This is a genomic window from Kitasatospora sp. NPDC028055, from assembly GCF_040637885.1.
GTDB lineage: Bacteria > Actinomycetota > Actinomycetes > Streptomycetales > Streptomycetaceae > Kitasatospora.
In genome coordinates, this window is record NZ_JBEZXE010000004.1 from 1 (window position 1) to 57,671 (window position 57,671).

Genomic DNA, 57,671 nt, shown 5'->3' on the forward strand with positions numbered 1-57,671 from the left:
GCGGGCGGGGGCGGGGGGCCCCCCCCGGGGGGGGGGGGGGGGGCCCGCGGGGGGCGGGGGGGGGGGGGCCGGCCCCCCCCCGGGGGGGGGGGGGGGCCCGCCCCCCCCCCGACTGGGGGGCGTGACGGGCCGCAGTTGGGTACGGGATTGGTCCGCTTGTTCCAATGACCTGCACCGTTCCGAGGACCGGCGTCAACTACGCGTACCGCCATCTGGCACCAGCCGTCACCCGAGCGGACAATACGGGGCATGTCGCGCCGCACCGGCACCGCCGGCCCAGTCCCGAGCACGGCCCCGACGGACGCCCGGGAGCCGCACGCACCGCACCGCTACCGGGCGCGGCTCGCCGCGCTGGCGGCCGGAGCCGTACCGGTGGTCGCGTTCCCGGCACCCGGGCAGGCCTGGCTCGCCTGGGTCGCGCTCGTCCCCGGGCTGCTGCTCGCCCAGCGGGCACCGTCGGGGCGGGAGGCGGCGGTGCGCGGGTGGTGGTTCGGGGCGGGGTTCATCCTCACCGCGATGTACTGGCTGGTCCCCTCCGTCGGACCGGCGCTGCCCGTACTCGCCGTACTGTTCGGGGCCCTGCAGGCGCCGGTCGGGTACACGGTGCACCGCCTGCTGGGCCCGCCGGTCACCACCCGCCGGGCCCTGCTCGCCCTGCTGGTCCTCCCCGCGGTCTGGGTGGGCACCGAGTACGCGCGGTCCTGGCACGCGCTCGGCGGACCGTGGGCCCTGCTCGGCGCCACCCAGTGGCAGCATCCGGCCTTCCTCGGGCTGGCCGCGGCGGGCGGGATCTGGCTGGTCAGCGCCGCGGTGGCGGCCGTCAACACCGGAGTGCTGATCATCCTGACGGCGGTGCCCGCGCGGCCCCGGGCGGTCGCGGCCCTGGCCACCGTCCTGGTGCTGGCCGCCGGACCACTGCTGTTCGCGCTGCGCCCGGCGCCGGTCGGGGCCGGGGCGGTCACCGTGGCGCTCGTCCAGCCCGGCGTCGTCGAGGACCCACAGGCCCGCTTCGACGCGAGCGTCCGGACCACCGCCGACCTGGTCGGACAGCCGGTCGACCTGGTGGTGTGGGGCGAGAGCAGCACCACCGCCGACCTCGACCGCGACCCGGCCGCCCTGGACGCGCTGCGCCGGCTCGCCGTCACCACCGGCGCCGAGGTGATGGCCGGGGAGGACGCCCGCAAGGCGGACGGGCGGATCTCCAAGGACGCGGTGCTGGTCTCCCCCGCCGGGGTGGTCGACCGCTACCGGAAGATCCGGCTGGTGCCCTTCGGCGAGTACATTCCGCTGCGGCCCGTCCTCGGCTGGATCGCCGGGGTCAGCCGGGCCGCGGGCGAGAACCGGGCCCCCGGCACCGCCTTCCACGTGCTGCCCGCCACCGACCGCTCGGGGCGGCCGCTGCCGGTCGGCGCGCTGATCTGCTTCGAGTCGGCCTTCCCGGACATGGCGCGCACCGCCGCCCGGGACGGCGCCCGGGTGCTGGTGTACCAGTCCTCCACCTCGACCTTCCAGCACACCTGGGCGCCCGAACAGCACGTCTCACTGGCCGCGATCCGGGCCGCCGAGACCGGGCGCCCGGCCGTCCAGGCCTCGCTGACCGGCGTCTCGGCCGCCTTCGACGCCCAGGGCCGGCAGCTCGCCCGGCTCGGCACCGACGGCACCGGCGCGCTGACCGTACGGCTGCCGCTCACCGAACCGGGCACGCTGACCTGGTACGACCGGATCGGCGACGTGGTGCCGCTGGGCGCGCTGCTGGTCACGGCGGGCGCGGGAGCGGCCGACCTGCGCTCGCGCTCGGCCCGCCGGCGCGCGGGCGGACCGGTCGCTCAGGCCTCCCCGCCGTCGGTGTAGACGCCGAACGGGGCGCCCTGGGCGTCGCGCAGGACGGCGATCCGCCGCCCCGGCATGGAGTAGGCGGGCATCAGCACGTCCGCGCCCATGGCGACCGCCCGGCCAACGGTGTTGTCCACGTCGGCGACCGAGAAGTACGGCAGCCAGTGCGGCGCCACCTGCGGCGGGAAGCCGTCGTCCATCACCACCATGCCGCCGAAGTCCTGACCGTCCAGGCCCCACTGGGTGTAGTGCTCGGACTGCGCGACGGACCAGCCGAAGACCGCCGGGTAGAAGGCCCGTGCCCCGGCCGCGTCCCGGGTCGCCAGTTCCACCCAGCCCAGCGAGCCCGGCTCGTTGAACACCCCGGCGCCCGCGAAGGCCCGGGCCTGCCAGAGGATGAGGACGGCGCCGGACGGATCGGCGACCACCGAGAAGCGGCCCAGGTCCGACACGTCGGTGGGCTCCTTGCGGACCTTGCCGCCGGCCGCTTCGGCCCTCGCCGCGGTGGCGTCGGCGTCCGCGACCGCGATGGCGACCGTCCAGGCCGTCGGCTGCTGCGGGGCGTAGCGCGGGGTGACGGCGGCGGCCGCGGCCTCGCCGAGGAACATCTGGGTGTAGCCGCCGTCCTCGGGGCGGACACCGCTCTCGGGGCGCCAGCCGAACAGTTCGGCGTAGAAGTCCCGGGCGGCGGCCGGGTCGTCGGTACCCAGCTCGACCCAGCAGGGGGCATTGGTGGTGACGGAGGTCTGCTTCATGGCTCTCGGCTCTTGACTCTCGGTTGGTGACACTCGGGGGCTCGCGGCTCTCAGGGACTCGGCTCTCGGCTCTCAGTGACTCGCGGGCCGCACTACGGCACTCGGCCCTGATGATTCGTCAAAGATGTTCTTTCTCAAGAGACTTCGAGGACCACCTTGCCGCGCGCATGCCCGGACTCGACCTCGGCGAGCGCCTCGCCGGCACGGCCGAGCGGGTAGCGGCCGGTGACCTGGGGGTCGAGGTCGCCGGCGGCGACCAGGGCGGCGAGGGCGGCCAGGGTCTCGGAGCTGGTCGAGCGGGTGACGTACGCGCCGCCGAGCTCGGCGGCGGTGGCCGGGTCGGCGGTGCTGACCAGCTCGGTCCGGTCGGCCCGGAGACCGGCCACCGCGCGCAGGGCGTCACCGCCAACCAGGTCGAGGATGCCGTCGATGCCGTCGGGGGCGGCCTCGGCGATCCGCTCGGCGACGCCGTCGCCGTAGCGGATCTGCGTCGCACCGAGGGACTCCACGTACGACCGGTTGGCGTCGCTCGCGGTGCCGAGCACGATCAGGCCCTGGCTGCGGGCGAGCTGGGCAGCGGCACTGCCGACACCTCCGGCGATCCCGAGGATCAGCAGCGTACGCCCTGCGCCGAGGGCGAGTTGGCGCAGGGCGTCGTCGGCGGTGGCGACCGAGACGCTGAGCGTGGCGGCCAGGTCGAAGCCGACGCCCTCGGGCTTGAGGGCGCTCAACTCGGCGCGCAGCAGGGTCTGTTCGGCGAAGGCACCGGCGGCGACGAGGCCGAACACCTCGTCGCCCGGGGTGAAGCCGGTGACCCCGGGGCCGATCCGCTGTACCACCCCGGAGGCCTCCTGGCCCATGACGGCGGGGAGTTGGCGCTCGCGGCCGAGGAAGCCCCGGCGGATCTTCCAGTCCACCGGGTTCACCCCGGCGGCCCGGACGGTGATCGCCAGTTGCCCCGGGCCGGGGTCGAGCACCGGGCGGTCGAGGAACTCCTGCGTCTCCGGTCCGCCGTAATCGATGAAGCCGAACGCCTTGGCCATCGGTGATCCCACTCCTCGGATAGCGCCCTGCGGCACCTGCTCCCCCGCCCCAGCATGCGGGGCGCGGCGGGACTGGGCGGGCGCTGGTGGGCCGAACGGGGGCGGGCGAACAAAAGACAGCTGACGGATAACAGATTTCGAAATCTGTTATCCGTCAGCTGTTATCTGTTTTCTGTCATCTGTTAGCTGTTAGCTGTTAGCCGTTAGCCGTTGGCTGTCACCCGTCAGCCGTCAGCTCGCACGGCCCGCGACACCGGGAGCCAGAGCTCCGCCTCCGCGTCGCCCGTCCCCGGGACGAAGCTGGTCCGGAGGATCTCCGGGCCCGGCCGGGTCTCGTACGGGTTGGAGGGGAACCACTGGCTGTAGGTCTCCCCCCACATCTCCTGGAGGGCCTGCGGGTACGGCCCACGGTTGGTGAACACCGCCCAGGTCCCGGCCGGGACGTGCAGGACGTCCAGGTCGTCCGGGACGACGGCGTCCTCGCGCGCCACCACCGCGTGCCAGTAGTCGAGTTCGGACCCCTCCTCCCGGTTGGGCGAGAAGTCGTCCGTCACCGACACGATGCCGAGCGGGTCCTTCGCCGTCAGCGCGGTGATCCGCTCGACGGTCTCCGTGCCCAGTCCCCGGATGAACTCGGCGATGTGCGGGTTGACCCCCAGGTAGATCAGGGGAACCCGGGCCTTCTTCCCGATGATCCGGAACTCCGGCTTCTCCACGATCCGGTACTCCATGCTGCTGCTTCCCTCCACGATGAGTCGGAAGGACATCCGGGGCTGGGAGATGAGCGCCGCACCCTCGCGCCGGGCCTCGCCGGGCCCGACCCCGTGCATCGCCCGGAACGCCCGGGCGAACGCCTCCCCCGAGGTGTAGCCGTAGCTGACCGCGATGTCGAGCAGCGTCCGTCCGCCGTCGAGGACCTCGGCCCCGGCGACGGTCAGCCGCCGGCGCCGTACGTAGTCCGACAGCGGCATCCCGGCGAGCGTCGAGAACAGCCGCCGGAAGTGGTACTCCGACGTCATCGCGATCCGCGCCAGTTCGGCCACGTCGATCTCCTGGTCCAGGCGCCGTTCGATGTGCTCCATCGCCCGGTTCAGATGCTCCAGCACCGCCACCCCGTCCTTCCCTTGCTGATCTCCACCGTAGGAAGGACCCACCTTGCCGTACCCGACGATCGGTGCCCGCTCCGGTCGGGTACCGATCGCCGGACGACCGGCCGGGGCCGGCCGTGACCACGGCTCGGCGCAGGGCTGGGCGCAGGGCTCGGCACAGGGCTGGACGCACGGCTCGGCGCAGGGCTCAGACCAGGCCCTGGGCCAGCATCGCGTCCGCGACCAGTTCGAAGCCCGCGATGTTGGCGCCCACCACGTAGTCGCCCGGGTGCCCGTAGCGCTCGGCGGTGGTGTGGCAGGAGTCGTGGATGTGCTTCATGATCCCGGCGAGCCGCTGCTCGGTGCGCTCGAAGGTCCAGGAGTCGCGGGAGGCGTTCTGCTGCATCTCCAGCGCGCTGGTCGCGACGCCGCCCGCGTTGGCCGCCTTGCCCGGTCCGAAGGCCACCCCGGCCTCCTGGAGGACCCGCACCGCCTCGGGCGTGGTGGGCATGTTGGCGCCCTCGGCGACGGCCAGCACCCCGTTGCGGACCAGGGCGAGCGCGTCGGCCTCGGTCAGCTCGTTCTGGGTGGCGCAGGGCAGCGCCACGTCGCCGGGCACGCTCCACACGCCCGGGCCCTCGACGAACCGCACGTGGCTGCCGCGCAGTTCGGCGTACTCGGAGATCCGCCCGCGCCGGACCTCCTTGACCTCCTTGAGCAGGTCGAGGTCGATGCCCTTCTCGTCCACCACGTAGCCGGAGGAGTCGGAGCAGGTCAGCACCGTCGCGCCGAGCTGCTGGGCCTTCTCGATCGCGTACACGGCCACGTTGCCGGAGCCGGAGACGAGCACCCGGCGCCCGTCCAGGCCGTCGCCTCGGCTGGCCAGCATCTCGGCAGTGAACAGGACGCAGCCGTAGCCGGTGGCCTCGGTGCGGACCTGCGCGCCGCCCCAGCCGAGGCCCTTGCCGGTCAGCACGCCGGCCTCGTAGCGGTTGGTGATCCGCTTGTACTGGCCGAACAGGTAGCCGATCTCCCGGCCGCCGACGCCGATGTCACCGGCCGGCACGTCGGTGTGCTCGCCGAGGTGGCGGTGCAGCTCGGTCATGAAGGACTGGCAGAACCGCATGATCTCGGCGTCCGACCGGCCCTTGGGGTCGAAGTCGGAGCCGCCCTTGCCGCCGCCGATCGCCAGCCCGGTGAGCGCGTTCTTGAAGATCTGCTCGAAGCCGAGGAACTTGACGATCCCGAGGTTCACCGAGGGGTGGAACCGCAGACCGCCCTTGTACGGGCCGAGGGCGCTGCTGAACTCGACCCGGAAGCCGCGGTTGACGTGGATGTCGCCGGAGTCGTCCGTCCACGGCACCCGGAACATCAGCTGGCGCTCGGGTTCGCAGATCCGCTCGATGATCCGGGCGTCGCGGAGCTCGGGGCGGTGGGCGAGCACCGGGGCGAGGGTCTCCAGCACCTCGTGGACGGCCTGGTGGAACTCGGTCTCGCCCTTGTTGCGGCGGACCACGTCCGCGTAGAGCGACTCGATCGCGCGCTGCTCGGCGTCGAGGCGGGGCCGGTCGGCGGCGGGGGCGGAGGCGGGAGTGGTGGCGCGGCTCGTGGGCATCTGATCAGGACCTTCCGTGGTCGTCGGTGGTCGTGCGCGGAGCGTTCCCGTGCCCAGGAAACGGGACGAAGTGTCGCAGTGTCCACGCCTCGGGTCCCGTCCCTTCCACATGCTGGACCGCCGTACGGGAACAGCGGGGGCGGGCGGGGTGTTGTTCGCCTCCGCAGTCACCGTGGTCACCGGCGGTAAGCAGTTGTTCAAATTGGAACAACCGAGTACGGTCGACATCCGACCCGACCGGACCCGTCCGGATCCGGAGCGGTTCACCCCGGTCCACCCCCGATCGTCGGAGGCCCAACCATGCCTCAGCCCGGCTCCGCCACGGTGCGCTCGCACGTGCGCATCCCGCTGACCTTCCCGGACGGCTACCGCGCCGACGCGGAGGTCTCCACCTTCCACGGCCTCGCCGACGGCGCCGAACACCTCGCGCTCGCCCTCGGCACCGTCCCGGACGGCGGAACCCCGCTGGTACGGCTGCACTCCGAGTGCCTGACCGGCGACGTCTTCGGTTCGGACCGCTGCGACTGCGGCCCGCAGCTGCGCGAATCGGTGGAGCGGATCAGCGAGGCCGGCGGCTACCTGCTCTACCTCCGCCAGGAGGGCCGGGGCATCGGCCTCTACAACAAGCTGGACGCCTACGCCCTCCAGGACTCCGGCCTGGACACCTACGACGCCAACACCGCACTGGGCCTGCCCGAGGACGGCCGGGACTACACCGCGGCCGCCCAGATGCTCACCGCGCTCGGCGTCGACGGCATCGACCTGCTGAGCAACAACCCGGACAAGGCCGCCCAGTTGGCCGGACTCGGGATCACCGTCCACCGTCGGGTGCCGACCGGCGTCCACCTGTCCGCGAGCAACGTCCGCTACCTGACCGCGAAGGTGGAGCGGACCGGGCACTCGATCGAGCTCTCCCGACTGGTCGGCTGACCCCCGCGATCGGCGCGAGCCGGTCGGTGCGGGCCAGTCGGTACAGGCCACAGTCGGCGCGCGCCAGGGCCGCCGGACGGCGCGCCGTCAGCCGACGCCGCCCCGCTCCCGCCCACGGACCGCCCGCAGCACCCCGTACGCCGCCAGCGGCAGCGCCACCAGCAGCGCGGCCCAGAAGGCGCCGTGCCCCCACCAGCCCGCGACCGCGCCGAACAGCCCCTCGAACACCGGGATCCGCAGTGCCTCCACCGGCCCCAGCGCGCCGGGCCAGGCGCCCAGGAACAGGGTGCCGAGGATCCAACCGACCAGCAGCACCCGGGCGGTGGCCAGCGTCCCCAGGGTGCTCAGCAACGACACCACGGCCAGCAGGACGACGAACCCCGCCTGGTAGGCCGCACCGGTCTGCCCCGTCCCCCAGGACTCCGGCGTGCGGTGCGGCCCGGTGGCCGCGAGCCGCACCTCGACCGTCGCCCACAGCAGCAGGACCAGCACCCCGGTAGCGGTGAGCGCGAACCGCAGCCGGTCCCGGGTGCCGGCCGGGCCCGTCCGCCACGCCCCGGCAGCCTCCGTCCCCGCACCAGTACCCGAGCCCGAGCCCGAGCCCGAGCCCACACCCGCCCCCGTACCCGAGCCCGCACCCGTACCGGAGCCCGCGACCTGGGCGGCCCGGGCGGCCCGCCGGTCGAGGTCCCGCCAGGCCTCCCGCACCTGCCGCCGGGCCCGCTGGGCGGGCCTCAGCAGCCGGTTGGCCCCCCGCTCGATCAGCACCACGGCCACCACGACCGCCACCACCGCCGCGATTCCGGCCCAACTCCCCATCCCACCCTCGAACATGACCACCCGCTCGGCCACCGGCTGCGGCGCCTCCACGGCCGTCATCGGCGGTCCGAGCCGCAGGTAGCCGATCGTGAGCGCGCCCACCCCGGCCAGCAGCGCCGTACCGAGGCCGACCGCGGCCGGGAAGAAGGCGAGCACGGCGGCCGCCACGAAGGCCGCCCCCAGCTTCCCGACCACCTGCTCGGCCGCCCGCCGCCCGGCGAGGTGCAGCGGCCCGCCGAACAGGTCCGGCGAGAGGTCGAGCCCGTGCCCGGCCTCGACCGGGTAGCGCAGCACCGCTCCCGCCCACAGCAGCAGCCCGAGGCCCACCACCAGCAGGGCCACTGCCGCCACCCGGCGCGGCAGCATGGTGCGGGCGTACGGCCACCAGAGCCGCAGCCGGGCCGCCCGGTCCACCGGCGGCCGGCGGCGCCGCGCCGCCCACAGCCGGGCCACCCGCCCGGGCCGCGCAGCGCCCTCCCGCAGCGCCCCCGGTGCCGCCTCGGGGCGCTCCGCCCGGCCCCGGCCGCGCCGCCGCACGGCCTCCGCGGCGACCAGCGCGGCCCGCCCCGCGACCTGGTCCGGGTCGGCGCCCACCGCCCGCCGCCGCAGCGCCGACCAGCGCCGCCGCACCACGTCCCGCGGGGTGGCCGCCGCCGGGTCGGGGGCCGGCCGCCGGGCCGCCGAGCGCACCGCCGTACGGGCCCCGGCGCCGACCGTCAGCGCCCCGTCCACCACCGCCGACGCGACCAGCGCGGCCAGCTCCGACACCCGTACCGGCAGCGGCAACCGGTGCAGCGCGGCGGGCAGCGGGGAGAGCCGGCCGAGCAGCCGGTGGCGCTCCTCCGGGCGGATGCTCAGCCAGACCGCCAGCCGGTGCTCCTCCTCCCGCTCCTCCGGGCTCAGGCCGCCGTCACCGCGCCGCCCGCCGCCGACCGTCCGGGCCGTACGCTCCACCTCGGCGAGCACCTCCGGGAGCGCGGCGAGGGCGAGCAGCCGGGAGCAGTGCTCACCGGAGCACTCGGGGTGGAAGCAGTGGTAGCGGGCGGCGACGGCCGGGGCACCGCCGCGGACCAGTTCGTCGATGAACGCGGCGCCGTCCGGCTCGGTGGCGACGCGTTCCAGCCCGGCCGGGTCGACCGGCCGGTCACGGTAGTGCGGGACGGCCCCCGGCGCGAAGGCCGCGCCGAGGGCGAGCACCGCGACGCCGGCCACCGCCTCGCGCCGGGAGCCGGGGGCGCGGACCACGTCGGTGAGGTAGTGGAGGTCGAACACGGAGTCCTTGACCTCGTCGCGCAGCCAGTCGCGCAGCCGCTCCGCCCCGACCGCCGCGAGCCAGCGCGCCGCCGCACCGGAGTTGCGCAGCAGCACCTCGGTGAGCCGCACCGGGTCGGTGAACGGGTCGCCCAGGAAGGTGATCGGCCGCAGGGCCTGCCGGCGGCGCCGGATCACCGCCGGGCTGCCGCCGGCCAGCCAGCTGCGGACCTCCGGAGCCGTCCAGCGGTCCTCCGGCTTCTTGGTGAACAGGCCCTGGAGCAGGAGCAGTTGACGCCGGTCGGTGACGGCGGAGAGGTCCACCTCCTCGCCCATGACGAGTTCCAGCTCCAGGTCGTGGTCGGCCGCCCGCTCGCCGTCCGCCGCGACGAACCGGGGCCGGCCGACGAACAGTTCGTACAGCACGTTGCCGAGCCCCCACCAGGGCCCGGCCTCGTGGTTCTTGCCGGCCAGTTGCTCGGGGGCCATGTAGGCGACGGTGACCATCATCGTGGAGGTGAACCGGCGGCTGTCGGTGAGCCGGTCGACACCGCCGAAGTCGGCGATCACGAACTCCCCGGGGCCACGGCCGGGGCGCACCAGGATGTTGGCCGGCTTGAAGTCCAGCGGGTTGCGCTGGATCCGCCGCTGCCAGAACTCCAGCAGCGAGACCAGCTCGTAGACGATCTGCTCGATGGTCCGCGGGTCGGCGTGGGCGCCGCTGCGGCGCAGCGCGGCGACGTGCGCGGAGAGGGTGACGGGCAGGTACTCCATCGCCACCCAGTCGACCGGCACGCCGTGGTGGCGGACGCGCCCGTAGTCGATCAGGTGCGGGACGTGCCGGCGGAAGCCGTCGTTGCGCAGGTGGGCGAGCAGGTCGTGGTCCATCCGCTGGCCGCCGACGGCCACCTTGACCGCGGCGTCGGCGCCGCCGTCGGTGCGCCGGACGTACCAGACGGTGCCCTCCGCGCCGGCGCCCGCCCTGCCCAGCGGGGTGAAGCGGTCGAGCAGGGCGGCGGGGAAGTCGTCCTCGAAGGGGCCGCCGTGGGTGCCGAGACCGCCGCCGGGCGCGGGTCCGCCCGCGGGCGCATGTCCGCCGCCCGGCGTGGGCCCCGGGCCGATGTTGTCCTGCCAGGACGGGCCGTCGGCCGCGGAGCGCGGTCGGCGCACCTCGGTGGCGGCCTCCGGGTCGTGGCGGGGCCCGGGCATCCGCCGGGTGGCGGCCTCGGGGTCGTGGCGGGCCTCCTCCCCGGGCCGCTCCGGGGCTCCGCCCCGCCCGCGCCGCGGGTCCCACGACCCCCGGAACCGGGTGCCCCGCTCCCGGGAGCCCCAGTCGACCCTGGTCCGCGGTGACTCCCCCGGCCGCCCCCGGCGTCCGTCCTCCTCGCCCGGACCACCCGGACCGGCCGGACCACCCGAACCGGCCGGACCCCCGGAACCCCCCGGACCGGAGCCTTCCGTTGCGCCCATCGCGGCGTCCCCCTCCCCCGCTCCCCGGGGCCGGTGCGAAGGCGTTGACCACGGGCGCACCGGTGCCGGGTGGTGATTTTGACGCGCCATCATCCCGCATACCGGGCAGGGCCGCAGGGCGCTTTCCGGAACGGTCCCGGAACCCGTGTCCCGGGCCGGGGTCAGCCCTCCTCGACCGGGCGCCCCTCCGGCTCCTCGACGATCCGGCGGGCGATCTCCTCGGGCCGCACCGGGCGGCCGAAGTGCCACCCCTGTGCCCAGTCGCAGCCCATCCCGCGCAGCCGCTCGGCGTCCTTGCGGGTCTCCACGCCCTCGGCGGTGACGGTCAGGCCCAGCGTGTGCGCCATCGACACCAGGCCGCTGACGATCCGCCACCCGGTGGCGCCGTCCTTCGCCGGGTCGTGCAGGTCGCCGACGAAGGAACCGGCGATCTTGAGCCCGGAGACCGGCAGGTCGCGCAGGTAGGCGAGGTTGGACCAGCCGGTGCCGAAGTCGTCCACCGCCAGCGACACACCGAGGTCGACCAGCCCGTGCAGGGTGCGCAGCGCCTCGTCCTCGGGGCCGACCACGGTCGACTCGGTGATCTCCAGCTGCAGCCGGGCCGGATCGAGTCCGGTGCTGTCCAGGATCCGGCCGAGGTCGGTGACCAGCGCGGCGCTGCGCGCCTGCCGCACCGCCAGGTTGACGTTCAACTGCGGCGCGGCGTCGCCGTAGCGCTTGATCCAGTCCGCGGCCTGGCCGCAGGCCTGCTCCAGCACCCAGCGGCCGAGCGGCATGATCAGCCCGGTCTCCTCGGCGGTGGTGACGAACTCGTCCGGGCCGAGCACCCCGAGCTGCGGGTGGCGCCAGCGCACCAGCGCCTCCACGGCGGCCATCCGGCCGTCGGCGAGGCGGTAGAGCGGCTGGTAGTCGATGAAGAACTCGCCGCGGTCGAGGGCGGCCGGCATCCGTACCGAGACCGCGTAGCGGCTGACCGCGCGGGCGTTCTCCTTGGGGTCGAACAGCGTCCAGCGGCCGCGGCCGGCCTCCTTGGCGCGGTACAGCGTCAGGTCGGCGGCCCGGACGGCGGCGCCGGGGGTGGTGGTGGAGACCCGCCGCTCCAGCACGCCGACGCTGGCGCCGACGGCGAGCTTGTGGTCGCCGATCAGCACCGGCCCGGCCAGGGCCTTGAGCACGGTCTTGGCGGCGGCCACCGCCTCCTGCTCGCCACGGCAGTTCTCCAGCAGCACCACGAACTCGTCGCCGCCGAGCCGGGCGACCAGGTGGCCGAGCGGGGTGAGGGCGGCCTTGAGCCGGGCGGCGACGGCGGACAGCAGCTGGTCGCCCATGTCGTGGCCGAGGCTGTCGTTGACCACCTTGAAGCCGTCGAGGTCGACGTAGCAGAGGCCGAAGCGGGCGCCCGGCTCCGGCTCGTCGAAGACCTTCTCCAGCCGCTCGAAGAAGGCGGCGCGGTTGGGCAGGCCGGTGAGCGGGTCGTGGGTGGCCTGGTGGCGCAGCCGTTCATGGAGCCGGTAGCGGTCGGTGACGTCCTCCAGCATCGCGACCTGGTACTGCGGGGCTCCGTCGTCGTCGCGGATCAGCGAGACGGTCAGGTGGGTCCAGATCACCTCGCCGTCCTGCCGGTAGTACGGCTTGTCGAACTGGAAGTACTCCCGCTTGCCGCTGATCAGCTCCTCGTACGCCTCCCAGACGCCCGGGGTGTCCTCGGGGTGGACGAGGTCGTCGACCCGGCGCCCGACCATGTCCCCCGGCCCGGCGCCGAACAGCTCCTGCACGGCCTTGTTGACCGCCAGGATGGTGCCGTCGGTGTCACCGATCGCGATGCCGATCGCGGCGCTCTCGAACAGGGCGCGGAACCGGGCCTCGGAGGCCCGCAGCGCGCGTTCGGCCTCCTTGCGGGCGGCGTCGGCGGCGGTGCGGATGGCCTCCTGCTCGCGCAGCGTGCGCTCGCGCAGGGCGTTCGCCCAGCCGGCCGCGAAGGCGCCGGTGAGGGCGGGGCCGCGGTCGTCGTGGAGCGGCTGGGACTGGAGCAGTTCGACGGCGCGGGCGAGCAGCACCGGGTCGGTGAAGTGGCCGTCGACCAGCTCGGCGGCGGCCCGGGAGGCCAGCCCGGGCTCGAAGGGGTCGTTCTGCTGGGCACGGTGCAGCAGCGCGGCGGTGCGCGCGACCAGCCGGCCGAGCAGGCCGGGGTGGACGGCGATGCCGTGGTCGGCGGAGAGCAGCCGGGACCAGTCCTCGTGGAACCGCTCCGCGTCGCCGCCCGGCGGGGTCGCGCCGCTCATCGGAGCGTCCCTGCGGTGGGCAGGGCGGCACTGCTGACGGTGGCGCCGGGCAGGGCCGGGCGACCGGCGGCCGCCGCACGGGGCGCGCAGGCGTCGGCTGATCTCCCGGCGCGACCGCTCAAGGGCGGAACCCCACGCCCGCCACCCCGGCGATCCGCTCGGGGTGCTCGCCGACCGTGCCCGGCTGGTCGGGGCGCCACTGCGGCAGGTGCACCACGCCCGGTTCGACCAGCTCGAAGCCGTCGAACATCGCGGTGACCTGGTCACGGGTGCGCATGGTCAACGGGGTCGGGGTCATCCGGTAGAGCTTCTGGTGGTCCTCGGCCTGGTCCGGGCGGGCCTCCAGGGAGGCGTGCGAGAGGACCAGGGCGCTGCCGGCGGGGAGGCGGTCGCGGACCGCGGCGATCAGCTTCCAGGGGTCCTCGTCGTCGCTCACGAAGTGGGCGACGGCCACCAGCAGCACGCCAACCGGCTCGTCGCCCGCCAGCAGGGCGGACACCTCGGGGCGGTCCAGCAGGTCCTCGATGTCGCGCAGGTCGGCCTGGACGACGGCGCTGTGCGGGTCCTCCTCCAGCAGCAGACGGCTGTGGGCGACGGCGACCGGGTCGCGGTCGACGTAGACCACCTCGGCCCCGGGGCGGATCGCCCGGGCGATCTCGTGCACGGCGCCGAAGGTCGGGATGCCGGAGCCGATGTCCAGGAAGCGGCTGACGCCCTGTTCGGCGAGGAAGGTCACGGCGCGGCGCAGGAAGGCCCGGTTGGAGCGCATGATCTGGGGCAGTTCGGGCCACATGGCCAGCGCCCTGCGGGCCATCTCCCGGTCGACCTCGAAGTTGTGGGAGCCCCCGAGGTAGTAGTCGTAGACGCGTGCGGCGTTCGGTTTGTCCAGGTCCGTACCCTCCGGTACCCAGCTCGGTCGCCGCATGCCTGTGACTCCTTCACTCCGGTTCCGGGGGCGCAGCGCCTGGGGGTGCTGCCGTGACTGATGAGACTACAAGCACGCAAGATCCTCCCTTGCACCCCGAACGGGTGCAAGCGGAGTGCACACTTCCTCGCGGATGCCCCTCTCTCTAGGGTGGACCCGTGGATCCCAACCACTACCGCTTCCGGGGCGTGTGGCGGCTCGCGGCACCCGCCCCGGCGGTGTACGCGGCGCTGGAGGACGTCCGGAGCTACCCGCTGTGGTGGCCGGAGGTCCGCGAGGCCCGGGAGACCGGTGCGGGGTCAGGGTCCGGCGAGGTGGTGGTCCGGGGCCTGCTGCCGTACCGACTGGTGATCGGGCTGGAGGCCCGGCGGCGTGACCCGGCGGCCGGGGTGCTGGAGGCGGCGATGCGGGGTGACCTGGTCGGGTGGTCACGGTTCACCGTGACGGCGGACGGGCCGGGCGGCACGCGGTGCCGGGTGCTCTTCGAGGAGGACGCCCGCGCCGCCAAGGCCCTGCTGCGGCGGCTGGCTCTGCCGTTGCACCCGCTGTTCCGGGCCAACCACGCGGTGATGATGCACCGGGGAGGCCGCGGACTGGCGGCGTACCTGACGGGCCTGGCGGGTGGCGGCGGCGGACGAAGGACGGCGAACAGATGACAGATGACAGATTTCAGCGAACAGATTTCAACTTTCGAAATCTGTCAGCTGTCAGTTGTTCGCCGAAACCCGGCCCCGACCCCGGCCCCGACCCCGGCCCCGACCGCGACCCCGGCCCCGCCCCCGAGTTCGGCTTCGACGCCCCCTTCGACCGCACCGGCACCGGCAGCAGCAAGTGGGCCCGGGCCGGCGCCCCCGGCGTGATCCCGATGGGCCTGGCGGACATGGACCTCCCCGGCCCGCCCGCCGTCGCCGAGGCCCTGGCCCGGCGCGCCCGCCACCCCGCGTACGGGTACACCGTCTGCGACCCGGCCGGGCGGACCCTGGTCGCCGACTGGTACCGCACCCGGCACGGCGTCGAGGTCGACCCGGACTGGGTGCTGCTGCTCCCCTGCGGCCCGCGCACCACACTGCGCCTGCTCCTGGAGACCGTACGGACGGAGGCCGCAGACCCGCGGGCCCCCGTCCTCTTCCCCACCCCCGAGTGGGGCGGTTTCGCCCAACTCTGCCGCGCCGCCCGGGCCGAGTACCGCGAACTGCCGCTGCCCGCCGGCCCGGACGGCTACCTGCTCCCCGACGCCCCGCTCCCCCGCCCCGCCACCGCCCTCCTGCTGAGCAGCCCGCACAACCCCTCGGCCCGGGTCTGGCCCGCCGCCCGACTGCGCGCCCTGGCCGAACGGGCCGCCGAGGCCGGCGCGCTGCTGGTCTCGGACGAGGTGCACGGCGACCTCACCCACCCCGGCCGGGCCCACCCCGTCGCCGTCGCCGTCGTCGACCCCGCCCTGCGGCACCGCACCGTCACCCTCAACTCGGTCGGCAAGACCTTCAACTGCTCAGGCATTCCCAGCAGTTGGGCACTCGTCCCGGACCCGGCGCTGCGCGCCCGGCTGACCGACACCCTGGCCGGTTACGGCCTCTGGGAGGGCGGCCTGCTGGAGCAGACCGTACAGCGGGCCGCGCTCGGCGAGGGCGGCCCGTGGCTGGACGCGCTGCTGGCACACCTCGCCGCCGCCCGCACCCGGCTCACCGAGCGGCTCGGTCCCGCCGTCCGCTCCGCCCCGCAGGCCTCGTACCTGCTCTGGCTGGACGCCGCCGCCCTCGGCCTGCCGCCCACGGACGCCCGCGCCGCGCTGCTGGAGCGCTGCGGCCTGGAGGCCTCCGACGGCGCCGAGTTCGGCCCGGGCGGCGCGGGTTCGCTGCGCCTCAACTACGCCCTGCCGGGCCCGGTGCTGGACACCGTCCTGGAGCGCCTGGACCGCCTGTGACCGGGGCACGTGCCCGGCCCGGGAGGCGCTTCCCGGCGCCCTCGAGAGCCCCGTATTCACCCGATCGCCATGCCTCTGACCTGCGCAAACGAACATTCACGCGATATTTGCGAGGCGCCCCCGCATGCTCCGTAGCAGACTGGGCAAAGTAGACCGGGCCGCAATCGTGATCCCGAGGATGGTGAGTCCGGTGATACCGACATCCCGCACCACTCCGCCCGACCGGCAGAGCGCAGCACCGCCCCCGTCAGGGGTGACCCCGTTGACCGAATCGGGGGCGCGCAGCCACGTGTCGGGCGTCTGCTTCAAGATCGGACCGCCCCGCCTGGTGGGGGTCGAGGTCGAGTGGTTCGTCCATGACGACCGATGTCCCGGCCGGCCGGTTCCTCCCGAACTGCTCCACGCCGCGCTCGAATCGCTGCCCCTGGGCGGCCCGGACGGCACCTCGCTCCCCTCCGGTTCGCGCCTCACGCTCGAACCCGGCGGACAGGTCGAGCTCAGCTCCCCGCCCGCCACCGGCCTGCTGGCCTGCGTCGACGACACCCGACGCGATCTGACCGCCCTGCGGGCCGCCTTCGCGGCGCAGGGCCTGCGCCTCACCGGCACCGGGACGGACCCGCTCGCCCGCCCCCGACGGATGGTGCTGGACCACCCCCGCTACCTCGCGATGGAGCGCTTCTTCGACTCGGCCGGACCGTGGGGCCGGGTCATGATGACCGGTACCGCATCCGTGCAGGTGTGCCTGGACGCCGGTGACGCGGCCGGCCCGCACGCGGTCGAGCGGCGCTGGCAGCTGGTCCACCGGCTCGGCCCGGTGCTGGTCGCCGCCTTCGCCAACTCCCCGCTCCTGGACGGGAAGCCGACCGGTCACCGGTCCACCCGGCAGACCGTCTGGTCCCGGATGGACCCGACCCGCACCCTCGCCCCCGAGCCGGACCACGGTGACCCGCGCGAGGCCTGGGCGCAGTACGTGCTGGACGCCGAAGTCCTGTGCGTGCGAAGGCCGGAGGGGCTGCCCTGGACCGCCCCGCCCGGCCTGACCTTCCGCGACTGGACCCGCGGCGCGGGCGAACGCCCGCCCACACTGGCCGACTTGGAGTACCACTGCACCACCCTGTTCCCCCCGGTGCGCCCCCGCGGCCACCTGGAGCTACGGATGATCGACGCCCAGCCCGGTGACGGCTGGGTGGTGCCCGCCGCCCTGGTCACCGCGCTGCTGGACGACCCGGTGGCCGCCGACACCGCACTCGCCGCGCTGGAACCGCTCGACGCCGCCGACCGACGGGACGGCGCCACCGGTCCGCGCCCGCCGCGCAGCGGGGTCTGGCGCCGCGCCGCCACCCTGGGCGTCGCCGATCCCGAGCTGCGCCGCGCCGCCCTCACCTGCTTCGCCGTCGCCGACGCCGCGCTGGGCCGCCTGCCCGGCGCCGGGCGGCTGCGCGCCACCGTCGCCGAGTTCGCCGAGCGCTACCCCGCGCGCGGCCGCTGCCCGGCCGACGACCAGCTGGACGCCCTGCGCTCCGGCACCCGACGCACTCCCCCGGAGGAGGCATCATGACCGACGTCCGACCGCCCGCACCCGCCGGAACAGGCGCCGCCGGCCCCGGAACGGGCAGCGCCGGCCCGGGCGCGCCCACCGCCGGTCCCACCGCCACCCCCCAGGCCGGCACCGCGGCCGGGACCGAGGCCGGCACCGAGGCCCTGCGCGAGAGCATCGCCGCCGAACTGCTGGCCGCCCGCGCCCGGACCGCCGCGCTGACCGACTGCGTCGAGGACGCCGACCTCACCGCCCAGCACTCGCCGCTGATGTCGCCGCTGGTCTGGGACCTCGCGCACATCGGCAACCAGGAGGAGCTGTGGCTGCTGCGCAACGTCGGCGGCCGGGACCCGATGCACCCCGAGATCGACCCGCTGTACGACGCGTTCCAGCACCCCCGGGCCGAGCGCCCCAGCCTGCCGCTGCTGCCGCCGGCCGAGGCCCGCGCGTACGCCCACGAGGTGCGCGGCCGGGTACTGGACCTGCTGGCCGCCAGCCCCCTGGAGGGCGCACCGCTGCTGGACGCCGGGTTCGCCTTCGGGATGATCGCCCAGCACGAGCAGCAGCACGACGAGACGATGCTGATCACCCACCAGCTCCGCCGGGGCGAACCCGCCCTGGCCGCTCCCCCGCCGCCGCCCGCGCCCGCCGACGCGGCCACCCTGCCCGCCGAGGTCCTGATCCCCGCGGGCCCCTTCACCATGGGCACGGACATCGAGCCGTGGGCCCTGGACAACGAGCGCCCGGCCCACCGCGTCGACCTGCCGGCCTACTTCCTGGACACCACCCCGGTCACCAACGCCGCCTACCAGCGCTTCATCGCCGACGGCGGCTACCACGACCCGCGCTGGTGGACCGCGGAGGGCTGGCAGCACCGGCTCCGGGCCGACCTGACCGCCCCGCTGTTCTGGCAGCAGCAGGACGGCCAGTGGCTGCGCCGCCGGTTCGGCACCGTCGAACCGGTGCCGCCGAACGAGCCGGTGCTGCACGTCAGTTGGTACGAGGCGGACGCGTACGCCCGCTGGGCCGGGCGGCGGCTGCCGACCGAGGCCGAGTGGGAGAAGGCGGCCCGGCACGACCCGGCCACCGACCGCTCGCGGCGCTACCCCTGGGGTGACAGCCCGCCCGGCCCCGAGCACGCCAACCTCGGCCAGCGGCACCTGCGCCCGGCCGCCGCCGGCAGCTATCCTGCGGGCGAATCCCCGTACGGGGTACGGCAGTTGATGGGCGATGTGTGGGAGTGGACGGCCAGCGACTTCCACCCCTACCCGGGGTTCCGGGCCTGGCCGTACCAGGAGTACTCGGAGGTCTTCTTCGGGCCCGAGTACAAGGTGCTGCGCGGCGGTTGCTTCGCGGTGGCGCCGGTCGCCTGCCGGGGCACCTTCCGCAACTGGGACTACCCCGTCCGGCGGCAGATCTTCTCCGGCTTCCGCACCGCCCGCAGCGCCGAGCACGACGCCCGCCGCCCGCCGCACCACGCCCGCAACGCGGAGCACGACGCCCGCGGCCCGGAGCACCACCGGGAGGGTTCCTGATGTGTCGCCACCTCGCCTACCTGGGTGAGCCGGTGGCGCCACAGGAGCTGCTGGTGCAGCCGCCGTACGCGCTGCACCGGCAGTCCTGGGCGCCGCGCACCCAGCAGTACGGGACGGTCAACGTGGACGGCTTCGGCCTCGGCTGGTACGCGGACGGCGACGAGGTGCCCGCCCGCTACCGCCGGGCCGGGCCGATCTGGGCGGACGCCGGCTTCGCCGACCTCGCCCGGGTGATCCGCACCCGGGCACTGGTGGCGGCCGTCCGCTCCGCCACCGACGGCTGCGCGGCGGGCGAGGCCGCGGCCGCGCCGTTCGCCGCCGGGCGCTGGCTGTTCAGCCACAACGGGGCGGTGGCCGGCTGGCCCGGCAAGCTGGACGCGCTCGCCGCCCTGCTGCCGCCCGCCGAACTGCTGGAGCTGGAGGCCCGGACCGACTCGGCCCTGCTGTGGGCCCTGGCCCTGCACCGGCTCCGCCGGGGCGAGAGCCTCGGCGCGGCGCTCGCGGGCACGGTGGCCGACGTCACCGCGCACACCACCGGACGGCTCAACCTGTTGCTCACCGACGGCACCGCGCTCGCCGCGACCGCCTGGGGCGACACCCTGCACCACCGGCGCCTGCCCGGCCTCGGCACGGTAGTGGCCTCCGAACCGTACGACGACGCCCCGGACTGGACACCCGTCCCGGAGGGCTCCCTGCTGCTGGCCGACGCCACGGGCGTCACCGTCCGGCAGCTCCCCAGTCACTACTGACCCTCCACTCTCCCCTTCATCTTCTGAACAGAGGAACCACCCTGTCATGGACACCTTCGATCTCACCCGACTGCTGCCCGCCGACCACTTCAGCACCGCGCTGCACCACGACGTGCGGCACGGACTGACCGCCGACCCCAAGTGGCTGCCGCCGAAGTGGTTCTACGACGCCCGGGGCAGCGAGCTGTTCGAGGAGATCACCCGGCTGCCCGAGTACTACCCGACCCGCGCCGAGCGGGCCATCCTCAACGCCCGGGCCGGCGAGATCGCCGCCGCCACCCGCGCCCACACCCTGGTCGAACTGGGCTCCGGCTCCTCCGAGAAGACCCGGCTGCTGCTGGACGCGCTGCGCTCGACCGGCGACCTGGAGACCTACGTCCCGGTGGACGTCAGCGAGAGCGCCCTGGTCGCGGCCGGCACCGCACTCGCCACCGAGTACCCCGGACTGGCCGTGCACGGCGTACTGGCCGACTTCACCGCCCGCCTCGGCCTGCCCCCGGAGGGCGGCCCGCGCCTGGTCGCCTTCCTCGGCGGCACCCTCGGCAACCTGCTGCCCCAGGAGCGGGCCGGCTTCCTGCGCGGCCTGCGCGCCGCCCTCGACCCGGGTGACTTCCTGCTGCTCGGCACCGACCTGGTCAAGGACCCGGCGGTGCTGGTCGCCGCCTACGACGACTCCGCCGGGGTGACCGCCGAGTTCAACCGCAACGTGCTCAACGTGCTCAACCGCGAGCTGGGCGCCGACTTCGACCCGGAGGCCTTCGAGCACGTCGCGCTCTGGGACCCGGAGCAGGAGTGGATCGAGATGCGGCTGCGCTCGCTGCGCTCGCAGACCGTGAAGATCCCGGCCCTGAACCTGCCGGTGCACTTCGACCGGGGCGAGGAACTGCGCACCGAGGTGTCGGCCAAGTTCCGCCGGGAGCGGGTGGCCGGGGAGCTGGCCGCGGCCGGGCTGCGGCTGACCCACTGGTGGACGGACCCCGAGGGCCGGTTCGGACTCTCGCTCTCCGCCCCGGCCTGAGCGAAGCACCCCCGGAGGCCCAATTTGCTTGTTCACCTTACGAATTCTCAGAGCAAAACTTGAGCCTCCCCGTCTACAAGGCTTGAACGAATAGGGGTTACGATCTCGGCTACCGAGCTCAGCGTTGAGTACCAGGAGTCAAGATCGTGAGCGTCACCCAGAAGCCCTCCGGGGCGGCCGAGGCCACTGCGCCCGGCCGCCTCGGCTTCGTCGTCTTCATCACCGCCGCCGCTGCCCTGGGCGGCTTCCTGTTCGGCTACGACAGCTCCGTGATCAACGGCGCCGTCTCCGGCATCCAGGGGAAGTTCGGAGTCGGCAGCGGCGAGACCGGCCTGATCGTCTCCTCGGCGCTGCTGGGCTCCGCGGTCGGTGCCGCGCTGGCCGGCCGGTTCGCCGACCGCTACGGCCGGATCAAGGTCATGAAGGCGGGCGCGCTGCTGTTCGCGGTCAGCGCCGTCGGCTCGATGCTGCCGTTCTCCCCCTGGGACCTCGCCCTGTGGCGCGTCCTCGGCGGCGCGGCCATCGGCATCGCCTCGGTGATCGCCCCGACCTACATCGCCGAGGTCGCGCCGACCAAGTACCGCGGCCGGCTGGCCTCCTTCCAGCAGGCCGCCATCGTGCTCGGCATCGCGATATCCCAGCTGGTCAACTGGGTGCTGGCGGACGCCGCCGGCGGTGACACCCGCGGCCGGCTGCTCGGCCTGGAGGCCTGGCAGTGGATGCTCGGCGTCTGCGTGGTGCCGGCCGCGGTCTACTTCGTGCTCTCCTCGGTGATCCCGGAGTCCCCCCGCTACCTGATCCAGGCCGAGCGCCTGGACGACGCCCGCAAGGTGCTGGCCGAGGTCGAGGGCGAGGGCATCGACACCGACGCCCGGATCGCCGAGATCCAGTCGCTGATCGCCTCCGACCACCGCCCGCGCTTCCGCGACCTGCTCGGCGGCCGCTTCGGCCTGCTCCCGATCGTCTGGGTCGGCATCGGCCTGTCGGTCTTCCAGCAGCTGGTCGGCATCAACGTGATCTTCTACTACTCGTCGATCCTGTGGCAGTCGGTCGGCATCGACCAGAGCAACTCGCTGCTGATCAGCTTCATCGGCTCGGTCATCAACATCCTCGGCACCGTGATCGCGATCCTGCTGGTCGACCGGATCGGCCGCAAGCCGCTCGCCCTGATCGGCTCGGCGGGCATGGCCGTCACCCTGGCCGCCGCGGGCTGGGCGTTCTCCTCCGCGACCGGCTCCGGCGACAACGTCACGCTGCCCGACCTCCAGGGCACCGTCGCGCTGATCTCCGCCAACGCCTTCGTGCTGTTCTTCGCGATGTCCTGGGGCGTGGTCGTCTGGGTGATGCTCGGCGAGATGTTCCCGAACCGGATCCGCGCCGCCGCGCTCTCCGTCGCCGCCTCCGCGCAGTGGATCGCCAACTGGGCCATCACCGTGTCGTTCCCGTCGCTCTCGCGCTGGAACCTCTCGGCGACCTACCTGGTGTACGCGGCCTTCGCGGCCCTGTCGATCGTCTTCGTGGCGAAGTACATGAAGGAGACCAAGGGCATCCGCCTGGAGGACATGGGCTGACCGAAGCCCCCGCCTTCCGGTCGTACGATCCGACCTTCGGCCCCCGCACCCTAGCGCGCAGAGCGCGGGTGCGGGGGCCGAATCGTTCACTCCCTGCGGTGGGCCGGGCACCTCCGGTACTCCTGTTCGCCAGGAGGGATGTGTCCTTGATCTTCAACCGGCTCCGCACCCGCAGAACCGCCACCGCCCCGAGCGGCGGCTGCCCGTACGCCCACGCGCACCCCGCGACGGGCTTCGCGCCACCCGTACCGCCGACCCCCGGGCCGAGGCTGCGGCCGGACCCGCAGTCGGACCCCCACCCGGCCCCGCAGCCGACCCCGCACCCGAGCCCCCACCCGGCCCCGCACCCGACCTCGCAGCTGGCCGCACAGCCGGCCCCCGAGCCGCAACTGCCGCCCGCGCCACCGCCGTTCACCGACCCCGGGCAGGCCGCCGAGTTCGTCCGGCAGTTCCACCGCGAGCAACCCACCGCCGGGGACCCGGGGCCGAGGCTGCGCGCCGTCCGGGAGGAGATCGACCGCACCGGCAGCTACCACCACACCCCCGCCGAACTCGCCTACGGCGCCAAGCTCGCCTGGCGCAACGCCGCCCGCTGCATCGGCCGGCTGTACTGGCGCAGCCTGGTGGTCCGCGACCTGCGCCACCTGTCCGACCCCGACGACATCGCCGCCGAGTGCTTCGAGCACCTCCGGCTGGCGGGCAACGGCGGCCGGATCCGCCCGGTGGTCTCGGTGTTCGCCCCGGACCGCCCAGGCCGCCCGGCCCCGCGGATCCTCAACCAGCAGCTGGTCCGCTACGCCGGGCACCGGGTCGACGGCGCCGTGGTCGGCGACCCGGCGGGCGCCGAACTCGCCGAGCTGGCCCGCGGGCTCGGCTGGAAGTGCGCCGAGGACCGCTTCGAGGTGCTGCCGCTGCTGCTCCAGGAAGGCCCGCAGGAGCGCCCGCGCTGGTACGGCCTGCCGGACGACACCACCCTGGAGGTGCCGCTGAGCCACCCCGAGCACGCCTGGTTCGCCGACCTCGGGCTGCGCTGGTACGCGGTGCCCGCGATCAGCGACATGACGCTGGAGATCGGCGGCGTCCGCTACCCCACCGCGCCGTTCAACGGCTGGTACATGGGCACCGAGATCGGCGCCCGCAACCTGGCCGACGCCGACCGCTACGACATGCTCGGCACGGTCGCCGAAGGGCTGGGCCTGGACACCTCCAGCGAGCGCACGCTCTGGCGCGACCGCGCTCTGGTCGAGCTCAACCTCGCGGTGCTGCACTCCTTCCAGGAGGCCGGGGTGACGATCGCGGACCACCACACCGAGTCGGCGCGCTTCCTCAAGCACGTCGCCCAGGAGCAGCGCCTGGGCCGCCCGACCCCGGCGGACTGGAGCTGGATCGTGCCCCCGGTCTCCGGCGGGCTGACCCCGGTCTACCACCGGTACTACGACCCGGTGGACCCGGAGCAGCGACCGGCCTTCCTGGCCCGCGAGCGCTGGTGACCAGGGCGGGCGCCGCGGCTCCGGCGGCTCCCGTGACCCCGGCGTCCGCGGCGTGCCCGGCGCCCCCGGCGCCCCCGGTGGGACCGGTGGGACCGGTGGGACCGCCGGTCGCCCGCGACTACGAGGGCGACCGCACCGCCAGGCGCTCGAAACGCAGCACGAGCCCGTCCAGCAGTGCCTCCAGGCCGGTCTCGAAGGCGCCCTCGTCGACCGAACCCCGGTGCCCCGCGAGCCGGTGGGCCTCGCCGAGGTGCGGGTAGTCGGCCGCGTCGTACACCTCGGCGTCCGCCGGGAAGCCGGCCGCGAAGGAGGCCAGCGCGGAGCCGGTGACGAAGTAGCGCATCAGCGCGCCGATCCGGGTGGCCTGGCCGCGCGGCCACCCGGAACCGACCAGGTGCCCGAACACGGCGTCGGCCAGCCGCAGCGCGTTGGGCCGCCGCCCCGGCCCCTGGGCGAGCACCGGGACGATGTTGGGGTGGGCGGCCAGCGCGGCGCGGTAGGAGCGCGCCCAGTCGCGCAGCGCCTCCGGCCAGGGGGTGGCCCGGTCGTCGAACATCGCCAGGTCGACCTCGCCGATCACGCTGTCCACCACCGCGTCCAGCAGCTCGTCCTTGGTGGCGAAGTGGTTGTAGAGCGAGGGCCCGCTGACCGAGAGCCCGGCCGCGAGGCGGCGGGTGGAGAGCGCCTCCAGCCCCTCGTCGTCGATCAGCCGCAGGGCGGCCGTGACGATGAGCTCACGGCTGAGCAGCGGGGTGCGCGGGCGAGCCATCGGGTCGCTACCTCCGGTCGGGTGGGGTGGGGACCGATTCTGGCAGGTGCCCCTTCCCAGCACGGGCGGGTCGGGTCTACAGTCCACACGTAAAACTTGCAGCGCTAGTTTAACGAGGTGGGCACCGTCGTGAACCTGGAGTTGTCCGAGGAACAGGCCGCCGTCCGCGAGCTGGCCGCCTCGTTCACCGACCGCGAGATCGTGCCGTACGCCGCCGAGTGGGACCGCGCCGAACAGGTGGACCGCGCGATCATCGGCAAGCTCGGGAAGGTCGGCTTCCTCGGCCTGACCATCCCCGAGGAGTACGGCGGCAGCGGCGGCGACCACCTCGCCTACTGCCTGGTCCTGGAGGAACTCGGGCGCGGCGACTCGGCCGTGCGCGGGATCGTCTCGGTCTCGCTCGGCCTGGTCGGCAAGTCGATCAACGCCTTCGGCACCGAGGAGCAGAAGCGGCACTGGCTGCCCCGGCTCACCTCGGGCGAGGCCCTGGCCTGCTTCGCCCTCACCGAACCCGGCACCGGCTCGGACGCCGCCCACCTCACCACCCGGGCCGTGCGCGACGGCGACGACTGGCTGATCAGCGGCGCCAAGACCTTCATCACCAACGGCACCTGGGCCGACGTCGCCCTGGTCTTCGCCCGCACCGGCGGCGACCACTCCGAGCAGCAGGGCCACCGGGGCATCACCGCCTTCCTCGTCCCCACCGGCCTGCCCGGCTTCGGCCGCACCGAGATCCACGGCAAGCTCGGCCTGCGCGGCCAGACCACCGCCGGACTCGACCTGGACGGCGTCCGGGTGCCCGACAGCGCCCGGCTCGGCGAGGTCGGCAAGGGCTTCACGGTGGCGATGGCGGCCCTGGCCAAGGGCCGGATGTCGGTCGCGGCCGGCTGCGTCGGCATCGCCCGGGCCTGCCTGGAGGCCGCCGTCCGCTACGCCGGCGAGCGCGAGCAGTTCGGCAAGCCGATCGCCTCGCACCAGCTCGTCCAGGAACTGCTGGCCGGCATCGCGGTCGACGTCGAGGCGGCCCGGCTGCTCACCTGGAAGGTCGCCGACCACATCGAACGCGGCCTCCCGTTCGCCACCGAGTCCTCCGTCGCCAAGCTCTACGCGAGCGAGGCCGCCGTCCGGGCCGCCAACAACGCGCTCCAGGTGTTCGGCGGCTACGGCTTCATCGACGAGTACCCGGTCGGCAAGTACCTGCGCGACGCGCGGGTGATGACCCTCTACGAGGGCACCAGCCAGATCCACCAACTGCTCATCGGGCGCGCCCTGACCGGCGTCAACGCCTTCTGACCCACCACCCCGATCATCCGATAAGGAGCACGACGTGCGCCCTGTCTACTTCGCCGCAGCCCGCCGCACACCCATCGGCCGACTGCGCGGAGCGCTCGCCACGGTCCGGCCGGACGACCTCTCGGCCACCGTGCTGCGCGCCCTGCTCGCCGACGTACCCGCCCTCGACCCGGCCCGGATCGACGACGTCTACTGGGGCGCCGCCAACCAGGCCGGCGAGGACAACCGCAACGCCGCCCGGATGGCCGTCCTGCTGGCCGGCCTGCCGGAGACCGTCCCCGGCGCCACCGTCAACCGGCTCTGCGCCTCCGGCCTGGAGGCCGTCACCCTCGCCGCCCGGGCGATCGGCTCCGGCGAGGCCGACGTGGTGCTGGCGGGCGGCTGCGAGTCGATGACCCGCGCGCCGTTCGTCCTGCCCCGCCCCGACGAGGCGCTGCCGCACCGGATCGAGACCTACGACACCCGGCTCGGCTGGCGGCTCACCAACCCGCGGATGGCCGAACTGCACGGCGTGCTCAGCATGGGCGAGACCGCGGAGGAGGTGGCCGCCCGGTACGGCATCGGGCGCGAGCGCCAGGACGCCTTCGCGCTGCGCAGCCACCAGCGGGCCGCCGCCGCCCGCAAGGACGGGCACTTCGACGCCGAACTGGTCCCGGTCGAGCGGCCGGACGGGGTGACGGTGAGCCAGGACGAGGGCATCCGCGAGGACACCAGCCTCGACAAGCTCGCCCGCCTCAAGCCGGCCTTCCGCCCGGGCGGCACCGTCACGGCCGGGAACGCCTCACCGATGAACGACGGCGCGGCCGGGCTCGTCCTGGTCAGCGAGGAGGCGCTGCACGACCTCGGACTGCAGCCGCTCGGCCGGTACGTGGCCGGGGCCTCGGCCGGGGTGCACCCGGACGTGATGGGCATCGGGCCGGTACCCGCCACCGCCAAGGTGCTCGGCCGGGCCGGGTGGGACCTCGCCGACCTGGACACCGCCGAACTGAACGAGGCCTTCGCCGCCCAGGCGCTGGCCTCCGCCGACGGCATCGGGTTCAGCCCGGAACGGGCCGACGAGGTGGTCAACCCCAGCGGCGGGGCGATCGCCCTCGGCCACCCGCTGGGCGGCTCGGGCGCCCGCATCCTCACCACGCTGCTGCACCGCATGCGCCGCACCGGCGCCCGGCGCGGCCTGGCCACGATGTGCGTGGGCGTGGGGCAGGGTACGGCCGTGCTGGTCGAGAACGTCTGAGACGGGTCGGGACAGGTTTCGGGACGGGTTCCGGGACAGTTTCGGCACAGGTTCCGGGACAGGGTTTCGGGACAGGTTTCGAGTGAGCGGGAGCATCCAGTGAGCGGAGGAACGGACATGGCACGGTTCGCAGGGAAGGTCGCCGTGGTGACCGGCGCGGCACAGGGCATCGGCGCGGCCACCGCCCGTCGGCTGGCGGAGGAGGGCGCGAGCGTCGCGGTGGTCGACCTGACCGCCGAGCGGGCGGCCGGGACGGTCGCCGAGATCACCGCCAAGGGCGGCACCGCCCGGGCCTACGGCTGCGACGTGGCCGACTACGACGCCGTCGACGAGGTCTTCGCCCGGGTCGCGGAGGAACTCGGCGGACTGCACATCCTGGTCAACAACGCCGGGATCACCCGGGACAACCTGTTCTTCAAGATGCCCAAGGCCGACTGGGACACCGTCCTGACGGTCAACCTGACCAGCGCGTACAACTGCAGCCACGTGGCGCAGAAGTACATGGTGGCGCAGAAGTACGGGAAGATCGTCTCGCTCAGCTCGCGCTCCGCGCTCGGCAACCGGGGCCAGGCCAACTACGCGGCCGCCAAGGCCGGCATCCAGGGGCTCACCGCGACCCTGGCGATCGAGCTGGGGCCGTTCAACATCAACGTCAACGCCGTCGCCCCGGGCTACATCGCCACCGCGATGACGGCCGCCACCGCCGAGCGGGTCGGCGCCACCGCCGAGGACCACCAGACCGAGGTGGCCTCCCGCACGCCGCTGCGCCGGGTCGGGCAGCCGGAGGAGGTCGCCTCGGTGGTGGCCTTCCTGGCGAGCGAGGACGCCTCGTACGTGAGCGGGCAGACACTGTACGTCAACGGTGGGGCCCGGTAGCTCCGGCCGGCGCGGACATCCGGCACCCGTACGCGAATTGGGTGGGTGCTGGGAAGATACGGTTAATATTCATTGAATATTACTGACGCGTCATCACATGGCCGTCCCAGGTGCGTGGTTACTTTTCCCTGGGACGGCCTTTACCCTTTCGCGTGGCCGATCATGACCATGGACCTGGTCGAGCGACCCCACCAAATGACTATGGCATGATCATGCGGCACTCGATGGGATGGCCGAACCGACCCGACCGGACCTGGTCGGGCCCTCTGCGTCCCAAGGAGTTCCATGGGCAGCCCCGCCTCCCTCCGCCGTGCCCTGGCTCTGCTCGCCGTGGGGGCCACCGCCCTCACCGCGGGCACCGTCGCCGTTCCGGCCGTCGGCGCCGCGACCGCCGCCCCCGCGCACGACCTCTCGGGCGTCCACGTCCGCCCGGCCTCCTTCGGCCACCACCTCGCCACGACCCGCCCGGCGCCGCTGAGCACCACCCAGTGCGTCAGCCAGATCGGCATCCACTGCTACTCGCCGGTCCAGTACCAGGCCGCCTACAACCTGGCCCCGCTGTACAAGGAGGGCATCACCGGCAAGGGCCGGACCATCGTCATCGTCGACTCCTTCGGCTCGCCGACCATCCAGCACGACCTGGAGGTCTTCGACAAGCAGTGGGGCATCAAGGACACCCAGGTCGAGGTGCGGAAGTGGGGCAACGTCCCCGTCTTCGACCCGAAGAACCCCGACCACACCGGCTGGGCCGGCGAGACCACCCTGGACGTCGAGTACGCCCACGCGATGGCCCCCGACGCCCACATCATCCTGGTCGAGACCGGCGTCGCCGAGACCGAGGGCACCACCGGCCTGCCCGAGATGATGGACGCCGAGAAGGACCTGATCAAGAAGGGCATCGGCGACGTCATCTCGCAGAGCTTCGGCGCCACCGAGAACACCTTCCCGGGTTACGACAAGGGCGACTTCAAGTCGCTGACCGACCTGCGCTACGCCTTCAAGGCCGCCGCCGACCGCAACGTCACCGTGCTCGCCGCCTCCGGCGACAACGGCGCCACCGACTCGCAGACCAACGGCACGGACCTGTACCCGTTCAAGGTCAACTCCTGGCCGTCCTCGGACCCGCTGGTCACCTCCATCGGCGGCACCCAGCTGACCCTGGACGACAGCGGCAAGCGCACCGCGGCCGACAAGGTGTGGCACGACAAGTCCGGCGCCGGCGGCGGTGGCGTGTCCGGCATCTTCTCGCGCCCGTGGTACCAGGCCGGCGTCTCCGACGTCACCGGCAACCACCGCGGCACCCCGGACATCAGCATGAGCGCCGCCGTCGACGGCGCCGCCTGGACCTACGAGTCCTACGACCCGACCGCGGTCGGCTGGCACCTCACCGGCGGCACCAGCGAGGCCACCCCGCTGTTCTCGGGCATCGTCGCGCTCGCCGACCAGCTCGCCGGGCACCGCCTCGGCCAGCTCAACCCGAGCCTGTACGGCCTGAGCCTGCTGCCGAGCAAGTGGAGCGGCATCGTCGACGTCAAGGACGGCGACAACGGCTGGGGCGGCGTCACCGGCTACAACGCCGCCGAGGGCTACGACCTCGCGTCCGGCCTCGGCACCATCGACGGCACCAAGTTCGTCCACGCGATCGCGGGCGACGTGCGGTTCGACGACAACAGCCAGGGCAACGAGCAGTAAGCGGTAAGCGGTAAGCGATAAACGGAGAACAGCGAGCAGTCGGTCGGGACGCGGTTCCTGACGGCTGACAAGTAACAGCGAACGGATAACAGATTTCAACATCTGTTATCCGTTCGCTGTTTTCTGTTATCTGTTACCTGTCATCTGTTCGCTGTCCTCTGGCCGCTGTTCGCAGCCGTCAGGCCTGGTCGGCCACTGCCGGTGCGGCGGCGGCGAGTTGGGCCAGATAGCGCTCGGCGGCGCGGAGCTTGCGGTTGTCCGGGCCCGGGAGGAAGGCGCGCAGCTCGATGATCTCCGGGGCGATCCGGATCGCCTCCGCCCGGTCGGTGATCGAGCGCCAGCAGGCCTCGGCGTTGGTGGCCGCCCGCTGGGTCTCCTGGTGGTCGGCGCCCTGCGAGCGGAGCAGCGTCAGGGCGACCTCACGGTAGATGGCGGCCGCCTCCGCGGTCCGGCCCGCGAGCCGGCACACGTGGGCGCGCACCTGGCGCACCTGGAGGACCGGCTCGGAGACGGCCCCGTGCTCGGCGATCGCCTCCAGTTCGAGGGCGAAGGCGAGATCGGTGGCGGCGGCGTGGTCCCCCGCGTCGGCGCTGCGGACGATCCGTCCGATCACCTCGCGGTAGTCCTCGCGCGGCACGTTGGTGGCCGGCTCCTCGGCCGGGGCGGGCGGCTGGTCGGTCGGTCCCTCGGCAGCCGGTTCAACGTCCGTCGGGACGACGTCGGTCAGGACGGCTTCGGCCGGGACGGCGTCAGCCGGGACAGCGTCCGTCGGACCGGTCTCGTCCGGGACAGCGTCCCGGGGCTCCTCGACCGGCTCAGCCGGCTCGGTGGGCTCGGCAACCCCCGTGCCACCAGCGGCGGTTCCGGCTGCCTCGACGACCTCTGCCGCCTCTACCGCCCCTACCGCCTCGACGGCCTCCACGGCCTCCACGGCCTCCGGCAGAGCCTTGCGCAGCGTGACGCCCACCGCGGGGGCCTCCTCCGCCGGAGCGGCGGGCTTGTGCAGGCTCACCCCCGAAGCCGTCTCGGCCGACTGCTCGCCCTTCTTGCGCAGGCTGACCGGGCGGACCGGACGGGGCGGGGTCGGCGGCACTCCGGGCTTGACCAGGCTCACCGGCCCGCCGACGGGCGTGACCGGCAGCGGGGCGGGCGCCACCGGTGCCCGCTCGGCCACGGCGTCCTGCGGCTCCGCCTGCCGAGGCGGCGGCACCGCAGCGGGCAACGGCAGCTCGGTCGGCACCGCGTCCGCGACGGGCAGCACGTCCGGCACCGGCAGCACGACGTCCGCCACCGGGGCCTCGCCCCGGCGGGCGGTGTTGCGGAAGACCGGGCGGTCCGGGGTGTGGGTGGCGAGGATGACCACGTCCGGCCGCAGCACCGAGTACACCTGCTGGCGCAGCTGCTCGGGGGCGAGCACCTCGCCCGCGCCCGGGCGGCCGCCGTGCAGCGCCTCTATCAGGGCGCGGGTGAAGGTGCCGATCTGCTCCGGGTCCGGGCTGACGACCGCCCACAGCGGGATGCCCTCGCTGAGCGGCGAGACGGTGCCCTGGAGGTAGGGCCAGGCGTTCTGGTCGGCGCTCAGGTCGGCGATCACCAGGGTCTGCCATTCGGCCGGACGGTGGCTCAGTTCGGCGGCGATCGCCTGCCAGGGCAGGCCGTCCTGCCTGGCGTCGCGCAGGGTGAGCTGGAGCTGCCCGCCGCGCTTGTCGGCCACCACGTGCCCGCCCAGGTGGACCAGCAGCGGGCCCGGGTGACGGGAGGCGGCGCGCAGGTGCGCGAGCACGGTGTGCGGGTCGCTGGCGCCGGGGAGGTGGACGGCGTCCACCGCGTCCGCGGCGAGCAGTACCTGCGGCGACACGGCCGCGAGCATCGCGGACAGCACCGGTGCCTGGGCGGGGCCGCCCCGGCCCCAGGTGCGGCGGCCGGAGTTGCCGTAACCGCCCTCGATCACCAGGATCCGGCCGCGCGGGGCCGCACCGAGCCCGCCGGGGCCCGCCGGAGCCGTGGAGACCGCCGGAACACCGGCGGCGGACGGCGGCGCCGCCTGGGCATGGGCGTGGGCCTGGGCGCCCGCGGCGGGCAGGCCGGTGAGGGTCCATCCGGTGGGCGCGACCGGCGGCAGCGGCGGGCCGACCGTCGGCGGAGCGGGCGGCACCGTGGCGGCGAAGGCCGCGGGCGGCGCCGGGGGCGCGGGCGGCGGCTCGTACAGTGCGGCGGGCCCGGGCGGGTGCTCCTCGGGCCGCCCTGCGGGCTGCGGCGGTACGGCGTCCCAGGGGCCCGAGTCCGCGGTCGGCTCGGGACCTCCGGAAACAGCAGTCGTCTCCGCCATCTTCTGGTCACCGCCCCGCCCCGCCGCGTCCGCGGCGTCTGATGCCCTTGCCTTCGTGGTGCCTGCCACCACGTCCCGTGCGCGCCACCCTACGAGATCCCGGCACGCCCGAGCCAGGCCGGGTGGCCGATCGGCGCGCCACACCGCCGGGACCGGCCGCTATCGTGCCGTCATGACCGATCCGGGGCTCCCCCTGCTGTTCCTCGACGTCGACGGGCCCCTGATCCCCTTCGGCGCCCCGCCGCCCGGTGGCTACCCCGCCTACCCGGGCCCGGGCGCGGGCCCGTCCGGCAACCCGCTGGTGGCCAGGGTCGACCCGGGGCTCGGGCCCCGACTGCTCGCCCTGCCCTGCCAACTGGTCTGGGCCACCACCTGGTTGGCGGACGCCGACGCCTGCCTCGCACCCCGACTGGGCCTGCCCCGGCTGCCGTACGTGGACTGGCCGGAAACCGACCGACCGGGCGACGAGAGCGACCCGGGCGCCCAACTGCACTGGAAGACACGCACCTTGGTCGCCTGGGCGGCCGGACGCCGGTTCGTCTGGGTGGACGACGAGATCACCCCGGCCGATCGGCGCTGGGTCGAGGCCAACTCCCCCGCCGCCGCCCTGCTGCACCGCGTGAACCCCCAAGTCGGGCTCACCGAGGCCGACTTCGCCACCGTCGACGCCTGGCTGCGCGCCATCTGACCGCACTCCGCCGCCACGCTCGGCGCGCCGACCGGCCGTAGCGGACCCGTCTACACCTTGCCGCAGGGCACCGGCTTGTCGTACGGGCCCGTCGCCGTCGTACGGTTGCCGCACACGGTGACCGTAGACGAGTAGTTCTGCACGACGGCATCCGCGCCGATGAACGTGTTGTGGACGACCTCGCCGCTCGGCACGTCGACCAGTTCGACCCCGGCGGCGACACCGCACCCGCCGGCTTGGATGGTGGTGGTGTTGCCGGAGACATCGGCCCGGGAGACGTTGCCGAGCGCGATCGTGGTGCCGAACGACCTCAGGGAGTTCCCGGTGACCCGCGCCGGACCGTATTCGTTGGTCGGCGGCGCGATGTAGACCGGGGGGTAACAGGTGACGGGGTCACTGGTCTGGACGTTGTCCCGGAGGATGAACGGACCGGGCTTCACGCCGTAGTCGCTCGCCGCAGCCAGCAGCCCGAGGTAGACATCGCGGTAGGTGTTCCGGACGAGCGTCACGTCCCCGGTCCACACCGCGCCCTCGATCTCCACGTCGGTCATCCAGTAGCCGACGTTGCTCACGTCGTTGTGCTCGATCACGTAGTTGTGGCAGTTGTCGCACGAGAACGCGTGCCGACCGGTCGTGTGCACGGTGGAGTCGCGCACGGTGACATCGCGCGGCGCCACGGCTCCGTTGCCCTGCCCGTCCCACGTTCCGCCGGAGAAGAGCTCCACGGCGTCGCCCCAGGTGTTCTCGATGTGCAGCCGTTCGAGCAGAACGCCGTCGGCACCCCCGATCTTGACCCCGGCGTCGTGCTCCCGGGCCGAGTCGTAACAGGAGGGTTGGGCGACCACCGCGCAGTGCTCGGAGAAGTTCGTGCCCTGAAGGGTCAGATCACGGACCACGAAGCCGCCCCCGCGGTCGAACCAGAGCCGCGCGCGGTTGGTACTCACGGGCGCGTCGACAGTGGCCTTGACGGTCGCGCCGTTGCCCTCGATGGCGATGTTCCTCCGCTGGGTGAAGGTGATCGAGCCGTTGGACAGGTAACAGCCGTTGCGTGCCAGGCGGATGGTCGCCCCGTCGGGCACCGTGGCCAGCCAGGTGTTGAACGCGTCGGTGACGTCCTGCGAGCAGTCCGAGGCCACGGGTGGCGTGACGGGGACTGCCCGGGCCGTGCCCGTCGCCGAGATGCTCGCCAGCAGGGCGAGCAGGAAGGCCGTAGCGGTGAAACGCCTCTTCACGTCCATCTCCCAGGAGAATCGACAATTCGTAAGCGGATCATCACACTGAGCAACGGGGCGTGCGCGTGGAGGACGGCCATTCGCACCACCCGAGAACTGCGGGGCCTACGGCGGGCCCGCGCAGCCGGGCTCGGTGTGGTGGTCGCAGTCGTGGGCGTCCAGGCGCGGAAGACCGCAGGAGCCCGACGACTGACAACCACCGAACGTCACGAATCGCGAACCCTGCGACGTCCCCGGTGGTTCAGGACCCGGCGAGCAGGTCCCGCAGCAGGGCGACCGTGTCGGCGTCCAGGTCCCGGCCGGTGCGGCGGCTGAGCGCATCGAGGCGGTTGACGGCGCGCAGGAGCTGGTCCCGCGCACCGGCCGACGCGTAGGCGTAGAAGAGGTCACGGTGCAGGAGTTCGACGTCCGGGGCGACGGCGAGGCCGCGGAAGACGGCGGCCTCGGCGCTGCGGTGGTCGCCGTACTGGAGGCGGCGGGCGGCGAGTTCGTGGGCGGTGTCCACGATCGCGGCGATCATGTCCTGGCGCTCGGCCTCGGCCCAGCCGTAGGAAGCCGGCGGCGCCTCGGCGAACGGGGCACCGCGGACCAGCGCCAGGGCGTGGGCGAGGGCGGCGTCGGCGGTGGCACTGGTGCTGCGCATGCCGCGCCGGTAGAGGCTGCGGAACTCGTCCCAGTCGCAGGTGACGGCGGGGGCGAAGGCGTAGCCCTCGGTGGTGTCGGTGGGCAGGTAGGCGCGGCCGTCCGGCGTGCTGCCGAACCAGGCCGCCAGGTCGGCGAGTTTGGCCGGCAGCGGACTCCTGGCGTCGGCGGCGGTGGGGTGCGGGTCGAGGTGGGCGGCGCCCGGGTGCAGGTCGTGGTCGAGCGCGTGGTGGTCGGCGCCCGGCCGCAGCGCGAGGTAGACGGCGAGTTCGGTGAGCCGGGGCAGCGCACCGGGTTCGACGGCACCGGGGGTGCCCGCCACGTCGACCGGGCCGAGCAGCCGGATCCGGGGGGCGTTGCGCGGGGTGTGCGCCTCCGGGGAGCGCAGGATGGCGAGCAGGTCGTCGCTGTCGCTGCGGCCGGACGTGGTCCGGGCGACGGGCGCGACGGCGGCCGGGCCGGGCTCGACCGTCGCCGGCGCCGTAGCAGCTGAGCCGCCCTCGGGGCCGCTGTCAGGACCGTTCTCGGAACCCGGGACGGGCCCAGGGACGGGGACGGGGACGGGGCCGACGCCGGGGTCCGGCCGGGCGGGGACGCGCGGGTCGACGCCGGAGGGCGCGGGCGCGCTCTGGTGCGTCGGCGCCGGCTCGGCGGGGGGCGCGGGCGCAGCGGGCACGGCCGGCGCCTGCGGGGCCACGGGCCGGACCGGCTGGACGGGGAGCACCGTCACCGAGGCCTCGGCCGGACCGTCCGCACCGGTCGGCTCGGCAGCCCCGGCGGGGTCGCCCGCCTCAACCGCTTCAACCGGTTCCGCGGACTCCCCCGGCGCGCCCGGCACACCCGGCGCGCCCGGCAGCCGCAGGCCGCGGGTGGCCTCGTCGGCGGGCTGCTCCGTCCCGGTGGCCGCCTGCCGCCCCTGCCCGTTGACGGCGAAGCGCGCCGGGCCGGGCGGCGTGGGAGCGGGAACAGCGGCGGGCCCGGGTGCAGGAGCGGGCGCGACCGGGTCCGTCCCGGCGAACGGGCTGGCCCCGGTCCCGATGCCCCGGGCCAGCAGCCGGGGCCCGGCCGCCGCCCCCGTGTCCCCCTCGGCCGCCGCCCCCGCAGCGCCGACGGCGGCCAGCACCGGTACGGCGAGCGGGAGTTCGGTGGTGTCGGTGTCCTCGTCCGGGTCGAGGCCGGGACCGTCCAGGGTCCAGGCGGGCGCCGGGTACTGGGTGCTGTCGTCGGCTACCCGGAGCAACTCGGCTACCTGGTCGTACTGGTGGTCGTCCAGCCGCTGGAGTTCGACGGTCAGGTGCAGGCCGGGAATGGCGGCCTGACCGGCGGTCGGCAGGGTCCAGCGGGCGACCGGTCCGGTGCCGCGCTCGGGGGCGCGGGTGATGACGGCGACGCAGGTGCGCGGGCGGGCGTCCAGCAGGCGACCGAGCTCGGCCGGGGTGTCCCCGCCGGGCTGCTGGGCGCAGAGCACGATCTCGGGCACCCAGGACTCGTCCGCCTGGCCCCGGCTGCGGGCCTCGCGCGGGCTGGCGGCCTCGGCCGCGACCAGGGTGGCGCGGGCCTTGGCGGTGCGCGGGCCGAGCGCGGCGAGCGCCGCCTCCAGGGTGGGGTGGCGGTGGACCCGCTCGGCGGCCGGTCCGGTGATCGGCACCTCCTCGGCGAGGTCCACCAGATGCAGGTGGAGCCGGTCGGCCAGCGGGCTGTGGGCGAGCTCGATGGCGAGGGTGCGCAGCACGGCCCGGGCGTCGTCGGGGTGTCCGGACAGGTGGAGCAGCCGGACGGCCTCCAGGTCGGCGAGGACCACCGAGCCGTCGGGCGAGGTGCCGAGGGTGACCAGCGCGGGGTAGGGCGCGTGGGTCTTACGGGCCTGGGCGGGGCTCAGCAGGTCGGAGGACTCCTCGCTGCACCACCAGACGTTGGCGGCGTGCGCGGCGCGGAACGGCGCGATCGGGGTGGCCGGGCCGGACAGGTGCAGTTCGATGGTGTGGTCGGGGGTGATCCGGGCCGCCACGATCGCGGGCAGCCGCTTGCCGCCACGGGTGGTGTTGCGGGCCAGGGTCCGCAGGGCGCGGTCGAGCAGCTCCAGGCCGGCCTGGTCCTGACGGACCATCAGTTCGTTCTCGAAGGCGGCGGCCTCGGCCTCGGGCATCGCGATGCGGTGGCCGGGGCGGCGGCCGCGCTGCTGGGTGCCGCGCTTGTAGGCGACGGTGCCGACCATGACGGCGGCGAGCAGCACGCCCACGGTGGAGGCGGCGAGGGCGACGCCGTAGTCGTCGCTGGGTGCCGGGGAGGCGTGCGCGGCGGGGGCGGGTGCGGGCGTGCGGTCGGGGGCGTGGGTCGGCGCCGGGGCCTGGGTGGCCGGCGCGCCCTGGGCGGGAACCGGGGTCTGGGTGGGCGGGGCGGGCTGGGGCGTGGCGGCGGGAGCGGGCGTCTGCCCGGCCCCGGCCTCGGCTCCAGCTCCGGCCCCGGATCCCTCGGGCGCGGGCGTCTGCCCGGCCGCCGGCGCGGCCGCTCCGGGCACGGTGAGCACCATCCCCGGCTCCAGCACATCCGGGTCGATCAGCCGCTCGCCGTCCGGTGCCTGGACGCCCTTGTTGGCCTCGAACAGCTTCGGCCAGGCCTCGGCATCCCCCAGTTCCCGCTGGGCGATGGCCGACAGGCTGTCCCCGGACCGGACGGTCACCGTCTTCGGCCCACTCGCTCCCGACTCGGTCCCGGCCTGCGGCACCTGCGCCGTGGCGGGCGTCGCCGAGGCCGAGGTGTCGCCGGACGAAGGCGCCTGGGCCTGCCCCGATGCCTGCCCGGCGGCCTGCCCGGACGCCGCCCCGGACGCCGGGGCCTTCGCCTCGTCCGGCTTGGCGTCCGTCGGCATCAGCAGCTCCCAGCCGGGCTGGATCGGGCGCTCCGCGTCGAAGCGGATGCCCGAATCCCCCATCATCCGGCCGTCGTTCAGCTTGGCGATCTCCACCCAGCGTTCCCCGGAGCCCAGTTGGCGCTCCGCGATGGACCACAGGCTGTCGGCCGGACGGCTGTCCCGCACGGTGTAGGTGGGCTGCTGGTCCGCCGCCTGGACGGGGGCCGGGGCGGGTTGGGCGGCGGGCAGCGCGGCCCGCTGCACGCCCGGGGTCAACTGCGCCTGGGCGGACGGGCCCTGGGCGAGTTCGGGCACCGCGGCGAAGGCCGAACCGGCCACCGGCAGCAGCGCCAGCACCGAGCCGACCAGCCCGGCCGCCATCCGCTGGCTCCAGCCGAAGGCCGGGATCCGGCGGGCGATCCGGCCGCGCAGCTGGGCGGGGACCTCCAGCAGGACGGAGAGCGCGAAGCACGCCCAGGCCAGCCAGCCGACCACCACCAGCAGCCAGAGGAACAACCGACCGTCGTCCGGACTGGTGAGCGCCTCGCCCACCCCGCCGGAGGCGACCTCGCCCATCGAGGCGACAGCCTGGGTGCCGTACAGCAGCAGGGCGGGCACGCCGAACAGCAGGGCGAGCAGGGTCACCAGGGCGGCGAGCGCGGCGAGCACCGCGCCGCCACGGCCGGGTCGGCGGCGCCCGGGGCGGGCGTGCCCCCTCACCGTCGGCCTGCCGCCCTTCCCTGTTCCGTCCTGCCCGGTTCCGCTCTTCCCGGTTCCGCCCGGGCCGGCGCCGGCCCCAACCGTACGGGCCTGGGCGGTACGGGCCTGGTCCTTGGCACGTGGCGCGACCATCAGTCGGTCTCCGCTTTCTCGACTCCGTGGACGAGGGTCGCACTGCCCTTGCCCGTTACCTTCCGTTCCCCGAGGGCGCCCAGCAGGACCGGCCGGTAGTCGGCCCGCACGGTGACGGTGACGACCTTGCCGTCGTCGGAGAAGACGACGTCGTCCACCTTCAGGCCGTACCGGTCGAGGTAGATCCCGGCCGCCTGCCGGACGTAGTCCTGGCGGACCTTGAAGCCCTTCCCCTGCAGCACGTCCGCCTGGTCGAGCTGCTGGCCGCCGACCCGCGCGGCCTCCTGGGCGTAGGCGTCGGTGCGTTCGGCGACCCGCAGGCGGCCGCCCGCGTCGATCACCAGCGCGATGACGAGCACCAGGTACGCGGCGCAGATCGCCACGAAGAGGGCGACCGCGCCCCGGTCGGACCGTCGCCCGACCGTGCGCCGCCGGCGGCCCCGCAGCCCGCTCAGCACCCGCACCCCCTCCCCCCGATCCACACGATGTCTCCCCACCGGCTCCCCACCGGGCGCCCCTCGGTGCCGTTGCGTCATCCCCCGAGCGCTCTCCGCTTGCGTCTCCCCCGCGCGGGCCGTCCCCAATCCCCCGGCCGCGCCCCTTGCGGCCGGTGCGCCGCCCCCTGCTGTCGTCATGTGCCGCGGTAGCGGTCCATCACCGAGGTGAACTCCCCGACGAGGTGCTTCGTCACGGGCAGCCCGGACGGTCCGCCGAGCAGGTCCGCGAGTTCGACGTCACAGGTCACGGTCACCGTCACGGCCACCACCCGGCCGCCCGGCAGGTCCATCGGCGCCTCGGAGACCTGGACGTCCGAGTTGCGGCAGGACACGCCCTGCTGGCGCAGCGTCGCGAGCGCGGATTCCTTGGCGGGCCCGTCCACGGCGACGGCACTGCGCTGGAGCGAGCCGGTCCGGGCTCCGGCTCGGGCCGCGGCCTCGACCGTGCCGGCCGCGGTCTGCACCCGCCCGGCGGCGATCGCGAGCAGCACCAGTCCGACCACTCCGGGCACGACGATCGCCGCCTCGATCGCGACCCCGCCCCGGTCCGGCCGCCGGAACCGCCCGCGCCACCCCGGCCGCCCCGGCCGTCCCGAACGCGCCAGCCATCCCGACCGCCCCAGCCGTCCCGAACGCCCCAGCCGCCCCGTTCGCCCCGACCGGTCGGCACCGGCCGGTGCCCGCCTCACGGCTTCACCACCGGCGGGACGAAGCGCTCGCGCGGCGCCTCGGCGAACTGCCGGACGCTGGGCCCGGTGAGCCCGGGGATCAGCAGCGGCGGCGTCAGCTCCACGGTGACCTTGATCGTGTCGGCCGTGCTGTCGCCCGTCCCCACCTGGTACGTGTGCACGCCCTGCCGGTCCAGGAAGTCCCGGGCCTGGCGCGCGGCGGCCTCGTTCGCCGCCTGCTCCGTCGCGTTGCCCTGCACCCGGCCGGCGTCCACGCCCTCCCGGGCGGCGGTGAGCGCGACCTGCCGGTCGTACCAGATCAACGCGGCCTGGACGACCAGCAGCAGGAGCAGCAGGACGACCGGGAAGACGATGGCCAGACTGATGCTCATCGATCCCCGGTCGCCCCGGCGGCGGAGCGGACGACGGCGGGCCCGGATCACTTGGTGGCGCCCCCCGCGGCGCCGCCGGGCAGGTTCGGGTCCTGCTCGACCTTGGTGACCACCTTGTCCTTCAACAGGTACAGCGCGGTCGCGACGGCCCCGGCGACGAACACCAACGCGATGATGGCGAGCGCGAGTTCGATGCTGATGGCGCCGCGGTCGCCGCGCGCCCGGGCGGCCCGCAGCCGGCCCAGCCGCAGCGTGAACAGCAGCAGGGCGAACTGCACGGGCAGCAGGACGGGGCGCAGGACGGGCCGCAGCACCCGACCTGCCAGCTGGACGAGTCGTACGGTCATCGGGGTCTCCCGGGGATCTGGGGTGTGGTGTGTGGTGTGTGGTGTCAGCTGCTCGGCCGGGAAGGTCAGTTGAGCATCTGGTGGAGTGCGGGGAAGACGATCAGGACGGTCATCAGCAGGGTCAGGGCGGCGCCCGGCGCGACCATCCGCTCACTGTCGGCGTTGGCCCGGGCCAGGTCCTCGGCGAGCAGTTCGCCGCGCAGGCCCTTGGCCCGGGCCCGCAGGGTGTCGTAGACGGCGGCGCCGTCAGTGCCGGACAGCCGCATGATGTCGGCCACGTCCTGGAGCGGGCTGAGGCCCAACTCCTCGGCCAGCGCGTCCAGTCCGGCCCAGGGCGGGAGCCGGTCGGTGGCCGCGCGCTCCAGCGCGTCGCGGATCCGCCGGAACACCACGCCCTGCCCGACCGCGGCGGCCCGGCGCAGCGCCTCCGCGGGGCCGCAGTCGGCGGCCCGCTCCATCGCGACGAGCTCCAGGTAGGCGGCGATGCCGTGCAGGTACTCGGTACGGGCCTCCTTGGCCTCGCCGCGCACCACGGCGTCCGGGACGAACCACAGCAGCCCGGCCAGCAGCGGCCCGGCGACCAGCGGCAGCGCGAACGGCAGGCCGACGTCCATCAGCACGGCCATCGCGCCCAGGTAGGCGGGCAGCAGCAGGCCGAGCGCGGCGAACAGCAGCTTGTGCACCATGAAGCGGGCCGGGGTGCGGCCGATCAGGGCGAGTTCGCGGCGCGGGATCGTCACCCCGCGCAGGGTGACCGAGCGCTCGCCGATCCGGTCGTACCAGCGCGGCCGCTCGTCCGGGTCCGGTTCGCGGTCGGCCGGGGTGCGGTGCAGCCGGTCCAGCGCCTGGCGCAGGTCCGGTGGCGCGGGCCGCAGTTCGGCGACCAGCAGGGCGAGGCCGCCGGCCGCGACGGCGCCGGCCAGCACGGACCAGGGGGAGATCACCGGACCTCCCCGAGCCGCTCGACCGGCTCCGGCCCGGAACCGCGCAGCCGGCGCCCGCTCTTGCCGCGCCGGTCCGGGGCGAGCAGCCGGGGCACCGGCGGGTGCGCGGCCAGGGCCCGCATCCAGGCGATGATCGCGACGAACAGGGCGGCCACCACGGCCAGCACGATCTGGCCGAGGAAGGTCCCGTACGGGCGGGTGTACTCGCTGTTGAAGGAGCCGACCGTGACGACCAGCACGATGATGCCGACCAGCCAGCGGATGGTGGTGCGGTGCTTGGCCCGGTCCGCCTCGATGGCGCGGCGCTGGCGGACCTCCTCGCGCACCGACTCGGCCATGTCGGAGAGCGTCCGGGCCAGGCCCGGGCCGCTGTCCCCGGCCCGCAGCACCAGCGCGGCGAGCACCTTGTCGGCGGTGGCGTCGGCCAGGCTGTCGGCGAAGGCGTGCAGCGCCTCCTCGGGCCGCCAGCGGGCCTGCAGCCGGGCGGCCAGTTCGCCGATCTCCTCCTCCAGGGCGGCGGGGGCGGTGCGGCGGCTGGTGACGATGGCCTGGTTGAGGCCGACCCCGAGCAGCAGCACGTCGGCGATCCGCTGGGTCCACTCGGAGAGCGCCTCCAGCCGCTCGATCCGGCGGGTGTCCGGGCGGGTGGTGTCGAACAGCCAGGGCAGGCCGAAGACCGCCAGCGGCACCAGCAGCGCGGTCAGCGGGATGCGGGTGAACAGCCAGGCCAGCGGGGCGCCGACGAGTGCCAGCGGCAGCTGGATCCGGCGCAGCCGCACCATCCGCAGCGAGGCGCTGCCGGGGGCGCCGTACCAGAACACGTGGGCGCGGCCGGCCAGCGGGTTGTCCCGGCCGGCCGGCTCGTCCTCGTCGACGGGCTCGCTGCCGCGTACCCAGACCACCAGGGCGACGAGACCGCCCGCGAGCGCCAGCCCGCACAGGGCGAAGAGCAGCATCACCGCGGGCCACCGCCGATCCGCAGCTGGAGCGGGGCGGCCCAACTCCCGTACCGGGAGCCGAGCAGCGAGGCGTCGAAGCCGGCCCGGCGCAGGTCGTCCAGGCACTGTGGCGGGGTGTGCGGGACGGCGCGCGGCTCGCCGAGGTCCGGCCGGGGGCCGAAGACGGTGTTCAGCGCGGGCCGGCCGCTCTCGCCGAGGCCGGTGACCTCCAGGACGTGGGAGACGAAGCGGTGCCGACGGCCGCCGACGGCGGTCTCGTCGACCATGGAGACGTGCACGATGAGGTCCAGGGCGTTGGCGGTGAGCCGGTAGGCGAGCGCGTCGGTCATGTGCGAGCCGTACTCGAGGCAGAGTTCGGCGATCCGGTCGACCACCATGTGCGGGCCGCGGGCGTGCAGGGTGCACATCGAGCCGCCCTCGCCGTTGGTCATCACCCGCAGCATCGGGACGACCTCGCCGGAGCGTACCTCGCCGACGATGATCCGGGAGAGGGTCATCCGCAGCGCGGCCGGAATGAGGTCGCCGATCGACAACTCCCCGGCCAGGCGGCCCTCGACGCGCTCCCCGTTGCCCTCCCGGGCCTCCATCGGAACGACCTGTCGCAGGTGGCCGAGGGTGTGCAGCCAGAGCTCGAACTCCGACTCCAGGGTGCCGATCCGCTCGTCCGGTGGGATCTCGGCGGCCATCGCGCGCAGCAGGCTGGTCTTGCCGACGCCCTGGGTGCCGGTGATCATCACGTTCTTCCGGGCCCGGATCGCGGCGGCCAGGAAGGCGGCCAAGGTCCCGTCCAGGGTGCCGAGTTCGACCATCTCGGGGAGCGTCGCGGAGGCCACCCGGTGGCGGCGGATCGCCACGTACGGGCGGGGCGTCACCTCGGTCAGCGCCTGGAGGCGCATGCCGCCCTCCAGCCGCAGGGCGAGGGTGGGGCTGGCGGTGGACAGGCTGCGCTCGCCGCCGCCGTGCTGCCGGGCCAGATCCTGGAGCAGTTCGACGAGTTCGGCGTCGCTGTCGGCCACCGGCGGTACCTGGCGCAGGGGTTGGTGCACCTTGGAGACCCAGACGTCGTCGCACCCGTTGACCAGGATGTTCTCGATCTCCGGATCGTCCAGGTAGGGCTGCAGCCGACCGGCCCGGAACAGCAGGTCGAAGACGGCCTCGGCGAGGGCGCGGTCCTGCTCCCGGGTGGGCGGGATGCCGTGGGTCTGGGCGTACGCGTCGGACCAGCGGGCGACCGCCTCCTCGATCAGCGCACGGCCGCGCTGACGGCGGGTGGCCCGGTCCGGCTCGGCACCGGAGGTGGCGGTCAACCGGGCGATCTGCTGGTGCAGTTCGGCCGCGACCTGGCGCTTGAGCTCGCGCGCGACCTGCGGGTCGACGGTCGGCCGGGTGGCGCTGCCGCGCACGTCCAGCGAGGGCAGCTGGGCGGGCACGGCGGTCGGCCCGGCGGCCACCGGCTGGGGCGCCGGCGGCTGCGACTGCGACTGCGGATGCGGCTGCGGCTGCGGCGCGACCGGGCCCGGCTGGTACGGCTGTTGCTGCTGCTGCGGTGCGGCGGCCGGGACGGGCGCGGCCCAGGGCAGGGCGGCCGGGTCGGCCGTCGGGTGCTGGTGCAGGGGGCTACCGCGCACGGAGCACCTCCCCGGGGTCGTAGGGGTGGCGGTCGCCGGTCCGACGCTCGGTCACCGTCGGTTGCTGGAGCTGGTAGGGGCCGTCGTCCTCGTCGGCCGGCCCGGCGGCCGCCCCCTGGACGTGCGCCGGGAACGGCGCCGGGGCGGCCGGCTGCGGCGCCAGACCGGCGAGCGGCGCGACCGGGCCGGTGGTGATCACCGGCGGGGCGTAGGAGGGCGGTTCCGCCTCGCCGGGGGCGGTCCCGGGGGCCGCCTGGCCGTACCCGGGCCGACCGTACCCGGGCTGCAGGTGGGCGGGCTCCGGACGGGCGGGCTGGGGGTGAGCGGGCCGGGCGTGGGCGGGCTGCGGAAACGGCGGGTAGCCGGGCTGGGCCTGACCCTGGTACGTCCGGTCCGGGTACACCTGCTGCCCGTACCCGGCCGGCCCGTACGGACTCGACGCGGGCCCCGCGGGCGCGGGCGGCACCGGGGCGGATGCCGCAGGCGTGGGCGGCACAGCCGTGGGCGGCACCGGCGTGGCCGGCAGCGGGCCCTGCGGCAGCGGCGCGGCCGCCGGGCCCGCGGTGGGCGCGAGCCGCTGCCGCCGTCGGCGGACCAGCAGCTGCACCTCGTCCGCCGCCGACCGCGCCGTCCGCATCAGCTCCGAGCGGATGAACCGCCGGTCGGTGGTGTCCCCGCCGTCCGAGAGCACCCGGGCGGTGCGGGGGGCGTGCGGCAGTTCGCCGAGCACCGGCAGGCCGAACTCGCGGGAGACCTCGGAGCCCGAGTACGGCCCCTCGCAGACCAGCAGCAGCCCGAGGGCGTCCGCCCCGGTCCCGGCGGTGGCGAGGTCCTCGCCGAGCGCGGCGAGCCGCGGCCGGGCCGCGCTCAGCCCGCGCAGCGTGCTGCGGACCGTCACCGCCACCACGTCGGCGCGGCGGGCCAGCACCGCGCCGGCCCCGGTGGCGCCGGAGCGGCCGAGGTCGACGATGACGTCGTAGCCCTGGTGCTCGATGCCGTGCAGCAGTTCGGCGAGCGGCTCCCAGGTGTAGGCGAGGCCGGAGGCCTGGGCCGGGTCGGTGAGGCCGGGCAGCAGCAGCCGCTCGGCGTCGCCCTCGGGCGAGAGGTCGATGAGCTGTTCCCAGATGGTCTGGGCGAGCAGTCCGCGCCGGTCGGCGACGGCCAGGTTGCGCAGCCCGTACACCGCCTCGACCCGGCCCTCCAGGGCGCCGGCCAGCACCGCGCCGCCGTCCGGGTCGGCCTCGACCAGCAGGATCCGGCGGCCGGGCTGGAGCGGCCAGGCGAGCAGCAGTGCCAGGGCGGTGGTGGTCGCCCCGGGCGCGCCCGGGCCGCCGACCACCGCGATCACCGCCATCAGGCGCCACCCGCCCCGGCCGGGGTCGAGGGCCCGCCGGTGCCCGCGGGGGCGGCCCCGCCGGAGGGCGTCGCGCCCGAGGGAGCAGCGCCCGTGGGGGCCGCGCCTGTGGGGGCAGCGCCCGCAGGGGCGGCCGAGGGCGAGGCCGGGGTGCTGCCGCCCGTCGCGGCGCGCGGGGCCAGCAGCACCTGGATCCGTCCGCCGGCCACCCACTGCGCCAGCCGCGGCCCGTCCGCCGTGCCGACCGCCACGTCGATCACCTGGCTGCCGTCGGTGTCCACCCGGCCGACGGTGATGACCGTCGCGGCCAGCGAGTCGGGCCGGCCGTTGTCGGGGGTGTTGACCACGACGATCTGCACCCCGGGCTGGAGCCGGCTGGCGGGCAGCTGGGTGCGCTTGGCCGACACCCCGACCACGATCTGCCCCGGCTGCACGGTCAGGCCCTGCGCGAGGTCCGAACCGGTCAGCATGGCACCGCGCTTGAGGTCGGTGGCGGCCCGCAGGCCGACCGCCCTGGCCCGGTCCTGGGCGGACACCGGCCGCAGCGCCGGGTCGCCCGCGATCCGGGCCACCACCAGGTCGTCGTCGGTGATGACCTGCCCCCAGGGCACGTCCCGGGCGAGCGCCAGCACCGCGACCCGCTGGCCGGTGCTGTTGTAGAGGACGGCCCCGCCGAGCCCGCCGGCCGCGATCAGCGCGACCGCCATGGCGAGCACCGCGGGGCGCCGGCGCCGGGCCCGCAGGGTGCGCCCGGGCGCGTGCGGCGTGGCCCGGCCCCGGCCCTGGTCCTGCTGCTCCGGTACCGCCACGGACACCGCGGCGCCCGCCGGCGTGCCGGACCCCGGCGTCGCGAATGTACGGTTCTCCACCGGGTTCCGCCCTTCCCTCGTTCGCTTTCCGGATCGTCAGTGGCCGAATGGCCCTTGCGGCACGGTCAGTTGAGGACCTGCACCTCGGCGACCTTGAGCGCGAGGTCCGCTCCGCGCGGCATGTCGATGTCGAAGGTCTTCGCGTTCGGCCCGGTGATCACCACATGGGCCCGCCAGTGCGCGGTGACCGTGCCGGTGAACACTCCGCCCTTGCGGGTGCCCGAGCCGACCGCGAACTCGTAGCCGCAGTCGGGGGACTTCGCGTCCCCGTACTTCGGGTCGTACGGCGTCCCGGCCGTGGCGCAGTCCACCGTCATCCCCTGGCCGAAGTCCCAGGTCATGCCGTCCAGTTGCGCGGTGACGGTGACCGAGGCACCGGGCACGGTGAGCGAACTCGGCCTGGGCGCCACCATGCCCTCGGCCCAGAGCCAGACCGGCAGCTTGACCACCGCGGTGTCCTTGGGCGCCAGGCTCGCCTTCGGGCTCGGGAAGACCATCCGGTCGGCGAGCAGCTTCGCCTGGACGGTCAGGTCGATCACCGGGGTCGCGCCCGCCGCGTTGCTCACGAACTGGGTCTGCAGGCCGTCCTGCCCGCCGTCCGTCTGCGGGCACACCTTGGAGTAGACGGCGCCCTCGGACGGCTTGTGCCCCTCCCACGCCTTGTCGCCCTCCGGCGGCTGCTGGTCCAGCGGCCGGAAGTAGCACCCGACGTCGCTGTTGAAGTAGCCGCGCTCCGGGTCGTAGCAGGCCCACTGGGTGCCGTGGTAGCTGCACAGTTGCGGCCCGCCGCTCCCGGTGTCGCCCCCGCCCGGCGCGGGGCCCGTCGTCGAGCCGGTGCTCCCGCCGGTCCCGGCGTGCGAGCAGATCACGCTCGGGGAACAGGTCTCCGCCCCGGCGCCCGGTGGTTCGTCCGCAGTCGCCGTTACCGCCGAGGACAACAACAGCCCGGCGGACAACGATGCGACGACCGCGAACCGTCGACCCGGTTTCCGCGAGTTCAGCATGTCCGGTCCACCTCTCGCTTGAAGTCGTAGATCAGCCAGTGCGCTTGGAACCATCGCAGGGAAGCGGTCGCGACATAGCGGTTGAGCCGGTCGGCCGGATCCTTCGCGGTTCGGGTGACGGCATCGACGCGGTGCCAGTCCGAGAGGTCGAGGCAGTCCTCGATCACGGCGGTCTGCGGATCGGCATTCAGGTCGACGGCCTTCACCACCGCCGAATTCCGCGGCATTCCGGTCATCACCAGTTTGGCGTCGTGGAGTTGACGGAGTCCGACCAGGGCGTCGGACAGCGCCCGCCCGGACGAGTACGCCTCCAGCGCGGAACCGTCCGAATCCGTACGCCCGAAGGCCGTGGCCTGCGCCTGCCACCAGTCCTGATACGTCCTCAGGGCCAGCCGCCCCCGGGCCCCCTCCGGTCCGTCGGTCGGCGCGATCGAGCCGTTTGCCGTACCACCCGAAGGAGTTAACGGGTTCACTCCGGCAACCGTGGGCACGGGCGACCCGAGACGATCGACGGAACCACCGCCGCCACCACTCGCACAAGCGCCGAGCAGCAACACCAGAACCGCCCCGCCAGTCCCAATCGCCCCAGGGCGCAACACATTTCCGCGCTGCCGCATCGCCCCACCTCGTCGCGACCGAGCCGATCCGTGATCAACGGTCGCCAGGAGAATTCCGAAGACCCGCCGATGTTTCCGCTGGGGATCGATTCTTCGCCAACCCACCCCATCACGGCAACACCTCAGGCCCCCTGACCTTACGCGGAAGGCGGTTCCGTCGGGGCACTTTCCCGCCACAGAACGGCCAACAGTTCTTCGGAAAGCGACAATCCGGCCAATGCGCCCCGAACGGCGGCCCGATTGCGCATCAACAGGCGCCCGCCGTGCGGCGGAACGAGCAGGCGCGCGCCCGGCGTACCCGAACCGCCGGGCGAACCGCCGGACGGACCGCCGGACGGACCGCCCCCGTCCAGCAGCCCGGCCACGGCGGGCTGGAGGTCCAGCGGGGCGACCGCCGCCGGGGCACCCGGGACGCCCTGCCGCAGGACGGTGGTGAGCGCCCGACTGAACGAGCCCTCCCCACCCGGCAGTACGGCGTCCCGGCCGCGTCTGCCCGGGGCGTAGCGGCCGATCCGGCCCCAGAGCGGGACCCGGGAGTAGCTGAGCAGTTCGCCCGCGCCGTCCTCGCCGGCCCGTTCCAGCGCCGTCCAGGTGTCCCGGTCGGCCACCGCGTCGACCAGCAGCAGCGCCTCCTCCTGGTCCCCGTGCACCATCGCGCTGACCACCCAGTCCCAGGCCAGGCCGCGCCGGTAGGCGTTGTCGGGGGTGCTGCCGCCGGTGACCAGGGCGAGCCGGCGCCCGCGCGGGTCGGCCACCAACTGGCCGACCAGGCAGACCACCAGCCAGCGGCCGGGGCGCCGGGCCGCGTCCCGGACGGCCGTGAGCATCGCGTTGGCGTCCGCGTCCGGCGCCACGGCCGTCACCCGGCAGCCCGCGGCGCCGGTGTCGAAGCACATCCCGGGCAGCACCTCGGCCAACAGCCGGGCGCCCGCCGGGGCGTGCGCCGACCCGCCGTAGGCCCGCTCGGGCCCGCCGTCCGCCCCGATCACCACCAGATCGACTCCGCCGGCCATCCGTCCGCCCCCTCCTGCGCCCGCCCCTCCACCGATCCCGACGCCGGGCAGGCTACCGCTCCGGGCGGGCGCCGACGGGGCTCCCGGCCCGTCGGCTCAGGGACCATGGGCCCTATCGACGCCCGCGCCGACCGAGGACGATCGGACGCATGGAGCGTGAGGACCGAGTGGAGACCCTGAGCGAGGCCGAGTGCCTGCGGCTGCTCAGCACCGTGCCCGTCGGGCGCGTGGTGTACACCGAGCACGCACTGCCGGCCGTCCTGCCGGTCTCCTTCGAGGTCCTGGACGGGCGGCTGGTGCTCGCCGTGCGCCGGGGCAGTGCCACCGCGCGCGGGCTGGACGGCACGGTGGTGGCCTTCCAGGCGGACCTGCTGGACCCGGTGACCCGCACCGGGTGGAGCGTGCTGGTGCACGGCCGGGCCGACGTGGTCAGCGAGCCCGAGCAGGTGCGCCGGGTGCTGCGCTCGGGGCTGCGGCCGTGGGTGGGGGACCCTGAGCCGCTGTTCATCGCCCTGGTGCCGGAACTGGTGAGCGGTCGGCGGCTGTTCCCGACCGGGCAGGGCTCGCTCGGCCGACCGCTGCTGCGGCCCTGAGCTCGGCTTTCGCGCCCCGCTCCTGACAGGTACCGGCCGGTAGGCATACGCTTCCGGCGTCCTGCCCCCGTGACCCCTCCCCGGGACCGTCCCCTCCAGGAGCGCACCGTGACGACCTTCGCCTCCCTCGCCGAGCTGACCGCCGCCGTCGGCACCGAGCTGGGCACCAGCGAGTGGCACACCATCGACCAGCGGAGGATCGACCTGTTCGCCGAGGCGACCGGCGACCACCAGTGGATCCACGTCGACCCGGAGCGGGCGAAGGAGAGCCAGTTCGGCTCGACCATCGCGCACGGCTACCTGACCCAGTCGATGATCCCGGTGCTGGCCAAGGAGTGCTACAGCGTCGAGGGCGTGCGGATGGCGCTGAACTACGGCTCGGACAAGGTGCGCTTCCCGGCCCCGGTGCCGGTCGGCACCGCGATCCGGGCCACCGCCGAGCTGCTCTCGGCCACCGAGGTGCCGGGCGGGGTGCAGGCGGTGGTGCGCTTCACCATCACCAGCGAGCAGAGCAGCAAGCCGCACTGCGTCGCGGAGGCGATCACCCGCTTCTACGCGTAGCGGCGGGCGCGAGCGCCGGGCTCGGGGCGCGGGCCCGGCGGCGGGCGCCGGGTACGCCGATTGGACCGTGCCGGGCTCCTCACCGGGTCCGAACGGCCCACGGCGAGTAACGTCCGACGAGATGGTTGTCGTACCCCAGTGGCCCCACGGCCCCCGGGGTACGCGCCCGGCCTGCCCGGTAGCCGTGACCGTCCCAGGAGGAGCCGTGCCCCGCCCCGCCCCGTGGTTCTCCCGTCTCGCCGGTCTGACGTCACAGTTCGCGCCGCCGCCCAGCGCACCGGACGCCGACCGCGCCGCGCTCGGCCGAGGCGCCCCGGACCGCGCACTCCCCGGCCTGGCCGGACTGCCCCGCGCCGCCTGGCACCGGATCCGCACCGACACCTTCGGGGCCGACCCCCGGGGCGAACGGCTGGCCCGGATCCGCCGCTCGCCGCAGTTCTCCGACGGCGCCTTCCGCAACCCGGTGCCCACCCGCCGCCTGGTCTACGAACGCAGCCCGCTGGAGATCACCCTCGCCCAGCTGAGCGGGGACAAGACCCGCCGAGCACCGTCCGCCGCCGTACCGGTGCACCGGCTGCTCCCGGTCGACCTCGCCGACCCGCCCGCCTCCGGGCTGCGGCTCACCTGGCTGGGGCACGCCACCGTGCTCGCCGAGATCGGCGGGCGGCGCGTCCTGATCGACCCGGTCTGGGGCGAGCGCTGCTCCCCGTTCGGCTGGACCGGCCCCAAGCGGCTGCACCCGGTGCCGCTGCCGCTGTCCGAACTCGGCCCGGTGGACGTGGTGGTGATCTCGCACGACCACTACGACCACCTCGACATGCGCACCGTGAAGGCCCTGATCGGCAGCGGCGCGGTGTTCGCCGTGCCGCTCGGGGTCGGGGCGCACCTGGAGCACTGGGGCGTACCGGCCGGACGGATCGTCGAGCTGGACTGGTGGGAGTCGGCCGAGGTCGCCGGGCTGACCCTGACCGCCACGCCCGCCCGGCACTACTGCAGCCGGGGTCCGCGCACCAGCTCACTGTTCCTCTGGGCGTCCTGGGTGGTCGCGGGCGGCGGGCACCGGATCTTCCACAGCGGGGACACCGGCTACTTCCCCGGCTTCGCGGAGATCGGCCGCCGGCTCGGCCCCTTCGACGCGACGATGATGCAGGTCGGGGCGTACAGCGAGTTCTGGCCCGAGGTGCACATGACCCCGGAGGAGGGCGTCCGGGCGCACCTGGACCTCGGCGGCGAGCTGATGCTGCCGATCCACTGGTGCACCTTCAACCTGGCGATCCACCCCTGGGAGGAGCCCGCCGAGCGCGTGGTCACCGCCGCCCAGGCACTCGGCGCCCACCTGGCGGTCCCCCGCCCCGGCAAGCCCTTCGAGCCCGCCGACCCCCCGGCGCTGCGGCTGTGGTGGCGCGCCGTCGCGGCCACCCCGCGCGGCATCGAGCCGCTGGTCGCGGAGCGGACGGAGGCACGGGAACAGGTGACGGGTTTCAGCGAACAGATTTCAAACTCTGTTATCTGAAATCTGTTCGCTGAAATCTGAAATCTGAAAGCTGAAATCTGTCATCTGTTCGCCGTCAGCCGTTCGCCGAAGCCCGTTCGCCGACGGCCCTCCGGCGGCGTCGGATCACCGCCCAGCCCGCCTCCTGCACCACCAGGGTGAGCACCCCGGCCAGCACGATCCCCAGCAGGTTCAGCAGCAACTGCACGCTGGAACCCCAGAATTGATCGACCTTGCCGTAGCCGAGCGCGACCGCCGCGTTCGCCGCCGCGGGCACGGTGGTGACCGAGATCGCGACGCCCACCAGGGTGCCGGCCTTCGCCGAGGTCAGCGAGAGCAGCCCGGCGACGCCCGCCAGGAAGGCGACCACGAAGGAGGTCGCGTCGGGCTGCCAGATGAACGAGGTGTTCGGACGCACGGCGTCGAACTTCTCCTCCGAGAAGAGCCCCAGAGCGTCCATCAGCAGCCCGAAGCAGACGGTCAGCGCCATCGCCACCAGGAAGCCCGTGACCAGGGCGTTCAGCGAGCGCAGGGCCGGGCGCGTCCGGCGCTGGACGATCGCCACGCAGAGCCCGGCCAGCGGCCCGAACTCCGGGCCGACCGCCATCGCGCCGACGACCAGGATGGCGCTGTCCAGCACCGAGCCGCAGGCCGCCAGCATGGTGGCCACGGCGAGGAAGGCCAGGAACACCCAGGTGAGGGCGGACTCCTCGTGGGTGATCTCGGAGACCGACTCCCACACCAGCGCGTCGGCCCCCTCCCCCGGGGCCAGCCGCTCGGCCTCGTCGGCCGCCGCCGAGAGGGCCAGGTCGAGCGCCGAGACGTCGATCGCCCCGCGCTCGACCAGGCCCGTCCCGCGCAGTGCGCCCAGCACCTCGTCCAGTGCCTCCCGGGCCACGTCGCAGAGCACCACGTCCCCGGCGGGCCGGACGGCCGCGTCCGGCAGGACCACCACGTGGGTGACCCCGACCGAGTCGTCCAGGCAGTCGAGCACCGGCGCGCGCAGGTCGGGCGGGACGATCAGGCGAAGGTGCAGCACGGGCTCTCCGGTACGTAGCGGACGGAACGGAAAATCCCGCCCACCATAGGGCCCGTCTTCAAACTCCCGCCTGCGGCCCGACCCGCCCCTCCCCGCCACCACACCACCCGACCCGGCATCACAATGAAACACGTTCTATCCGAGGTCCGCGTTACCCAGGTCACACCACCGCACGGTTGGCTTCTGCCACTATGGGCCGGTGACCGACCTGACAGAACAGCAGAGACCGACCGAGTGGGCGCCCGCCCCGGCCACCCCGTTCGCCGCCCTGCTGGAAATCGAGCAGCTGAACGAGAACACGTTCCGGGGCCACTGCCACGCCGGCGCCCCGATGCGCGCCTTCGGCGGCCACGTCGCCGCGCAGGCCCTCGCCGCCGCCGGACGCACCTGCGCCCCGGAGCGCGCGGTCCACTCCCTGCACGGCTACTTCCTGCTGCCCGGCGACCCGACCCGGCCGATCGAGTACCAGGTCGACCGGCTGCGCGAAGGCTTCACCTACACCACCCGCCGGGTCCGGGCGGTGCAGGACCGCAAGGAGATCTTCAACCTCACCGCCTCCTTCAAGCTCCCCGAGGCGGCGGCCGGCGACCGCCAGCGCGAGGTGCCCCCGCTGCCCGCCCCGGAGACCCTGCCGGACGCCTTCTCGCACTGGGACGAGGAGCTGCGCACCGCGATCAAGGCCTCCGACGGCTTCCGCGACCTCGAGCTGCGCTTCGTGCCGCCGGACGCCCCGGGCCTGCCGCCGGCCGTCCCCGGCATGCCCCAGCAGTTCGTCTGGCTGCGGATCGCCACCCGGCTGCCGGACACCGACCCGCTGCTGCACACCTGCGCGCTCACCTACCTGTCCGACCTCACCCTGGCCTCCACCGCCGGGCTGCACGAGCAGGCGAACTTCTTCCAGCGCACCGAGCCGCCCCGGCTGCTGATGACCTCGCTGGACCACGCGATGTGGTTCCACCGCCCCTTCCGGGCCGACGAGTGGCTGCTCTTCGCCCAGCGCAGCCCCTCCGCCTCGGACGGCCGCGGCCTGTCGCTCGGCGAGTTCTACGACCGGGACGGCCGACTGGTGGCCTCCGCCACCCAGGAGGCGCTGATCCGCCGGATGCCGTGAACCGGGCGGGCACCGGAGGCCGCCGGGACCCGCGCGGGAGCCGCCCGTAGGCCACCCGTGGGCCACCCGGAGACCGCCGGGCGCCCCCACGCGCCGCCCGGGCGGACCGTCGTGGACGGCGGGCGGACCACGGTGGACGGCGGGCGAACGGAAGGGGGCCGGTCGGCGTCATACTCCTGAGCGGCCCCGCCCCGTATCATGGTGCGGGTGACCAAGGTTGACCTGTCACCACGGCCGGTGGAGGCGATGTCTCCGCGTCAGCTCGAACGCCGCCAAAGCCTGATCGCGGCCGCGCTCGCCCTGGTGAACGAGATCGGCGTCGAGCGGCTGCAGATGAAGCAGGTCTGCGAGCGGTCCGGAGTCGCCCTGGGGACGGCGTACCGCTACTTCTCCTCCAAGGACCACCTGCTGGCAGCGGCGATCGCCGAGTGGCACCGGCTGCTGCTGGCGGACCTGGTGGCCGAGCTGCGCGGACCGCGCGCCGGGCTGGGGGCCACCGACCGGGCGGTCCGGTTCGTCCGGGGCGGGATGCGGGCCTACCAGCGCCAGCCCGAGCTGGCCCGGCTGCGGGTCGCCGTCGCCGCCTCCACCGACCCCTTCGCCAGCGAGACCCTGCAAGGGATGGCCCGGGCCGACAGCACCGCGCTCCAGGCGGTGACGGCCGAGGTGCCGGCGGCGGCCAGTGAACTGGTGCGGCACATCGTGGCGCACGCCTGGCAGGGGGAACTGACGGCCTGGGTGACCGGCCGTACCACCCTCGGGGACGCCAGACGGCGGCTGGAGGACGTGGTGCGGCTGGTGCTGACCCCGTACGAGACCCACTACCCGGCCCCGTACGAGGTCCAGTCCACCGGCTGATCCGGGACGCCCCGTGGCCGGGCGCCCCAAGTCGGAGCGTCCCCAGCCCGGGCGGCCCGGCGGCCGCTCAGACCACCGTCACCGGGTGCGCCACCACCGCCCCGAACAGGTAGCCCTCGCGGTTGAGGGCCGCCCGCTCGGGCTGGGTGGCGCCGCCGCGGTCCGTCGCGCGGGCGCGCAGCTCGTACCGGCCGGGCCGCTCGGGGTGCCAGCCGATGCTCCAGCGCGCCCAGTCCCCGGCGGGCGGCTCCCCGTCCAGCTCGGCGGGCCGCCAGCTGCGGCCGCCGTCGGTGCTCACCTCGACCAGCCGCACCGGGGCCGTACCGGACCAGGACCGCCCGTACAGGCGGTGCTCGCGCCCGGCCGCCAGCCGCGCGCCCTCGGCCAGTTCGAAGGCGGACTTGACCACCTGGGTGGTGAGCGCGACGCCGCCGGGCGGGTGGCCCGGGCCGAACATCCGGTAGAAGACGGTGTTCCAGGGCGACCGGAGCGGGTGGTCGGCCACCTCGATGCTGCCGACCCACTTGATCGAGGCGATGCCGACCCAGCCGGGCACCACCAGTCGCACCGGCGCGCCGTGGTCGGGGGTCAGCGGGGCCCCGTTCATCTCGTAGGCGAGCAGGGCGTCGTCCAGCGCCTTGGCGATCGGCAGCGGCCGGCGCACCGGGCCGTGGTTGGTGCCGTCGACGACGTAGTCCGGGTCCAGGCCGACGGGCAGCACGTCCACCGCCCGGTCGGTCAGCCCGGCGGCCCGCAGCACCTCGGCGAGCCGGACTCCCCGCCAGGCCGCCGAGCCGATGCTGCCCAGCGTCCACGGGGTGCCGGGGACGCGCTGGCCCTGCTGGCGGTGGAAGTAGCTACGGCCGTTGCCGGCGCACTCGATCAGCGCGTCGGTCCGGGTGGCGGGCATCGCCCGCAGGTCGGCCAGGGCGAACTCGACCGCCCGCTCCGGCCCCGGCGCGCCGTGCAGGCCGCTGCCGAACAGCCGCAGCCGCCAGGCGGCCGGGTCGATCAGCGGGGTGCTGGTGTGGTTGCGGACGAAGAACCGCTCCACCGGGACGTGACGGCCGACGGCGGCCCCGCCGTCGGCGTCGCGCAGCGCGTCCCACCGCATCTCGGCGTTGGTGTCGCGCCGGACGAACCACCGGGCAGGCAGCGGCTTGACGATTCCGGGCAGCTCGATGCTCCCCTCGGTGCTCTCCTCGGTGCTCCCCGGCGGGTCGACGCTTCCGGGCACGGGCCTGGCACCTCCTCGGCGGCGGAGCACGACGGCATCCGGACGGCACTGTCCGGATGGCGCTCCATCTCTCCCAGCGTAGGCGCTCGGGCGCTTTCCGTGACCAGGGCGGTGGGCTGGGATGTGCCCCCGGGGCCACCCCAGGGCGGCCCGCCGGCCGAGGGCATCCCCGGCGCCCGCTACCTCGAACTCCCTTCCGGGCACCTGCCGATGGTCGAGGCGCTGCCCCAACTGCGGGAGGCCGTCCTGGAGTTCGTCAAGGGCTGAAACCGCGCCCGCCGAGGTGGGCCGGGGCCGGGAACACCCCGGCACCGGTCCACGTTCGGACGGTCATGCGCATCGGAGAACTCGCCCGCCTCACCGGGGTGTCCGCCCGCCTGCTCCGCTACTACGAGGAGCAGGGGCTGCTCCGGCCCGCCCGCACCGCGGCCGGGTACCGCGAGTACGCGGAGGAGGACACCGTCCGGGTCTGGCAGATCCGCAGCCTGCTCGCGGCCGGCCTGCCCACCCGGATCATCGCCGAGATCCTCCCTTGCGCCACCGGCCCGGCCCCCGCGCTGACGGCCTGTCCGAACCTGCTCGCCACCCTGCGCGGCGAACTCGCCGACCTGGACGCCCGGATCGACGACCTCACCCGCAGTCGCCGGGTGCTCTCCCACTACCTCGCGACCGCGCACGCGCCGAGCGAGGAGCAGGCGGCCTGACGGGACGAAGGTCCCCGCCCGCCGCCTGCCCGGCGCGCCCTCCCGCAACTCGCGCCACCAACTGGACATAGTGCGACATACATCGCGAATCCCCGTGTTCCGAGTATTCCGAGTATGTCGAGAGGTCCGCCCGCATGAGCAGCCAGCCGCCGCAGCCCTCCCCGCGCGTGCAGGAGCCCGACGGCCCCGGCGAACCCGCCGCCACCCTCCCCACCGACCGGGCGGTCTTCGGCATCAGCGCCGTCCTGGTGCTCGCCGTGGTCGCCTGGGGCGTGTTCGCCGAGGACTCGCTCGGCCGCACCTCCAGCACCGCGCTCCGCTGGGTGCTGCACAACTTCGGCTGGCTGTTCGTGGTGGCCGCCGACGTCTTCCTGGTCCTCACCGTGCTGCTCGCCTTCGGCCGCTTCGGCCGGATCCGGCTCGGCCGCGACGACGACGAACCCGAGTTCTCCACCCTCGCCTGGGTCGCCATGATGTTCAGCGCCGGTATGGGCATCGGCCTGATGTTCTACGGCGTCGGCGAGCCCCTGCAACTGTTCGCCGCCCCGCAGCCCGGCTCCGGCCTCGAACCGCAGAGCGCGGCCGCCGCCCAGCAGGCGCTGGAGTTCTCGCTCTTCCACTGGACCCTCCACCCCTGGGCGATCTACGCGGTCGGCGGCCTCGCCCTCGCCTACACCACCTTCCGCAAGGGCCGGGGCAACCGGATCTCCGCCGCCTTCGTCCCGCTGATCGGGCAGCGCGGCGCGGACGGCTGGCAGGGCAGGGCGATCGACCTGCTCGCCGTCTTCGCCACCGTCTTCGGCTCCGCGACCAGCCTCGGCCTCGGCGCGCTCCAGGTCGCCGACGGCCTCGGCTACATCACCTCCGTCCGCAACACCCAGAACGCCCAGCTCGTCATCATCGGCTCGCTGACCGCCGCCTTCGTGCTCTCCGCGTTCTCCGGCGTCCACAAGGGCGTCAAGTGGCTCTCCACCGCGAACGTCGTACTGGCCTCGCTGATCATGCTCTTCGTCTTCGTGTTCGGGCCCTCGGTGTTCGTCCTCGACTCGATCCCGTCCACCGTCGGCGGGTACCTCTCCGACCTGCTCGGGATGTCCACCCAGACCGGCGCCTTCACCGACGAGAGCTGGCTCGGCTCCTGGACGATCTTCTACTGGGCCTGGTGGCTCTCCTGGGCGCCCTTCGTCGGCACCTTCATCGCCCGGATCTCGCGCGGCCGCACCATCCGGCAGTTCCTGCTCGGCGTGCTGCTGGTGCCCAGCGGAGCCACGGTGATCTGGTTCTGCGTCATGGGCGGCACCGCGATCCGGCTGGTCGGCACCGGCACCGCCGACCTCGTCGCGACCATCCCGCGCGGCGCGGAGGCCTCGCTGTTCGAGATGCTGCGCTCGCTGCCGCTCGGCTCGGTCACCAGCGTGGTCGCGGTCCTGCTGGTGATGACCTTCTTCATCACCAGCGCCGACTCCGCCTCCCTGGTGCTCGGGTCGCTCTCCA

48 protein-coding genes (1 of these 48 running past the window's edge) are annotated in these 57,671 nt (G+C 74.5%); 23 read left to right on the plus strand and 25 right to left on the minus strand.

Annotation, left to right across the window (positions count from 1 at the left end; genetic code table 11):
- Positions 1–249: 249 nt before the first annotated feature.
- A complete protein-coding gene (lnt, locus tag AB0F71_RS07365; RefSeq protein WP_360229523.1) occupies positions 250–1,851 on the plus strand; it encodes an apolipoprotein N-acyltransferase in 1,602 nt (533 codons plus the stop codon).
- On the opposite strand, the gene AB0F71_RS07370 is transcribed toward lnt, so the two are convergent.
- The 4 genes from AB0F71_RS07370 to gdhA form a co-directional block, all read right to left on the minus strand.
- Positions 1,827–2,588, minus strand: coding sequence for a VOC family protein (locus AB0F71_RS07370; RefSeq protein ID WP_360229525.1), 762 nt, complete (start codon positions 2,586–2,588; stop codon positions 1,827–1,829). The two genes, lnt and AB0F71_RS07370, sit on opposite strands and share 25 nt — an antisense overlap.
- Positions 2,589–2,722: 134 nt before the next feature.
- On the minus strand, positions 2,723–3,631 hold the full coding sequence (locus AB0F71_RS07375; protein ID WP_360229527.1) for an NADP-dependent oxidoreductase: 909 nt from the start codon (positions 3,629–3,631) through the stop codon (positions 2,723–2,725).
- Between the two features lie 224 nt (positions 3,632–3,855).
- Positions 3,856–4,737, minus strand: a complete 882-nt coding sequence (locus AB0F71_RS07380; protein ID WP_360229529.1) for an AraC family transcriptional regulator — start codon at positions 4,735–4,737, stop codon at positions 3,856–3,858.
- A 190-nt stretch (positions 4,738–4,927) separates the two neighbouring features.
- Positions 4,928–6,334 carry an NADP-specific glutamate dehydrogenase gene (gdhA, locus tag AB0F71_RS07385; protein ID WP_360229531.1) on the minus strand — a complete coding sequence of 469 codons (1,407 nt, stop codon included), beginning with the start codon at positions 6,332–6,334 and terminating at the stop codon, positions 4,928–4,930.
- Positions 6,335–6,634: 300 nt separating this feature from the next.
- Here gdhA and ribA point away from each other — a divergent pair, with 300 nt between their 5' ends.
- Positions 6,635–7,264, plus strand: a complete 630-nt coding sequence (ribA, locus tag AB0F71_RS07390; RefSeq protein WP_360229533.1) for a GTP cyclohydrolase II — start codon at positions 6,635–6,637, stop codon at positions 7,262–7,264.
- A gap of 87 nt (positions 7,265–7,351) precedes the next feature.
- On the opposite strand, the gene AB0F71_RS07395 is transcribed toward ribA, so the two are convergent.
- The 3 genes from AB0F71_RS07395 to AB0F71_RS07405 all read right to left on the minus strand — a co-directional run bounded on the left by AB0F71_RS07395 (position 7,352) and on the right by AB0F71_RS07405 (position 14,011).
- Positions 7,352–10,543, minus strand: coding sequence for a hypothetical protein (locus AB0F71_RS07395; RefSeq protein ID WP_360229535.1), 3,192 nt, complete (start codon positions 10,541–10,543; stop codon positions 7,352–7,354).
- A 422-nt stretch (positions 10,544–10,965) separates the two neighbouring features.
- Positions 10,966–13,086 carry an EAL domain-containing protein gene (locus AB0F71_RS07400; RefSeq protein ID WP_360229537.1) on the minus strand — a complete coding sequence of 707 codons (2,121 nt, stop codon included), beginning with the start codon at positions 13,084–13,086 and terminating at the stop codon, positions 10,966–10,968.
- 118 nt (positions 13,087–13,204) lie between these two features.
- Positions 13,205–14,011 carry an SAM-dependent methyltransferase gene (locus AB0F71_RS07405; protein WP_360229539.1) on the minus strand — a complete coding sequence of 269 codons (807 nt, stop codon included), beginning with the start codon at positions 14,009–14,011 and terminating at the stop codon, positions 13,205–13,207.
- A gap of 158 nt (positions 14,012–14,169) precedes the next feature.
- On the opposite strand from AB0F71_RS07405, the gene AB0F71_RS07410 reads away from it, so the two are divergent.
- From AB0F71_RS07410 to AB0F71_RS07445, 8 genes are all read left to right on the plus strand, one after another.
- Positions 14,170–14,667, plus strand: a complete 498-nt coding sequence (locus AB0F71_RS07410; RefSeq protein WP_360229541.1) for an SRPBCC family protein — start codon at positions 14,170–14,172, stop codon at positions 14,665–14,667.
- On the plus strand, positions 14,664–15,932 hold the full coding sequence (locus tag AB0F71_RS07415; RefSeq protein WP_360229543.1) for an aminotransferase class I/II-fold pyridoxal phosphate-dependent enzyme: 1,269 nt from the start codon (positions 14,664–14,666) through the stop codon (positions 15,930–15,932). The genes AB0F71_RS07410 and AB0F71_RS07415 overlap by 4 nt, the downstream gene beginning before the upstream one ends.
- Before the next feature lie 253 nt (positions 15,933–16,185).
- Positions 16,186–17,490 carry an ergothioneine biosynthesis glutamate--cysteine ligase EgtA gene (egtA, locus tag AB0F71_RS07420; protein WP_360229545.1) on the plus strand — a complete coding sequence of 435 codons (1,305 nt, stop codon included), beginning with the start codon at positions 16,186–16,188 and terminating at the stop codon, positions 17,488–17,490.
- Positions 17,487–19,004, plus strand: a complete 1,518-nt coding sequence (egtB, locus tag AB0F71_RS07425; RefSeq protein WP_360229547.1) for an ergothioneine biosynthesis protein EgtB — start codon at positions 17,487–17,489, stop codon at positions 19,002–19,004. Before egtA ends, egtB begins: the two co-directional genes overlap by 4 nt.
- Positions 19,004–19,753 (plus strand): ergothioneine biosynthesis protein EgtC, encoded by a 750-nt coding sequence (gene egtC / locus AB0F71_RS07430; RefSeq protein WP_360229549.1) that lies wholly within the window; start codon positions 19,004–19,006, stop codon positions 19,751–19,753. Before egtB ends, egtC begins: the two co-directional genes overlap by 1 nt.
- A gap of 46 nt (positions 19,754–19,799) precedes the next feature.
- A complete protein-coding gene (gene egtD / locus AB0F71_RS07435; protein WP_360229551.1) occupies positions 19,800–20,771 on the plus strand; it encodes an L-histidine N(alpha)-methyltransferase in 972 nt (323 codons plus the stop codon).
- Between the two features lie 146 nt (positions 20,772–20,917).
- The gene (locus tag AB0F71_RS07440) at positions 20,918–22,342 is read left to right on the plus strand and encodes a sugar porter family MFS transporter (protein ID WP_360229553.1); all 1,425 of its coding nucleotides are present in this window, start codon (positions 20,918–20,920) and stop codon (positions 22,340–22,342) included.
- A 389-nt stretch (positions 22,343–22,731) separates the two neighbouring features.
- Positions 22,732–23,832: a nitric oxide synthase oxygenase gene (locus AB0F71_RS07445; RefSeq protein ID WP_360229925.1), complete on the plus strand. Its 1,101-nt coding sequence runs from the start codon at positions 22,732–22,734 to the stop codon at positions 23,830–23,832.
- A gap of 118 nt (positions 23,833–23,950) precedes the next feature.
- On the opposite strand, the gene AB0F71_RS07450 is transcribed toward AB0F71_RS07445, so the two are convergent.
- Positions 23,951–24,601 (minus strand): TetR/AcrR family transcriptional regulator, encoded by a 651-nt coding sequence (locus tag AB0F71_RS07450; protein ID WP_360229555.1) that lies wholly within the window; start codon positions 24,599–24,601, stop codon positions 23,951–23,953.
- Positions 24,602–24,730: 129 nt separating this feature from the next.
- On the opposite strand from AB0F71_RS07450, the gene AB0F71_RS07455 reads away from it, so the two are divergent.
- From AB0F71_RS07455 to AB0F71_RS07470, 4 genes are all read left to right on the plus strand, one after another.
- Positions 24,731–25,894 (plus strand): acyl-CoA dehydrogenase family protein, encoded by a 1,164-nt coding sequence (locus AB0F71_RS07455; protein ID WP_360229927.1) that lies wholly within the window; start codon positions 24,731–24,733, stop codon positions 25,892–25,894.
- A gap of 34 nt (positions 25,895–25,928) precedes the next feature.
- Positions 25,929–27,128 (plus strand): acetyl-CoA C-acyltransferase, encoded by a 1,200-nt coding sequence (locus tag AB0F71_RS07460; RefSeq protein WP_360229557.1) that lies wholly within the window; start codon positions 25,929–25,931, stop codon positions 27,126–27,128.
- Between the two features lie 117 nt (positions 27,129–27,245).
- Positions 27,246–28,004 (plus strand): 3-oxoacyl-ACP reductase FabG, encoded by a 759-nt coding sequence (gene fabG, locus AB0F71_RS07465; protein ID WP_360229559.1) that lies wholly within the window; start codon positions 27,246–27,248, stop codon positions 28,002–28,004.
- 285 nt (positions 28,005–28,289) lie between these two features.
- Positions 28,290–29,696 (plus strand): S53 family peptidase, encoded by a 1,407-nt coding sequence (locus AB0F71_RS07470; protein WP_360229561.1) that lies wholly within the window; start codon positions 28,290–28,292, stop codon positions 29,694–29,696.
- A 178-nt stretch (positions 29,697–29,874) separates the two neighbouring features.
- Here the strand turns inward: AB0F71_RS07470 and AB0F71_RS07475 are convergent, their stop codons facing one another.
- Entirely contained in the window at positions 29,875–32,025 is a 2,151-nt protein-coding gene (locus AB0F71_RS07475) for a hypothetical protein (RefSeq protein ID WP_360229562.1), read from the minus strand.
- Between the two features lie 172 nt (positions 32,026–32,197).
- Between AB0F71_RS07475 and AB0F71_RS07480 the strand changes: the two genes are divergently transcribed.
- The gene (locus tag AB0F71_RS07480; protein ID WP_360229564.1) at positions 32,198–32,713 is read left to right on the plus strand and encodes an HAD domain-containing protein; all 516 of its coding nucleotides are present in this window, start codon (positions 32,198–32,200) and stop codon (positions 32,711–32,713) included.
- 50 nt (positions 32,714–32,763) lie between these two features.
- On the opposite strand, the gene AB0F71_RS07485 is transcribed toward AB0F71_RS07480, so the two are convergent.
- The 14 genes from AB0F71_RS07485 to AB0F71_RS07550 all read right to left on the minus strand — a co-directional run bounded on the left by AB0F71_RS07485 (position 32,764) and on the right by AB0F71_RS07550 (position 48,582).
- Positions 32,764–33,945 (minus strand): hypothetical protein, encoded by a 1,182-nt coding sequence (locus AB0F71_RS07485; RefSeq protein WP_360229566.1) that lies wholly within the window; start codon positions 33,943–33,945, stop codon positions 32,764–32,766.
- Positions 33,946–34,186: 241 nt separating this feature from the next.
- On the minus strand, positions 34,187–38,290 hold the full coding sequence (locus tag AB0F71_RS07490) for a LysM peptidoglycan-binding domain-containing protein (RefSeq protein ID WP_360229568.1): 4,104 nt from the start codon (positions 38,288–38,290) through the stop codon (positions 34,187–34,189).
- Positions 38,290–38,772, minus strand: a complete 483-nt coding sequence (locus AB0F71_RS07495; protein WP_360229570.1) for a hypothetical protein — start codon at positions 38,770–38,772, stop codon at positions 38,290–38,292. The genes AB0F71_RS07490 and AB0F71_RS07495 overlap by 1 nt, the downstream gene beginning before the upstream one ends.
- Before the next feature lie 149 nt (positions 38,773–38,921).
- A complete protein-coding gene (locus tag AB0F71_RS07500) occupies positions 38,922–39,299 on the minus strand; it encodes a pilus assembly protein (protein WP_360229572.1) in 378 nt (125 codons plus the stop codon).
- Positions 39,300–39,472: 173 nt separating this feature from the next.
- Complete coding sequence (locus AB0F71_RS07505) at positions 39,473–39,847, minus strand: TadE/TadG family type IV pilus assembly protein (protein WP_360229574.1); 375 nt, start codon at positions 39,845–39,847, stop codon at positions 39,473–39,475.
- Between the two features lie 47 nt (positions 39,848–39,894).
- Positions 39,895–40,194, minus strand: a complete 300-nt coding sequence (locus AB0F71_RS07510) for a hypothetical protein (protein ID WP_360229576.1) — start codon at positions 40,192–40,194, stop codon at positions 39,895–39,897.
- Positions 40,195–40,259: 65 nt separating this feature from the next.
- Positions 40,260–41,138 (minus strand): hypothetical protein, encoded by an 879-nt coding sequence (locus AB0F71_RS07515; protein ID WP_360229578.1) that lies wholly within the window; start codon positions 41,136–41,138, stop codon positions 40,260–40,262.
- Complete coding sequence (locus AB0F71_RS07520) at positions 41,135–42,094, minus strand: type II secretion system F family protein (protein WP_360229580.1); 960 nt, start codon at positions 42,092–42,094, stop codon at positions 41,135–41,137. Before AB0F71_RS07520 ends, AB0F71_RS07515 begins: the two co-directional genes overlap by 4 nt.
- On the minus strand, positions 42,094–43,725 hold the full coding sequence (locus AB0F71_RS07525; RefSeq protein ID WP_360229581.1) for a CpaF/VirB11 family protein: 1,632 nt from the start codon (positions 43,723–43,725) through the stop codon (positions 42,094–42,096). Before AB0F71_RS07525 ends, AB0F71_RS07520 begins: the two co-directional genes overlap by 1 nt.
- Entirely contained in the window at positions 43,715–45,079 is a 1,365-nt protein-coding gene (locus AB0F71_RS07530; protein WP_360229583.1) for a hypothetical protein, read from the minus strand. Before AB0F71_RS07530 ends, AB0F71_RS07525 begins: the two co-directional genes overlap by 11 nt.
- Complete coding sequence (locus AB0F71_RS07535) at positions 45,079–45,948, minus strand: SAF domain-containing protein (protein ID WP_360229585.1); 870 nt, start codon at positions 45,946–45,948, stop codon at positions 45,079–45,081. Before AB0F71_RS07535 ends, AB0F71_RS07530 begins: the two co-directional genes overlap by 1 nt.
- Before the next feature lie 65 nt (positions 45,949–46,013).
- Entirely contained in the window at positions 46,014–46,817 is an 804-nt protein-coding gene (locus AB0F71_RS07540) for a hypothetical protein (RefSeq protein ID WP_360229587.1), read from the minus strand.
- Between the two features lie 128 nt (positions 46,818–46,945).
- A complete protein-coding gene (locus AB0F71_RS07545; RefSeq protein ID WP_360229589.1) occupies positions 46,946–47,569 on the minus strand; it encodes a hypothetical protein in 624 nt (207 codons plus the stop codon).
- A 137-nt stretch (positions 47,570–47,706) separates the two neighbouring features.
- Positions 47,707–48,582, minus strand: a complete 876-nt coding sequence (locus AB0F71_RS07550) for a hypothetical protein (protein WP_360229590.1) — start codon at positions 48,580–48,582, stop codon at positions 47,707–47,709.
- A 149-nt stretch (positions 48,583–48,731) separates the two neighbouring features.
- On the opposite strand from AB0F71_RS07550, the gene AB0F71_RS07555 reads away from it, so the two are divergent.
- The 3 genes from AB0F71_RS07555 (at position 48,732) to AB0F71_RS07565 (ending at position 51,249) form a co-directional block, all read left to right on the plus strand.
- Entirely contained in the window at positions 48,732–49,175 is a 444-nt protein-coding gene (locus AB0F71_RS07555) for a pyridoxamine 5'-phosphate oxidase family protein (RefSeq protein ID WP_360229592.1), read from the plus strand.
- Between the two features lie 108 nt (positions 49,176–49,283).
- On the plus strand, positions 49,284–49,736 hold the full coding sequence (locus tag AB0F71_RS07560; protein WP_360229594.1) for a MaoC family dehydratase: 453 nt from the start codon (positions 49,284–49,286) through the stop codon (positions 49,734–49,736).
- Positions 49,737–50,070: 334 nt separating this feature from the next.
- Entirely contained in the window at positions 50,071–51,249 is a 1,179-nt protein-coding gene (locus tag AB0F71_RS07565) for an MBL fold metallo-hydrolase (protein ID WP_360229929.1), read from the plus strand.
- Between the two features lie 55 nt (positions 51,250–51,304).
- On the opposite strand, the gene AB0F71_RS07570 is transcribed toward AB0F71_RS07565, so the two are convergent.
- Entirely contained in the window at positions 51,305–52,267 is a 963-nt protein-coding gene (locus tag AB0F71_RS07570) for a DUF389 domain-containing protein (protein ID WP_360229596.1), read from the minus strand.
- A 199-nt stretch (positions 52,268–52,466) separates the two neighbouring features.
- Here AB0F71_RS07570 and AB0F71_RS07575 point away from each other — a divergent pair, with 199 nt between their 5' ends.
- Together AB0F71_RS07575 and AB0F71_RS07580 are read left to right on the plus strand one after the other, a co-directional pair.
- Complete coding sequence (locus tag AB0F71_RS07575) at positions 52,467–53,378, plus strand: acyl-CoA thioesterase domain-containing protein (RefSeq protein ID WP_360229598.1); 912 nt, start codon at positions 52,467–52,469, stop codon at positions 53,376–53,378.
- A gap of 207 nt (positions 53,379–53,585) precedes the next feature.
- The gene (locus AB0F71_RS07580) at positions 53,586–54,236 is read left to right on the plus strand and encodes a TetR/AcrR family transcriptional regulator (RefSeq protein WP_360229600.1); all 651 of its coding nucleotides are present in this window, start codon (positions 53,586–53,588) and stop codon (positions 54,234–54,236) included.
- 67 nt (positions 54,237–54,303) lie between these two features.
- On the opposite strand, the gene AB0F71_RS07585 is transcribed toward AB0F71_RS07580, so the two are convergent.
- Positions 54,304–55,419, minus strand: a complete 1,116-nt coding sequence (locus tag AB0F71_RS07585) for a sulfite oxidase (RefSeq protein ID WP_360229931.1) — start codon at positions 55,417–55,419, stop codon at positions 54,304–54,306.
- A gap of 153 nt (positions 55,420–55,572) precedes the next feature.
- On the opposite strand from AB0F71_RS07585, the gene AB0F71_RS07590 reads away from it, so the two are divergent.
- From AB0F71_RS07590 to AB0F71_RS07600, 3 genes are all read left to right on the plus strand, one after another.
- A complete protein-coding gene (locus AB0F71_RS07590; RefSeq protein ID WP_360229602.1) occupies positions 55,573–55,740 on the plus strand; it encodes a hypothetical protein in 168 nt (55 codons plus the stop codon).
- 65 nt (positions 55,741–55,805) lie between these two features.
- Positions 55,806–56,177 carry a MerR family transcriptional regulator gene (locus AB0F71_RS07595; protein ID WP_360229604.1) on the plus strand — a complete coding sequence of 124 codons (372 nt, stop codon included), beginning with the start codon at positions 55,806–55,808 and terminating at the stop codon, positions 56,175–56,177.
- Positions 56,178–56,311: 134 nt separating this feature from the next.
- Positions 56,312–57,671 carry the 5' portion of a BCCT family transporter gene (locus AB0F71_RS07600; RefSeq protein WP_360229606.1) on the plus strand. Its footprint extends 293 nt past the window's final position, so only the first 1,360 of its 1,653 coding nucleotides appear in the window; the start codon lies at positions 56,312–56,314; its stop codon lies beyond the right edge, outside the window.

What these genes read in the sequence shown, in the direction of transcription:
- lnt (WP_360229523.1), top strand. Translation starts at nt 250, where the DNA reads ATGTCGCGCCGCACCGGCACCGCCGGCCCAGTCCCGAGCACGGCCCCG.
- AB0F71_RS07370 (WP_360229525.1), bottom strand. Translation starts at nt 2,588, where the DNA reads ATGAAGCAGACCTCCGTCACCACCAATGCCCCCTGCTGGGTCGAGCTG.
- AB0F71_RS07375 (WP_360229527.1), bottom strand. Translation starts at nt 3,631, where the DNA reads ATGGCCAAGGCGTTCGGCTTCATCGATTACGGCGGACCGGAGACGCAG.
- gdhA (WP_360229531.1), bottom strand. Translation starts at nt 6,334, where the DNA reads ATGCCCACGAGCCGCGCCACCACTCCCGCCTCCGCCCCCGCCGCCGAC.
- ribA (WP_360229533.1), top strand. Translation starts at nt 6,635, where the DNA reads ATGCCTCAGCCCGGCTCCGCCACGGTGCGCTCGCACGTGCGCATCCCG.
- AB0F71_RS07395 (WP_360229535.1), bottom strand. Translation starts at nt 10,543, where the DNA reads ATGCCCGGGCCCCGCCACGACCCGGAGGCCGCCACCGAGGTGCGCCGA.
- AB0F71_RS07400 (WP_360229537.1), bottom strand. Translation starts at nt 13,086, where the DNA reads ATGAGCGGCGCGACCCCGCCGGGCGGCGACGCGGAGCGGTTCCACGAG.
- AB0F71_RS07405 (WP_360229539.1), bottom strand. Translation starts at nt 14,011, where the DNA reads ATGCGGCGACCGAGCTGGGTACCGGAGGGTACGGACCTGGACAAACCG.
- AB0F71_RS07415 (WP_360229543.1), top strand. Translation starts at nt 14,664, where the DNA reads ATGACAGATGACAGATTTCAGCGAACAGATTTCAACTTTCGAAATCTG.
- egtB (WP_360229547.1), top strand. Translation starts at nt 17,487, where the DNA reads ATGACCGACGTCCGACCGCCCGCACCCGCCGGAACAGGCGCCGCCGGC.
- egtC (WP_360229549.1), top strand. Translation starts at nt 19,004, where the DNA reads ATGTGTCGCCACCTCGCCTACCTGGGTGAGCCGGTGGCGCCACAGGAG.
- egtD (WP_360229551.1), top strand. Translation starts at nt 19,800, where the DNA reads ATGGACACCTTCGATCTCACCCGACTGCTGCCCGCCGACCACTTCAGC.
- AB0F71_RS07450 (WP_360229555.1), bottom strand. Translation starts at nt 24,601, where the DNA reads ATGGCTCGCCCGCGCACCCCGCTGCTCAGCCGTGAGCTCATCGTCACG.
- fabG (WP_360229559.1), top strand. Translation starts at nt 27,246, where the DNA reads ATGGCACGGTTCGCAGGGAAGGTCGCCGTGGTGACCGGCGCGGCACAG.
- AB0F71_RS07470 (WP_360229561.1), top strand. Translation starts at nt 28,290, where the DNA reads ATGGGCAGCCCCGCCTCCCTCCGCCGTGCCCTGGCTCTGCTCGCCGTG.
- AB0F71_RS07475 (WP_360229562.1), bottom strand. Translation starts at nt 32,025, where the DNA reads ATGGCGGAGACGACTGCTGTTTCCGGAGGTCCCGAGCCGACCGCGGAC.
- AB0F71_RS07480 (WP_360229564.1), top strand. Translation starts at nt 32,198, where the DNA reads ATGACCGATCCGGGGCTCCCCCTGCTGTTCCTCGACGTCGACGGGCCC.
- AB0F71_RS07490 (WP_360229568.1), bottom strand. Translation starts at nt 38,290, where the DNA reads ATGGTCGCGCCACGTGCCAAGGACCAGGCCCGTACCGCCCAGGCCCGT.
- AB0F71_RS07505 (WP_360229574.1), bottom strand. Translation starts at nt 39,847, where the DNA reads ATGAGCATCAGTCTGGCCATCGTCTTCCCGGTCGTCCTGCTGCTCCTG.
- AB0F71_RS07510 (WP_360229576.1), bottom strand. Translation starts at nt 40,194, where the DNA reads ATGACCGTACGACTCGTCCAGCTGGCAGGTCGGGTGCTGCGGCCCGTC.
- AB0F71_RS07520 (WP_360229580.1), bottom strand. Translation starts at nt 42,094, where the DNA reads ATGCTGCTCTTCGCCCTGTGCGGGCTGGCGCTCGCGGGCGGTCTCGTC.
- AB0F71_RS07530 (WP_360229583.1), bottom strand. Translation starts at nt 45,079, where the DNA reads ATGGCGGTGATCGCGGTGGTCGGCGGCCCGGGCGCGCCCGGGGCGACC.
- AB0F71_RS07545 (WP_360229589.1), bottom strand. Translation starts at nt 47,569, where the DNA reads ATGCGGCAGCGCGGAAATGTGTTGCGCCCTGGGGCGATTGGGACTGGC.
- AB0F71_RS07550 (WP_360229590.1), bottom strand. Translation starts at nt 48,582, where the DNA reads ATGGCCGGCGGAGTCGATCTGGTGGTGATCGGGGCGGACGGCGGGCCC.
- AB0F71_RS07555 (WP_360229592.1), top strand. Translation starts at nt 48,732, where the DNA reads ATGGAGCGTGAGGACCGAGTGGAGACCCTGAGCGAGGCCGAGTGCCTG.
- AB0F71_RS07595 (WP_360229604.1), top strand. Translation starts at nt 55,806, where the DNA reads ATGCGCATCGGAGAACTCGCCCGCCTCACCGGGGTGTCCGCCCGCCTG.